At 41.9% G+C, this 57,671-nt stretch carries 54 protein-coding genes and 3 tRNA genes (1 of these 57 running past the window's edge); 26 read left to right on the forward strand and 31 right to left on the reverse strand.

Annotated features, from left to right (window positions below):
• Positions 1-51: 51 nt before the first annotated feature.
• The 3 genes from Q0Z55_RS12410 to cgtA form a co-directional block, all read right to left on the reverse strand.
• Complete coding sequence (locus tag Q0Z55_RS12410; protein ID WP_366806840.1) at positions 52-207, reverse strand: Arm DNA-binding domain-containing protein; 156 nt, start codon at positions 205-207, stop codon at positions 52-54.
• A gap of 189 nt (positions 208-396) precedes the next feature.
• Positions 397-1,530 carry a glutamate 5-kinase gene (gene proB, locus Q0Z55_RS06955; protein WP_297426195.1) on the reverse strand — a complete coding sequence of 378 codons (1,134 nt, stop codon included), beginning with the start codon at positions 1,528-1,530 and terminating at the stop codon, positions 397-399.
• Positions 1,531-1,558: 28 nt separating this feature from the next.
• Positions 1,559-2,779, reverse strand: coding sequence for an Obg family GTPase CgtA (gene cgtA, locus Q0Z55_RS06960; RefSeq protein ID WP_297426197.1), 1,221 nt, complete (start codon positions 2,777-2,779; stop codon positions 1,559-1,561).
• Positions 2,780-3,025: 246 nt separating this feature from the next.
• Here cgtA and Q0Z55_RS06965 point away from each other — a divergent pair, with 246 nt between their 5' ends.
• Complete coding sequence (locus Q0Z55_RS06965; RefSeq protein ID WP_297426200.1) at positions 3,026-4,219, forward strand: MFS transporter; 1,194 nt, start codon at positions 3,026-3,028, stop codon at positions 4,217-4,219.
• A 52-nt stretch (positions 4,220-4,271) separates the two neighbouring features.
• Here the strand turns inward: Q0Z55_RS06965 and Q0Z55_RS06970 are convergent, their stop codons facing one another.
• From Q0Z55_RS06970 to uvrB, 3 genes are all read right to left on the reverse strand, one after another.
• On the reverse strand, positions 4,272-5,729 hold the full coding sequence (locus tag Q0Z55_RS06970) for a glyceraldehyde-3-phosphate dehydrogenase (RefSeq protein ID WP_297426203.1): 1,458 nt from the start codon (positions 5,727-5,729) through the stop codon (positions 4,272-4,274).
• A gap of 251 nt (positions 5,730-5,980) precedes the next feature.
• Entirely contained in the window at positions 5,981-6,925 is a 945-nt protein-coding gene (gene rarD / locus Q0Z55_RS06975; protein WP_297426206.1) for an EamA family transporter RarD, read from the reverse strand.
• 157 nt (positions 6,926-7,082) lie between these two features.
• Complete coding sequence (gene uvrB / locus Q0Z55_RS06980) at positions 7,083-9,104, reverse strand: excinuclease ABC subunit UvrB (protein WP_297426209.1); 2,022 nt, start codon at positions 9,102-9,104, stop codon at positions 7,083-7,085.
• Positions 9,105-9,403: 299 nt separating this feature from the next.
• Between uvrB and Q0Z55_RS06985 the strand changes: the two genes are divergently transcribed.
• Positions 9,404-10,186 carry a hypothetical protein gene (locus Q0Z55_RS06985; RefSeq protein WP_297426212.1) on the forward strand — a complete coding sequence of 261 codons (783 nt, stop codon included), beginning with the start codon at positions 9,404-9,406 and terminating at the stop codon, positions 10,184-10,186.
• A gap of 27 nt (positions 10,187-10,213) precedes the next feature.
• Here Q0Z55_RS06985 and Q0Z55_RS06990 read toward each other — a convergent pair whose 3' ends face one another.
• A complete protein-coding gene (locus Q0Z55_RS06990; RefSeq protein ID WP_297426215.1) occupies positions 10,214-10,423 on the reverse strand; it encodes a hypothetical protein in 210 nt (69 codons plus the stop codon).
• Between the two features lie 168 nt (positions 10,424-10,591).
• On the opposite strand from Q0Z55_RS06990, the gene Q0Z55_RS06995 reads away from it, so the two are divergent.
• Both Q0Z55_RS06995 and Q0Z55_RS07000 read left to right on the forward strand, forming a co-directional pair.
• Positions 10,592-11,818, forward strand: coding sequence for a pyridoxal phosphate-dependent aminotransferase (locus Q0Z55_RS06995; RefSeq protein WP_297426218.1), 1,227 nt, complete (start codon positions 10,592-10,594; stop codon positions 11,816-11,818).
• A 233-nt stretch (positions 11,819-12,051) separates the two neighbouring features.
• Positions 12,052-12,297, forward strand: coding sequence for a hypothetical protein (locus Q0Z55_RS07000; RefSeq protein WP_297426221.1), 246 nt, complete (start codon positions 12,052-12,054; stop codon positions 12,295-12,297).
• Between the two features lie 54 nt (positions 12,298-12,351).
• Here the strand turns inward: Q0Z55_RS07000 and Q0Z55_RS07005 are convergent, their stop codons facing one another.
• Positions 12,352-13,137, reverse strand: coding sequence for an alpha/beta hydrolase (locus tag Q0Z55_RS07005; protein ID WP_297426223.1), 786 nt, complete (start codon positions 13,135-13,137; stop codon positions 12,352-12,354).
• 67 nt (positions 13,138-13,204) lie between these two features.
• A complete protein-coding gene (locus tag Q0Z55_RS07010; RefSeq protein WP_297426226.1) occupies positions 13,205-13,621 on the reverse strand; it encodes a hypothetical protein in 417 nt (138 codons plus the stop codon).
• Between the two features lie 239 nt (positions 13,622-13,860).
• On the opposite strand from Q0Z55_RS07010, the gene Q0Z55_RS07015 reads away from it, so the two are divergent.
• A tRNA-Asn gene (locus Q0Z55_RS07015) sits at positions 13,861-13,936 on the forward strand.
• A 92-nt stretch (positions 13,937-14,028) separates the two neighbouring features.
• Here Q0Z55_RS07015 and Q0Z55_RS07020 read toward each other — a convergent pair.
• From Q0Z55_RS07020 to Q0Z55_RS07075, 12 genes are all read right to left on the reverse strand, one after another.
• Positions 14,029-14,856 carry a DUF4198 domain-containing protein gene (locus Q0Z55_RS07020; protein WP_297426229.1) on the reverse strand — a complete coding sequence of 276 codons (828 nt, stop codon included), beginning with the start codon at positions 14,854-14,856 and terminating at the stop codon, positions 14,029-14,031.
• Between the two features lie 105 nt (positions 14,857-14,961).
• The gene (locus Q0Z55_RS07025) at positions 14,962-15,606 is read right to left on the reverse strand and encodes a tRNA-(ms[2]io[6]A)-hydroxylase (RefSeq protein WP_297426232.1); all 645 of its coding nucleotides are present in this window, start codon (positions 15,604-15,606) and stop codon (positions 14,962-14,964) included.
• A 9-nt stretch (positions 15,607-15,615) separates the two neighbouring features.
• Complete coding sequence (gene pdxJ / locus Q0Z55_RS07030; RefSeq protein ID WP_297426234.1) at positions 15,616-16,341, reverse strand: pyridoxine 5'-phosphate synthase; 726 nt, start codon at positions 16,339-16,341, stop codon at positions 15,616-15,618.
• Between the two features lie 9 nt (positions 16,342-16,350).
• Positions 16,351-17,061: a DNA repair protein RecO C-terminal domain-containing protein gene (locus tag Q0Z55_RS07035; RefSeq protein ID WP_297426237.1), complete on the reverse strand. Its 711-nt coding sequence runs from the start codon at positions 17,059-17,061 to the stop codon at positions 16,351-16,353.
• A 6-nt stretch (positions 17,062-17,067) separates the two neighbouring features.
• A complete protein-coding gene (locus Q0Z55_RS07040; protein WP_297426240.1) occupies positions 17,068-17,259 on the reverse strand; it encodes an NF038104 family lipoprotein in 192 nt (63 codons plus the stop codon).
• Between the two features lie 20 nt (positions 17,260-17,279).
• On the reverse strand, positions 17,280-18,305 hold the full coding sequence (gene era, locus Q0Z55_RS07045) for a GTPase Era (RefSeq protein WP_297426242.1): 1,026 nt from the start codon (positions 18,303-18,305) through the stop codon (positions 17,280-17,282).
• A gap of 6 nt (positions 18,306-18,311) precedes the next feature.
• Positions 18,312-19,004 carry a ribonuclease III gene (gene rnc / locus Q0Z55_RS07050; RefSeq protein ID WP_297426244.1) on the reverse strand — a complete coding sequence of 231 codons (693 nt, stop codon included), beginning with the start codon at positions 19,002-19,004 and terminating at the stop codon, positions 18,312-18,314.
• Positions 18,979-19,350: a DUF4845 domain-containing protein gene (locus tag Q0Z55_RS07055; protein ID WP_297426248.1), complete on the reverse strand. Its 372-nt coding sequence runs from the start codon at positions 19,348-19,350 to the stop codon at positions 18,979-18,981. The genes rnc and Q0Z55_RS07055 overlap by 26 nt, the downstream gene beginning before the upstream one ends.
• A 17-nt stretch (positions 19,351-19,367) precedes the next feature.
• Positions 19,368-20,195 (reverse strand): signal peptidase I, encoded by an 828-nt coding sequence (gene lepB / locus Q0Z55_RS07060; protein WP_297426251.1) that lies wholly within the window; start codon positions 20,193-20,195, stop codon positions 19,368-19,370.
• Between the two features lie 26 nt (positions 20,196-20,221).
• Positions 20,222-22,039: a translation elongation factor 4 gene (gene lepA / locus Q0Z55_RS07065; RefSeq protein WP_297426254.1), complete on the reverse strand. Its 1,818-nt coding sequence runs from the start codon at positions 22,037-22,039 to the stop codon at positions 20,222-20,224.
• A gap of 382 nt (positions 22,040-22,421) precedes the next feature.
• Positions 22,422-22,865 (reverse strand): thioesterase family protein, encoded by a 444-nt coding sequence (locus tag Q0Z55_RS07070; RefSeq protein WP_366806843.1) that lies wholly within the window; start codon positions 22,863-22,865, stop codon positions 22,422-22,424.
• Positions 22,866-22,948: 83 nt separating this feature from the next.
• The gene (locus Q0Z55_RS07075) at positions 22,949-24,334 is read right to left on the reverse strand and encodes a Do family serine endopeptidase (RefSeq protein ID WP_297426259.1); all 1,386 of its coding nucleotides are present in this window, start codon (positions 24,332-24,334) and stop codon (positions 22,949-22,951) included.
• Positions 24,335-24,549: 215 nt separating this feature from the next.
• On the opposite strand from Q0Z55_RS07075, the gene nadB reads away from it, so the two are divergent.
• The gene (gene nadB, locus Q0Z55_RS07080; RefSeq protein WP_297426262.1) at positions 24,550-26,196 is read left to right on the forward strand and encodes an L-aspartate oxidase; all 1,647 of its coding nucleotides are present in this window, start codon (positions 24,550-24,552) and stop codon (positions 26,194-26,196) included.
• A gap of 42 nt (positions 26,197-26,238) precedes the next feature.
• On the opposite strand, the gene Q0Z55_RS07085 is transcribed toward nadB, so the two are convergent.
• The 5 genes from Q0Z55_RS07085 to pabC all read right to left on the reverse strand — a co-directional run bounded on the left by Q0Z55_RS07085 (position 26,239) and on the right by pabC (position 30,664).
• Entirely contained in the window at positions 26,239-27,114 is an 876-nt protein-coding gene (locus Q0Z55_RS07085; protein ID WP_297426265.1) for a histone deacetylase, read from the reverse strand.
• Between the two features lie 11 nt (positions 27,115-27,125).
• Positions 27,126-28,085, reverse strand: coding sequence for a hypothetical protein (locus tag Q0Z55_RS07090; RefSeq protein WP_297426268.1), 960 nt, complete (start codon positions 28,083-28,085; stop codon positions 27,126-27,128).
• A gap of 132 nt (positions 28,086-28,217) precedes the next feature.
• Positions 28,218-28,823: a dTMP kinase gene (gene tmk / locus Q0Z55_RS07095; RefSeq protein ID WP_297426270.1), complete on the reverse strand. Its 606-nt coding sequence runs from the start codon at positions 28,821-28,823 to the stop codon at positions 28,218-28,220.
• Between the two features lie 2 nt (positions 28,824-28,825).
• Positions 28,826-29,860 carry an endolytic transglycosylase MltG gene (gene mltG, locus Q0Z55_RS07100; RefSeq protein ID WP_297426273.1) on the reverse strand — a complete coding sequence of 345 codons (1,035 nt, stop codon included), beginning with the start codon at positions 29,858-29,860 and terminating at the stop codon, positions 28,826-28,828.
• A 3-nt stretch (positions 29,861-29,863) separates the two neighbouring features.
• Entirely contained in the window at positions 29,864-30,664 is an 801-nt protein-coding gene (gene pabC / locus Q0Z55_RS07105; RefSeq protein ID WP_297426276.1) for an aminodeoxychorismate lyase, read from the reverse strand.
• Positions 30,665-30,835: 171 nt separating this feature from the next.
• Between pabC and Q0Z55_RS07110 the strand changes: the two genes are divergently transcribed.
• From Q0Z55_RS07110 to Q0Z55_RS07155, 10 genes are all read left to right on the forward strand, one after another.
• On the forward strand, positions 30,836-31,843 hold the full coding sequence (locus Q0Z55_RS07110; RefSeq protein ID WP_297426279.1) for a sulfate ABC transporter substrate-binding protein: 1,008 nt from the start codon (positions 30,836-30,838) through the stop codon (positions 31,841-31,843).
• 23 nt (positions 31,844-31,866) lie between these two features.
• Positions 31,867-32,478, forward strand: coding sequence for an alpha/beta hydrolase (locus Q0Z55_RS07115; RefSeq protein ID WP_297426283.1), 612 nt, complete (start codon positions 31,867-31,869; stop codon positions 32,476-32,478).
• An 85-nt stretch (positions 32,479-32,563) separates the two neighbouring features.
• Positions 32,564-33,397 carry a sulfate ABC transporter permease subunit CysT gene (cysT, locus tag Q0Z55_RS07120; RefSeq protein ID WP_297426286.1) on the forward strand — a complete coding sequence of 278 codons (834 nt, stop codon included), beginning with the start codon at positions 32,564-32,566 and terminating at the stop codon, positions 33,395-33,397.
• The gene (cysW, locus tag Q0Z55_RS07125; protein ID WP_297426289.1) at positions 33,394-34,278 is read left to right on the forward strand and encodes a sulfate ABC transporter permease subunit CysW; all 885 of its coding nucleotides are present in this window, start codon (positions 33,394-33,396) and stop codon (positions 34,276-34,278) included. Before cysT ends, cysW begins: the two co-directional genes overlap by 4 nt.
• An 11-nt stretch (positions 34,279-34,289) precedes the next feature.
• Positions 34,290-35,342, forward strand: coding sequence for a sulfate/molybdate ABC transporter ATP-binding protein (locus Q0Z55_RS07130; RefSeq protein ID WP_297426292.1), 1,053 nt, complete (start codon positions 34,290-34,292; stop codon positions 35,340-35,342).
• Positions 35,343-35,398: 56 nt separating this feature from the next.
• Positions 35,399-36,322 (forward strand): CysB family HTH-type transcriptional regulator, encoded by a 924-nt coding sequence (locus tag Q0Z55_RS07135; protein ID WP_297426295.1) that lies wholly within the window; start codon positions 35,399-35,401, stop codon positions 36,320-36,322.
• A 206-nt stretch (positions 36,323-36,528) separates the two neighbouring features.
• Entirely contained in the window at positions 36,529-36,888 is a 360-nt protein-coding gene (locus Q0Z55_RS07140; protein ID WP_297426298.1) for a hypothetical protein, read from the forward strand.
• 1 nt (position 36,889) lies between these two features.
• Positions 36,890-38,581 (forward strand): PepSY-associated TM helix domain-containing protein, encoded by a 1,692-nt coding sequence (locus Q0Z55_RS07145; protein ID WP_297426301.1) that lies wholly within the window; start codon positions 36,890-36,892, stop codon positions 38,579-38,581.
• A complete protein-coding gene (locus Q0Z55_RS07150; protein ID WP_297426304.1) occupies positions 38,578-38,919 on the forward strand; it encodes a DUF3325 domain-containing protein in 342 nt (113 codons plus the stop codon). The genes Q0Z55_RS07145 and Q0Z55_RS07150 overlap by 4 nt, the downstream gene beginning before the upstream one ends.
• A 149-nt stretch (positions 38,920-39,068) precedes the next feature.
• The gene (locus Q0Z55_RS07155) at positions 39,069-39,593 is read left to right on the forward strand and encodes a tetratricopeptide repeat protein (protein WP_297426306.1); all 525 of its coding nucleotides are present in this window, start codon (positions 39,069-39,071) and stop codon (positions 39,591-39,593) included.
• A 28-nt stretch (positions 39,594-39,621) separates the two neighbouring features.
• Here the strand turns inward: Q0Z55_RS07155 and Q0Z55_RS07160 are convergent, their stop codons facing one another.
• Entirely contained in the window at positions 39,622-40,650 is a 1,029-nt protein-coding gene (locus Q0Z55_RS07160) for a DUF4917 family protein (protein WP_297426309.1), read from the reverse strand.
• A 223-nt stretch (positions 40,651-40,873) separates the two neighbouring features.
• Here Q0Z55_RS07160 and ahcY point away from each other — a divergent pair, with 223 nt between their 5' ends.
• From ahcY to Q0Z55_RS07185, 5 genes are all read left to right on the forward strand, one after another.
• Positions 40,874-42,256, forward strand: a complete 1,383-nt coding sequence (gene ahcY / locus Q0Z55_RS07165) for an adenosylhomocysteinase (RefSeq protein WP_297426312.1) — start codon at positions 40,874-40,876, stop codon at positions 42,254-42,256.
• Between the two features lie 73 nt (positions 42,257-42,329).
• The gene (gene metF / locus Q0Z55_RS07170) at positions 42,330-43,166 is read left to right on the forward strand and encodes a methylenetetrahydrofolate reductase [NAD(P)H] (protein WP_297426315.1); all 837 of its coding nucleotides are present in this window, start codon (positions 42,330-42,332) and stop codon (positions 43,164-43,166) included.
• A 27-nt stretch (positions 43,167-43,193) separates the two neighbouring features.
• Positions 43,194-43,910 carry a 16S rRNA (uracil(1498)-N(3))-methyltransferase gene (locus tag Q0Z55_RS07175; RefSeq protein ID WP_297426318.1) on the forward strand — a complete coding sequence of 239 codons (717 nt, stop codon included), beginning with the start codon at positions 43,194-43,196 and terminating at the stop codon, positions 43,908-43,910.
• A gap of 567 nt (positions 43,911-44,477) precedes the next feature.
• On the forward strand, positions 44,478-46,757 hold the full coding sequence (locus Q0Z55_RS07180) for an NADP-dependent malic enzyme (protein WP_297426321.1): 2,280 nt from the start codon (positions 44,478-44,480) through the stop codon (positions 46,755-46,757).
• An 83-nt stretch (positions 46,758-46,840) separates the two neighbouring features.
• Complete coding sequence (locus Q0Z55_RS07185; RefSeq protein WP_297426324.1) at positions 46,841-48,073, forward strand: multifunctional CCA addition/repair protein; 1,233 nt, start codon at positions 46,841-46,843, stop codon at positions 48,071-48,073.
• 28 nt (positions 48,074-48,101) lie between these two features.
• On the opposite strand, the gene epmA is transcribed toward Q0Z55_RS07185, so the two are convergent.
• From epmA to Q0Z55_RS07205, 4 genes are all read right to left on the reverse strand, one after another.
• The gene (gene epmA, locus Q0Z55_RS07190; protein ID WP_297426327.1) at positions 48,102-49,076 is read right to left on the reverse strand and encodes an EF-P lysine aminoacylase EpmA; all 975 of its coding nucleotides are present in this window, start codon (positions 49,074-49,076) and stop codon (positions 48,102-48,104) included.
• Positions 49,073-50,140, reverse strand: coding sequence for a 4-phosphoerythronate dehydrogenase (locus Q0Z55_RS07195; protein ID WP_297426330.1), 1,068 nt, complete (start codon positions 50,138-50,140; stop codon positions 49,073-49,075). The genes epmA and Q0Z55_RS07195 overlap by 4 nt, the downstream gene beginning before the upstream one ends.
• A 159-nt stretch (positions 50,141-50,299) precedes the next feature.
• Positions 50,300-50,390: transfer RNA gene (locus tag Q0Z55_RS07200), tRNA-Ser, on the reverse strand.
• An 86-nt stretch (positions 50,391-50,476) separates the two neighbouring features.
• On the reverse strand, positions 50,477-52,498 hold the full coding sequence (locus Q0Z55_RS07205) for an NADPH-dependent 2,4-dienoyl-CoA reductase (protein WP_297426333.1): 2,022 nt from the start codon (positions 52,496-52,498) through the stop codon (positions 50,477-50,479).
• A 250-nt stretch (positions 52,499-52,748) separates the two neighbouring features.
• On the opposite strand from Q0Z55_RS07205, the gene argG reads away from it, so the two are divergent.
• The 5 genes from argG to Q0Z55_RS07230 form a co-directional block, all read left to right on the forward strand.
• On the forward strand, positions 52,749-54,092 hold the full coding sequence (argG, locus tag Q0Z55_RS07210) for an argininosuccinate synthase (protein WP_297426336.1): 1,344 nt from the start codon (positions 52,749-52,751) through the stop codon (positions 54,090-54,092).
• 172 nt (positions 54,093-54,264) lie between these two features.
• A complete protein-coding gene (pyrC, locus tag Q0Z55_RS07215; protein WP_297426338.1) occupies positions 54,265-55,299 on the forward strand; it encodes a dihydroorotase in 1,035 nt (344 codons plus the stop codon).
• Positions 55,284-55,943, forward strand: coding sequence for a ribonuclease T (rnt, locus tag Q0Z55_RS07220; RefSeq protein ID WP_297426341.1), 660 nt, complete (start codon positions 55,284-55,286; stop codon positions 55,941-55,943). The genes pyrC and rnt overlap by 16 nt, the downstream gene beginning before the upstream one ends.
• A 20-nt stretch (positions 55,944-55,963) precedes the next feature.
• Positions 55,964-56,039, forward strand: a tRNA-Glu gene (locus tag Q0Z55_RS07225).
• A 441-nt stretch (positions 56,040-56,480) separates the two neighbouring features.
• Positions 56,481-57,671 carry the start of a TonB-dependent receptor gene (locus Q0Z55_RS07230; protein ID WP_297426344.1) on the forward strand. The gene runs 1,338 nt beyond the window's last position, so only the first 1,191 of its 2,529 coding nucleotides appear in the window; it begins with the start codon at positions 56,481-56,483; its stop codon lies beyond the right edge, outside the window.

Here is a 57,671-nt window from a genome sequence, read left to right on the forward strand (position 1 = left end):
ACTTACCCAAGTTACGCCTTAAATTTGGCTCAATTAGGGGCGCTTTGCATTTCAAATCTTTGTGCAACAAAGCCCTTCAAAAGTGTAAAGCACCTTCCAAGATTTTTTCCCTGTAGGCGATGTAAAAATGTACAACATATCTCCATCGCTAACTTTAAATAGCTTTTCCTTTGGCTTAATAGCATCTATTTGTTGTTTGGTTAGCATTGGCACACCTTTAGCATATATCACGCATAAAAAAAGAGGATAGACCCATTAACCTCTAGTCTAACCTCTTTTCACATGGTGTTTCAATGTTCTTGCAAGTTAGTGATCAACCTGCAAGCCACAACAAAAATTCTTATATTTCAGTACATTTATAACGATTTTGTTATTACTCGTTATTGCATGCTTTTCCTAATAAATCGCCATATGATTGCGATGAATCATCTCTAAAGAGCGTGCTTCCCCTAAGACCTGATGTACCTTATCTGAGGCCAAACCTTTGACAATGTCAGCAGAGCGCGAACTAAAATTAACGCGTCCTACTGCAATACGATGACCTTGTGTATCGACACATTCCACCACATCACCACGTTCAAAGTGCCCTTCTACGGCTTTTACCCCAACGGGCAATAAGCTACGATGATTATCTTTAATGGCTTTAATGGCACCATCATCAATCACCAAACGACCTGCGGTTTGTAGATGTGCCGCCAACCATTGCTGATGTGCAGTGATGCGATCATCATCGGTAATAAATAAGGTACCCAGCATCTCACCTGCCATTAGACGTGACAATACCGCATCACTATCGCCACTGGCAATTAAGGTTGGACAACCCGATTTAGCGGCTAAACGTGCTGCACGAACTTTAGTCAGCATTCCGCCACGGCCAAATTTACCGCCACCGCCTGCCATATCAAATAAACTTTCGTCCATGGCACGTACAGTGCTAAATAATTTGGCATTTGGATTAGAGCGTGGATCAGCGTCAAACATACCTTCTTGATCGGTTAAAATAATCAAAAGATCAGCATGCACTTGACCAGCAACCATCGCAGCAAGTGTGTCATTGTCACCAAAGCGAATTTCGTCGGTGGAAACCGTATCATTTTCATTGATGACAGGAATCACACGCCAATCAATCAGGTGCTGCAAGGCATCACAAGAATTGAGATAACGGCGACGATCGGCTAAATCATCATGGGTCAGCAGCACTTGTGCGCTACGGATTTCATGTTGCTCAAGCACGCTGGACCATGTTTGAATTAGGCCCATTTGGCCAATGGCAGCACAAGCCTGAAGACTAGGTAAATCTGTGGGTCGGCTGTCAAACTTCATGCGCACCATCCCTTCAGCCACAGCACCTGAGGACACTAAAATAATTTCGTGTCCGGCATTATGTAGATCTGCGATTTGTCCCGCCCAATGCGAGATGGCATCTAGATCTAAACCCTGCCCGTTTGCTGTGAGTAAAGATGATCCGATTTTTACAACGATTCGTTTGCAATCCTTGAGCTGACGTTGCCCATCTACCACTTCTATCATCTTGTCCTCAGACTCTTACTTTTACCGATTAACGTACGTAGAATACTTCTACGTCATTGTCTTGGTCATCGCCATCTTCATCATCTTCGTCGTCACCTAAAATACCAGCAAGACGTTGTTGACGACGCATCTCACGATACGCTTCTTTCGCGGCAATGGTTTGCTCACGTGTTTCAGCTTCAAGCTGATCACGGAACGCTTTCATTTGTGCTGCATATTCAGGATCTTCAAGCTCACGCTCACGTTGCTCTTCAATTTGATCCATTAAGTAATACACAACGTCTTTGGTGCCTTCAAAGGTTAAACCAGAAGTTTTAAACACCGGACCTGTCCACTGCATTTCTGCAAGTAGGTGATCACACCACTCATCACGGGTATCGCTTGCTAATTGATCGACTTTGTTGAGTACCAACACAATTGGCAATTGAGATAACGTTGACGAGAAGTTATTCAATTCAGCTAAAATTGCTTTGGCATTATGTGCAGGATCAGAACCATCAATCGGTTGTACATCCACGATATGCAATAAAATACGCGTACGTGCTAAGTGTTTTAAGAAACGAATCCCTAAACCTGCACCTTCAGATGCCCCTTCGATCAGACCTGGAATATCAGCCATTACAAATGAGCGATGACTGTCGGCATCGACCACACCAAGATTGGGTACCATAGTGGTAAATGGATAGTCTGCTACTTTTGGTTTCGCTGCCGATACTGCACGGATAAAGGTTGATTTACCCGCATTTGGCATACCCAACAAACCTACGTCTGCCAATACTTTTAATTCAAGACGAACTTCACGGAATTCGCCTTTAAAACCATGCGTACATTTACGTGGTGAACGGTTGGTTGATGATTTAAAGTGGGTATTCCCTAAACCTCCATCACCGCCTTGTGCCACGATTACGCTTTGACCTGCTTCTACCAAATCGCCAATAATATCGCCAGATTCAATATCGACAATGGTGGTTCCAACCGGAACTTTAAGAACTACAGATTCTCCACCACGGCCAGCACAGTTTGCGCCACGACCATTTTTACCGCGCTCAGCACGGAATCTACGGGTATAACGATAATCTACTAGGGTGCCTGTGTTCTCGTCGGCTTCAATAATGACATTACCGCCACGACCACCATCACCACCATCTGGACCACCAAATGGTACGAACTTTTCACGGCGAAAACTGGCTACGCCATTGCCACCGTCGCCAGCCTCTACGGTAATGACTGCTTCATCAACAAAGCGCATACTGCCAATCCTCTAAAAACTTTAAAACCGCTTATTCTGCCATATTTTTCAAAATTTCTCGACTATATTCATAAGATGCATTGTGATAAGCGCGGTTATTTTTTAAGAATTTTATTTTTGGTGAATCATTTGCGTGGTTTTTGCATGGGTTCTATTCGTTTCAACAATCAATTGATTGGTTTTTGTGATTTGTTGTTGGCAGAATGAGCCTCTATAGTCACTCACAAATCTTGTTTAAGTATTTCCATGCCAAACGTGTCTTCTTCTCCAACTCAAGCGCTGTCATCTCAATTTGTACTCATCATGGCGCTAGCCTGTGGTTTATGTGCAGGCTCAGCCTATTTTAATCAACCACTGATTTATTCTATTGAAAAAAGTCTTGGCATTAGCACCAGTCAAGCAGGCTTTGCGGTGGTGGTGGCACAAATTGGTTATATGCTCGGCTTGATGCTACTCGTACCGTTAGGTGATTTTTTTAATAAACGTAAATTAATCGTCAGCTTAATGGTGTTTGCTGCACTGTCGCAGATTTTATTGTCCATGAGCAGCAGCTTAAGTGGTTTATATTTCTTTACTTTATGTGCCACCTTTGGTGCTATTTCAGCACAAGTATTAATTCCGTTTGCATCGACCATTAGTCCGCCAGCCTCAAGTGCTGCCATAGTCGGTAAACTGATGAGTGGCTTGGTGATGGGGATTATTTTATCGCGTACCTTTGCAGGTTTTGTCTCGACCTATTGGTCATGGCAAGGAGTGTATTTAAGTAGTGGGATTTTAACCTTACTATTTGCCTTACTGATGTGGAAAAAACTTCCCAATACCCAACGTCAAGCCGGTTTAAAGATCAGCACTATTTATCGCTCATTATTTAGTTTAGCTCGACAAAACCCGCACTTGATTCGTCGTGCCTGTGCTGGTGCTTTAGGTTTTGGCGTGTTGTCTATGGTATTTACCTCAATGACTTTTGTCTTAGGCAGCGCACCGTATTATTTTAGCGACTTTGAAATTGGCTTATTTGGCTTACTGGGGGTGATTGGCATTTATTCATCAAGTTGGTCAGGCAAAACCGTTGGACAAGGCAAAGAAAACGTTGTGGCCAAACTATGTATTGGCTTAATGCTGTTTTCATGTGTGCCGCTGTATTTTGCGCAACACAGTTTAATCATCTATGCCATTGGGGTGTTGATGAGCTATTTTGGTTTAACCGCTTTTCATGTGTTAAATCAAAACTTGGTCTATCGTATAGATGGCAAAGCACGTTCACGCATTAATGCAGTCTATATGACGATTTATTTTACTGGTGCTGCCTTAGGTTCATTAGGCGCGGTCTACGCTTGGCAACATTATCAATGGGTGGGCTGTGTGGTTTTGGGTTTAATTTTTTCTTTGGGTATTTTGATGATTGATCGCTTTGATTTTAAACGCATGCAAAAAAATTAACCCACAATATAAAAAAAGCGCCTCAAGAGGCGCTTTTTCTTAGCTTTACAAATTATGCATTTGTTTCAGCAGGAATTTTTGGATAGGTTACGCCACCCATTTGTTCAGCGATACGTAATACTTGGCAGCTATAACCGACTTCGTTATCGTACCAAACATATGCTGTTAAACGGTTACCAGAGGTAATCGTTGCTTGTGCATCAAATACACCTGCAGTGCGTGAACCAATAAAGTCAGACGATACCACTTCAGTTGAATTGGTATAGCCAATTTGACCTTGAAGGCTTGAGCTGATTGAGATTTGGCGAATGTATTCATTCACTTCGTCACGATCAACTTCTTTTTCTAAAGTTAAGTTAAGAATAGCAAGCGATACGTTTGGTGTTGGAACACGTACCGAGTTACCTGTTAACTTACCTTTCAGTGCAGGAAGTGCTTTAGCAACTGCTTTAGCCGCACCTGTTTCAGTAATGACCATGTTTAATGTTGCAGCACGACCACGACGATCCGCTTTATGGTAGTTGTCGATTAAGTTTTGGTCGTTTGTGAACGAGTGAACTGTTTCAACGTGACCATTGATCACTGTGTATTTGTCATCTAACACTTTAAGTGTTGGTGTGATGGCATTGGTTGTGCAGCTTGCAGCAGAGATGATGCTATCTTCATCTAAGATGTCCGCTTGGTTCACACCAAATACCACGTTCTTCATCTCACCTTTACCAGGTGCAGTTAAGATCACGCGCGCTGCGCCTGGGCATTCTAGGTGTTGTGCAAGACCTTCTGCATCACGCCATTTACCTGTGTTATCAATGATTAATGCATCGTTGATACCATAAGCGGTGTAATCTACCTCTGTTGGTTTAGATGCATAGATCACTTTGATGAATTGACCGTTAGCAATAATTGCTTCGTTTTCTTCATCAACAGAAATCGTGCCTGCAAATGGACCATGGATTGAGTCACGGCGTAATAAAGACGCGCGTTTTTCTAAATCGCCATCTGCAGTTTTACGTACCACAATTGCTTTTAAGTTTAAGCCGCGGCCAAGACCTGATTGACCAATGATTAAACGCGCAAGGATACGACCGATACGACCGAAACCGTAAAGTACAACGTCACGACCTTCAACAGATGTTGGACGACCTTCAGCTGCTTTTACTGCGTTAGCAACAAATGCATTTACATCGCCACCTTGTGCTGCAAATTCAACCGCAAGTTTACCTAGATCAACTTCAGCTGTACCAATGTTGTCCACTTGTGCCAATGCTTCTAAGATTGGGAAAGTGTTGACAACAGAAAGCTCAACATCAAGTACACGTGTACGACGGTGTGCTTTTAAAATCTGGATCACAGAACGGTTAACTAAAGAACGACCGAATACTGAAACCACGATATTTTTTTCACGGTATAACTGACCGATTAATGCGATCATTTGTTCCGCAAGTTCTTCACGGTTTTTCCAGCGACCTTGGTGCTCTGCATGTAGGGCGATGATAGTCTCTTTGCTCACAGATACGTCCTCTAATTAATTGTATATCTAGGCATAAATTTCAAAACCTGACAATTGTAATGGAATTCTTAGCAAGTTTGAATCAAAAGCTCGGAAAAGCTGCGCAATTTGATGCGATATTCACTATAAACTTGCAAAATAGTTGTAATTATTTAAATGATTTACCTACAGAAAAATAAAAAACCCTTATTTTTCAGTAAAATTGAAACTCAAGCCAAGTGCTGTTTAATTACCCAAAAGACACACAAGTACTATTTGTGCTGATTTTTTTCAATTTCAAGCGCTAAGGCTTGGCTATTTTTGACTAAAGTACGTTGTTTTTGCTGCTGTTTAATCACGTGCAAGCTGCCTTCAATCACCAACAGCAACACTGCTAACCAAATTGGCACATAGGTTAACCATTCATCATGGGCAATTCGCTCACCCAACATCATTGAGGCAAATGCCAACAGCACCGGCTCTAAATAACTGAGTAAACCAAAGATCACAAAAGGCAAATAACGGCTAGCGAGCATATAACTACCCAAGCCTAAACAGCTTAAAAAGCCAAGTCCAATCACTGCCCAAATTAAATGTGGAAAATGGGCAATAACACTGAGGCTATCGCTGTGCATAAAAGCTAAATAAATGGCAACTGGAATCACCAAAGCCAAATCCCACCAAAAACCGCCTAAATGATCGGTTTTAAAGACACGGCGTAAAAAGAAATACAAAGGATAAGCCACAGCAATATACGCGGTTTCCCATGCCATATAGCCCATACGCCAAATTTCATGTGACACCCCTAACAATGCCAAACCAATGGCGGCAATTTGCCACGTACTAAGTTTTTCTTTGTAAAGCAGGCAACCCACCAAAACCATGACCAACGGCAGTAAAAAATAGCCCAAAGATACTTCTAAACCACGACCATTAATCGGTCCCCATAAAAACAACCATAATTGCGTGGTACATAAAAATGAACTACACAGCAACCATAGCAACATTTTGGGTTGTTTAATGACGCGCTGAAAAATCTCTGCAATACGATTGAGGTCACCCGACCACCACATAAACACAGTTAAAAATGGCAAAGTGGATAACATCCGCCATGCAAAGGTCTGTTCACTATCAAGTGGTTTTAAAAATTCGGTATAAAAATACAACACCCCAAAGGTAAACGATGCCAATACTGACAACATCACGCCCTTATACATCGTTTATGCTCCTTGAAGACGTAGCATTGTAGTATAGATGCTCAACCCCAATTTGGTCTTTATAAAAAAATCGTCATCACGGGTATGATCAATGACTAACACTAAATATGGCATGGCAATAGCAGCATCACTCAAAACCTTGTCGGCATGTATAAGGCTATTGCAACATTTGCGCTTTTAAACGTAAGATTTCATCACGTAGGCGTGCCGCTTGTTCAAATTGCAATTCTTTAGAGGCTTTAAGCATGTCTTTTTCAAGTTTGGCCATATGTTTAGCTAACACTTTTGGATTGGCCAATAAATGTTGCTCGTCGGCATTTAAAGCTTTGGCTTGTGCTGAGATGTGTTCATCGATTTGATCGTCATCTAAGACTTCACCAGTATCAATTTCTTTAATCACCTGACGTTTAGCACTGCGTGGCGTGATGCCATGTAACTCGTTAAACTCGATTTGCTTGCGACGACGACGATCAGTTTCATCAATGGCTTTTTGCATGGAGTCGGTGATGCGGTCGGCGTATAAAATGGCTTTACCTTTTAAGTTACGTGCTGCACGACCAATGGTTTGAATTAAAGAACGCTCAGAACGTAAAAAACCTTCCTTGTCGGCATCTAAAATTGCCACCAAAGACACCTCTGGCATATCCAAACCTTCACGCAATAGGTTAATGCCCACCAAGACATCATAAACACCAGTACGCAGCTCATGAATGATTTTTACTCGCTCCACTGTATCGATGTCTGAATGTAAATAAGCGACTTTAATGCCATATTCTTTTAAATAAGAACTTAAATCCTCAGCCATGCGTTTGGTTAAGGTGGTAACCAACACGCGCTCATCAGAATCTTTACGTAAATTAATTTCAGAGAGCACATCATCCACTTGGGTTAACACCGGACGAATCTCAATTTCAGGGTCAACCAAACCAGTTGGACGCACCACCTGTTCGGCAATTTGCTCGGCTTTTTCCAGTTCATATTTGGCCGGTGTAGCACTAACGTAAATGGTTTGCGGTGCAATACGTTCCCATTCTTCAAATTTCATCGGGCGGTTGTCTAAGGCACTTGGCAAGCGGAAGCCATAATTGACCAAGTTTTCTTTACGCGAGCGGTCACCTTTATACATGGCGCCAATTTGTGACACGGTAACATGCGATTCATCAATAATTAATAAAGCATCTTCAGGCACATAATCAAATAAAGTTGGCGGTGCTTCACCCGATGGACGACCGGATAAATGGCGTGAATAGTTTTCAATGCCATTGGTATAGCCCAACTGTTGCATCATTTCAATGTCATAACGGGTACGTTGTTCAATACGCTGTGCTTCAAGCAGTTTATCATGGGCACGGAAAAATTCTAGTTGCTCTTTGAGCTCAGCTTTAATCGTGCCAATAGCGCGTTCTAAATTGTGTTTTGGCGTCACATAATGGCTTTTTGGATAAATGGTGACGCGCGGGACTTTTTTCACCATTTTACCGGTGAGTGGATCAAACCAACGAATGGAATCAACTTCATCGTCAAACAATTCCACACGAATGGCATATTGATCCGATTCGGCCGGGAAAATATCAATCACTTCACCACGAATACGGTACGTGGCACGTAAAAACTCAAGTTCGTTGCGGGTGTACTGCATTTCCACCAAACGACGAATCAAATCGTCCCGATGTACGCGGTCACCTTGCACAATATGCAGCAACATACTCATATAGGCTTCAGGGTCACCTAAACCATAAATTGCTGATACCGAGGCCACAATAATCGCATCACGGCGTTCTAATAAAGCACGCGTGGCCGATAAACGCATTTGGTCAATATGATCGTTAATGGCAGAGTCTTTTTCAATAAAAGTATCTGACGAAGGCACGTAGGCTTCTGGCTGATAATAGTCATAATAAGAGACAAAGTATTCCACCGCATTGTTGGGGAAAAATGCCTTAAATTCGCCATAAAGCTGCGCCGCTAAAGTTTTGTTATGTGCCATGACAATGGTCGGACGTTGCGTTTGGGCAATCACATTGGCCATGGTATAGGTTTTACCCGAGCCTGTTACCCCAAGCAGCAATTGATCGTGCATGCCTTGTTGCACGCCCTGTACAAGCTTTTCAATCGCCTGTGGTTGATCACCTGCAGGTTGATAATCGGTGACTAATTGAAACGGCTGACGCTCATGCATAACAATCAAAACTTCAACAAGGACAAGTTATGCATTGTACGAGCCTCAAGCCTGTGCACACAATGCCCTGACCAGCTTTGTTTTGCTAAACTTCGTAACTTGACTATGCAGCTATATCAGGCTTATCTGATGATTTTGATACGCAGATCTTTATAAAGCGATCATCTTTAACCCATCAAATTCACCTAGCGCAACGACTGTACCTGATTGCAATTTGCAATAAAAAATAATCATCATCACTTGACCAATAGACTTGGCAACTGCACCATGAGTGTTAATCTAATTCTAAGTACATCACCATGACTTACCAATATCACGATGAAAGTATTGTGAAAACTTTGCCTGAAGATACTGTGTTTGTATTTGGCAGTAACTTAGCCGGCAAACATCACGGCGGTGCTGCAGCCACCGCTTTAGCGCATTTTGGCGCTTTACTGGGTGTAGGGCGTGGCTGGTCGGGGCAAAGTTTTGCCATTCCCACCATGAACGAACATTTACAACAAATGCCCTTGTCACAGATTCAGCATTATGTTGATGATTTTAAGATTTATACCAAGAATCACCCAAAGAATAAATATTTTCTGACCGCCGTAGGTTGTGGAATTGCTGGCTACACGGTTGAAGAAATTGCCCCAATGTTTAAAGGCATTTCACGTAACGTGATTTTCCCTGCATCGTTTCGTCCCTTTGTAGAAAAAGCGTTACCGAAGCTGAGCCAACATTTTTTACAGATCATGTTCCGTGATGAAATTATTTTTTCCGACAATAGCGATGCCTTAATTGACGTCTTGGCATTAAGTGAAAATGAAAAAAGCCTAGCGCGGATTATTTTACACACGCAAATCTATCCAACCGACAGTAATGGCCGTGATCGCGTCTTTGAAATTGCCGATATCTTGCATAATTTGAATGGCAAGGTCTTTGATTTTGACCGTAAAACCGAAGCACCGATGCTATTTGGTGGAGTAATCTTGGCTTTACTTGAATTATACGGCATCAATGAACAAGATTTTGCCGATGTCTGGCATGGCAAACGTGAGATTGCACCGCCCAAAGCGGCACATAAAGCCAAACGCGGATGAAAAAAAGCGCTCTGTTGAGCGCTTTTTTTAACGTTTACCCATGGAACGACGTGTACCACGCGGTGGCATCCAAGTACGATCTGCATACTGTTCAGGTTTTGGGCGCACTTGATTGTGTAGTGCATCCATTTTGGCTTTCTCTTCAGCGGTTTGGGTTGGGAATGGGAGACTTACCAACGGCTTTTTTGCATTCGCTTGTTTGGTCATGACGACAACTCGTATCAAATTGAGCGCCATTTTAAGGTTTTTTTGCCTTTGATGCGAGAACGTTAAACTTTTTCAGAAAAAAAGCTCAATCTATCGAATTAAATTTCATTTTTTTACTTTTTTTGCAGCACATGCCCTGTTTTTGGGCTAAGATAATATGCTTTTTATTTTTTAATCCCTATAAGAAGGAATATTGCCGTGGACGTACGTCTCTCTGATCGTGTAAATAGCATCAAACCGTCCCCTACTCTTGCTGTGACCAACAAGGCCGCAGAACTTAAAGCTGCGGGTAAAAACGTGATTGGTTTAGGTGCAGGCGAACCTGATTTCGACACACCACAACACATCAAAGATGCAGCAATTGCAGCGATTAACAATGGTTTTACAAAGTATACAGCTGTTGACGGTACGCCAGGTCTTAAAAAAGCAATCATTGCTAAATTCAAGCGTGACAACAACTTAGAATATGCAGCAAACCAAATTTTAGTGTCTTGCGGTGGTAAACAATCATTCTTTAACTTAGCACTCGCTTTGTTAAACAAAGGCGATGAAGTCATCATTCCTGCGCCTTACTGGGTGAGCTACCCAGATATGGTGATTATCGCTGAAGGTACACCTGTTATTGTAAAATGTGGCGAAGAGCAACGTTTTAAAATTACTCCTGCACAATTAGAAGCGGCAATTACTGACAAAACACGTTTAGTGGTGTTAAACAGCCCATCTAACCCAACAGGTATGATTTACACCAAAGAAGAATTAGAAGCATTAGCTGACGTTCTTCGTAAATACCCAGAAGTTTATGTCGCTTCTGATGATATGTACGAACCAATCCGTTGGGATGACGAATTCTACAACATCGCAACAGTAGCGCCAGATCTTTACGACCGCGTTATCGTGTTAAATGGTGTGTCTAAAGCCTATGCAATGACTGGCTGGCGTATTGGTTATGCAGCGGGTCCTGCAAAACTGATCGGTGCAATGAAAAAAATCCAATCACAATCAACTTCAAACCCAACTTCAATTTCGCAAGTTGCTGCTGAAGCTGCATTGAATGGTCCTCAAGACGTACTTGAGCCAATGATTGAAGCGTTCAAACGTCGTCATGATTTAGTGGTAAACGGCTTAAACGACATCAATGGTATTTCTTGCTTACCTGCTGATGGTGCATTCTATGCCTACGCAAATATCCGTCCGTTAATTCGTGCTAAAGGTTTAAAATCTTGCACAGAATTCTCTGAGTGGTTATTAGAAGAAACCGGTGTTGCGGTTGTTCCGGGTGATGCATTCGGTTTAGGCGGCTTCATGCGTATTTCTTATGCCACTGCTGACGAAGTATTGGTTGATGCGCTTGCACGTATCAAAAAAGCTGCGGATTCAATTGAAGGTGTAGATGCCGCAATTGCATCGATTGCTGCTGAAAAATAATTTGATTAACTTAATCAAATAAAAAAACCCGCATTTAATGCGGGTTTTTTATGCCTATACACATGTAACACATCGTGGCTTTGTTGAGATTAAATGCTCATTTTTTGAGTTAATTTTTAAGAAACCTGTACTTAACTTTACCAAGCCTACATATCTTGCAACGTATTTTTGCTATTCATGCACATGACATGCGCCTAGAATAGCGCTCATCTTATTGCTGGACTGGCTCAACTATGCGTTATCAAGTGATTGATGTGTATCACAAGCACAACCTGAAGCATTATATTGCCAAATGCCTTCAACCGCACTCACCGCAATTTATTGTGATACAAAGCCCACGTATTTTATGCTTAGATTTAGATATCTTAGATGTCAGTGAAGATCATCAACAAGCATCCTCTGCCATGGGCGAGCACATTGGCTTAAAAGTATTAAGTCATTTTGACAGCTTTGATAAGACCTATATGTCACGCAATTAAGCTTGAACCTTAAACTGATATTATGACTCAACCTCTATGCTGTTATGCTGTAAGTTAAGCCACATGTGCTAAAAAATCTTGGATGATGTTTAACACAAGATCAGGCTGTTCCTTATGTAAGATATGATGCCCACCTTGAACGATATGAACTTGGGCTAAATTAGCCAAATTGGCTTTAAAACGTTCAGGTTGAGCAAGCGAACCATATTCATCCAACTCACCATGCAAAATTAAGCTGGGCGCTTGTACCAAAGCTGCCTGTTGATCGATATGCCAATGCTCGAAGGCTGGGCTGAGCCATGTACTCACCCAAGCGTCTAACACCCATTGGGCTTTTTCAGCATGATATTTAGCCAAACGTGCCAATTGCTGTGGGTCTTGAAAAATATTCGCAGCCGCTTGAATTTCTTGACGAATTTTGTTGTCATTAAATGCTTGTGCAGCTTCTGTGATTAACGCAACACATTGCTGAGGGTAAGCCGCAGCACACGCCACTGCCATCCCGCCGCCTACGCTATGCCCCATCACCACAAAATCAGTGACCTCATAGGCTGCAAGCAAGGCTTTAAAGTCTTCTATTGCCTCACTTACCACAAAATCTGCATCTAGCTGAGCAGGATGTAAACTGGATTTTCCAAAGCCTAAACGATCATACGCAATCACAGTTCTTTGCGTTATGTGTGCTAATTGGCTTGGAAAGTCGCGCCACAACTCAATGCACCCTAAAGAATCATGCAGCAAAATAATCGGGGCTTTGTCACAAGATTTGACCTGCCAAGTTTGGCTAAACAGCTGCCCTAAAGGAGTGGCAATATATTTTTGAGTTGAAGTTATGCTCATGTGGCTCATCTATTGTTGTTATTGCAATCAACATAATCAACTCAGCAGGCTTTGTAAAGTGAATCTCTTAGGCAGCTTGGGGGGTATTTAAACTCTTATATACGCTGTAATATTGCCAAGCTGCGTCGAGCGTTACACAAACAGACTGCTGTTGACTCACCGACCAAGCCCGTGCTTTAGCATGCCCAGTCAATAAGTTACCACTCATGTGATAAAGATATAAATCTACAGATTGCGGCAGATGACGTCTTAACACTGGCTCTGCATCAAACAATTGTGTCGCTGAATGTAAGGTCCATTTATTGCCAAACCACAGTTGCAATAACTCACCTAAACACAATTGAACTGGCTGACATGGCCATATACTTAAACTGGCATCTGCAACCAAAATTGAATATTGACAAGGGTCTTGTAAAATATTGAGATATTGCGCTTGATAAACATCAAGTTGAGAAAAAATTTGAGCAATAGTGAGCGTTTGCATACGCTTGTCTCCGATTTAGCCATTTGAGTGCTGGCAAGTTGGGTTTAAATCCACACTGTTTAGGTAAAACCTAAACGCTTTTGATATTTTTAGCCTAGCAAGCGTATTTAAGTTTGACAAGCCCTTGTTGTAAAAAACTGTGTATGTGCTTAAATATGCAACATTCAAGTTACATTTTTTAATGTTTTTGAATGTATGACTTGACCATTAAAAAAAATTCTCTATAATCGCTTTCAGATTCTCCCATAGCTCAGTCGGTAGAGCGACGGACTGTTAATCCGCAGGTCCCTGGTTCGAGCCCAGGTGGGAGAGCCAAATTTTAAAAAGCCCAAGCATTTAAGACTTGGGCTTTTTTTCATCCTAAAATTAGCAAGTCTTAAAAAAACCTGCCGGAGCAGGTTTAAACTTTATGGCGTTACATTAAACGCAAGGGTGTATTTATAACGTTTAAGCTGATCACCTTGTTGGCTAAACGGTTGCTGATAATCAATGCTGAGTAAATATTGTCCTGCTTGTTCTAATTTAAAATGTAGTTCGCCTTTGGCATTGGATTTTACCTTTTTAACCACCTTGTGCTCACGGCTAAAATCTGTGGTTTGCGCCAAAATATGTGCTTCAACTTCAGCAACACCTTTTTTATGATCTAAGATATTAAATTGTATTGCCTGTGCTGTTTTAATTGCATTAGGATGGGTAACAAATTGTAGATCAAATCCATCATGAATATGATCAATCACATGATTGGACGTTGCACGACGTGACACAAACGTTTCAATGATCTCCAGTGTTTGTAAGGTTTTGACTTGGCTGTTTTTGTTCAAGTGTTGTGCATAAAACAACTTGTCATTGGCTTTTGCAGGGTCAAACTGAGCAGCAATAATTGGCTTCCAAGTCTTACCATCTAACACAAAACGGCTACTTGAAGCTTGTTTTTCACCACGAATGCGATAAGTACCATCTATTTTATTTTCAAGGCTAAAGCTGCTGAGTGTTTGAGTTTGAGCAAATGCCGAATCTTCCACATAGGTTTTTTTACCTTGTGGATTATGGTAATGAAATCTAAAGTTTTTAATGGCCACTTCTGATACAAATGGATTGTCATAAAAGCCTGCAAGTAGCGCAGTATGATTATTAAAAGTTTGATAACTCAGCGGTGCTACAAAAGGATGATGGGCATGAGTAGTGGCACTCAAACCAGTAGCAAGAGTCAACACTGATGCGAATAGAGTTTTCATAAAATAATTAAATCATTGATCTGTATCATGATGCTACGCTACCAAACCACTTTATGCAAATCATTCTTATTTGCAATAAAAATCCCTCACAAGGAGGGATTTCATTTAAGCAGCTTCGCTTGGTACACCACTATGGAAACGGAACAGATCATCTGGGCTTAAAATCAGATTTTTTTCCACTTCACGAATATGATCAATGCGATCTTGAATGGTTTCTTGCGGATTTTTTAACTTATAGGTTTTGGCCACATCAACTGCCAAGGTTAAATAATCTTCATAATGACGCGATTCAGATTTCAGTAAGTAACGATAATAACGTCCTAATTCTTCATCTACGCGCGGTGCAAGTGCATAAAAACGCTCACATGAACGTGCTTCGACAAAGGCACCAATCACTAAAATATCAATTAAAGCTTCAGGTTCATAGGTACGCACTTCTTTACGTAATGCCCCTGCATAGCGTCCTGCACTTAAAGCTTGCCATTCTTGACCACGTTTTTTCATCAGTTCTAAGACTTGCTCATAATGCAGCATTTCTTCACGTACCAACTGGGCTAAACGCACCTGTAGATCTGAGAAAAAGTTATAACGGAACATCAGATTCATGGCAGTACTGGCCGCTTTTTTCTCACAGTTGGCATGATCTTGCATTAAGATATCCAAATGATCGCATGCTTTATCCAACCAAGCTGTTGGCGTTTCACAACCTAAAAAGCCAATGACTGGCTTCATCAGTGCATCGTAATCCATAATAGCCTCTTATCGTGCAGCTTTAATGGCAGCTTTCATTTGCTGTACCGCTTGCGGCAAACCGACAAACACGGCATCTGCGATAATGGAATGACCAATGTTGAGTTCATGGATTTCTGGAATTGCGGCAATTGGCGTCACATTGTCTAAATGTAAACCATGACCTGCATTCACCACTAAGCCTTTAGCAGCTGCATATTGAGCCCCTTGAATAATACGTTCCAGCTCGGCTTGTTGCGCTTCAGAGGTCGTGGCATCGGCATAAGCGCCTGTATGAATTTCAATAGTTTGTGCACCACAGGCTACAGCTGCATCAATTTGTGCAATATCGGCATCAATAAATAACGAGACATCACAGCCTAAAGCCACTAATTCTTGCGTGGCTTTTTTCACCTCTGCAAAATGCCCTACCACATCTAAACCACCTTCTGTGGTGATTTCTTGGCGTTTTTCTGGCACAAAACAGACGTGCTGTGGCAAAATTTCTTTAGCAAAAGCCACCATTTCATCGGTGACAGCAAGCTCAAGGTTCATATGCGTTTTTAACAATGGGCGCATACGACGCACGTCATCGTCTTGAATATGACGACGATCTTCACGCAAATGCAAAGTAATGCCTTCAGCACCTGCTTGTTCACACATCAATGCAGCATTGACTGGATCAGGATACGTCGTACCACGCGCTTGGCGTAAAGTTGCGACATGGTCAATGTTAACACCCAATAATGCAGCCATAATCTGTTCCTATCTATCCTGCGTTTGCGTATTTTGAATCCATAATTGACGACTATTTAACGGTCGGTCGCCAAGTAAGGCACTCAAGATTTGTCGATACAATTTCGACACCAATTGTAACTGCTGTGGATGAAAATCTATACCCTTTTCATAATCACTCAGCGCCAGCAAGTGCTGACCTAAAAAGCTGTTATGTGTAGTGGTGGTTGGCAAAAATCCGTCATTTAACTGAAAAATATAATGTGCAGCCGGATCAAGTGCCTCGCCTTTGGCATCGATGCTAAAATCTATGCCATAACCGAGCTCTTGTAATAACACATGCTCAAATTGGCGTAAAATTTGTTTTAAATAATCAGAAGGATGAGCAATATCGGCTAAATGTTGTAAGGCATTTAAAGTTAAACCGTATTGCACAAAAGTTTGGGGCATGGGTTCTTCAAGCGGACAGAGCCTTAACAAAATTTCATTCAAATAAAAGCCTGCAAAAAAGGCATCACCAAAAAAGAAGATGGGTTGCTGAATAATTTCTAGTTTAGAAAAATTTTTAAGTTCAGATTTACCCGAGGCTTGTAAACCAATAGGTTGATATTGAGGTGGCGGAGTTTGGCGTAATACCCCATCAATTCGACCATATTCTTGGGTAAATAAATGCACAATATGACTGCGCTCACGGTATTTACGGTGATGAATTAAATAACCATGCAGTGCCTGATTGCGCATTAAGCATTAATCTCGTTTATTATTTGAGTGTTGTTGTTCTTCATCCCCGTCGGGAATTACAGCACCCACCACAGCCGCTGTCCCTTTGACAACGCCCTTGGTGGTCTTGTAGGCAACTTTAACAGGAACAGTGACCACTTTATGAATACAGCCTTGAAGTAAACCCACGGCTAACACAATACAGAGTACGCGTAACATCACTGCTCCTGATTGAAAGTTTAGATATCGCTATACCCTAAGCTCTTTAAAGCACGTTCGTCATCTGACCAACCGCCTTTCACTTTGACCCAAAGCGTCAACATAATTTTTTGCTCAAACATTTTTTCCATATCAACACGCGCATCCATACCGATTTTCTTCAGTTTGGCGCCTTTTTCACCAATCACAATGGCTTTTTGGCCTGCGCGATCGACAAAAATGGTCGCATCAATATAAGTACATGGTGCTTTCATACGACCGGTTTTTTCATTTAAAGTCGCTTCTTCGGTTTTAAATGATTCAATTTGTACGGTTAAATCGTATGGCAGTTCTTCACCTAACTGACGCATGATCTTTTCACGAATAATTTCAGAGGCTAAGAAACGCTCTGAACGATCGGTCAATTGATCTAATGAATACAATGGTGGTTGGAACGGCAAGTATTTGGCAATGGTGTCACGTAAGTGATCTAAATTGGCACCACGTAATGCAGAAACCGGTACGATTTCAGCAAAATTCATCAGCTTTGTACGTTCTTGAATCAAAGGTAATGCATGGTTTTTATTTTCTAGCGTATCAATTTTATTGATGACTAAAATCACCGGCATATCAGCATGTTTGAGCTTTTCTAAAACGAGGTCGTCGTTTTGTGTCCACTTATCAGCATCTAATACAAACAAGACTAAATTAACATCACGTAATGCTGAATGCGCTGCGCGGTTCATCATTTTATTGATGGCACGCACTTCTTTTTTGTGCATACCTGGGGTGTCGACAAACACCGCTTGTGATTTTTCGCGCGAATCAATACCAACAATTTTGTGACGTGTGGTCTGTGGCTTACGTGAAGTAATCGAGAGCTTTTGACCCAAAATATGGTTCATTAAGGTTGATTTACCCACGTTTGGACGACCCACAATCGCCACAAAGCCACTGCGGTAGTCAGAAGGAATCGTTGTACCTTGCTCGCTAAAGAATTGACTGATTAAGTCATTGCTGTCTTGCGACTCGTGATCAGCATCAATGTGATCGGAAGAATGTGTCATGGCAGATTACTGCTCCAATAATTTCAAAATATCCGCCGCTACTGCTTGCTCAGCAAAACGACGACTTGCACCTTCACCCACCATCGCGTTTAAGCCCTGCACCTGACATTGCACTTTAAAATGCTGATTCGGTGCATCGCCTTGAATATCAATCACGTCGTAAATTGGGAGAGGCTTTTTACGCGCTTGTAGATACTCTTGTAAGCGTGATTTTGGGTCTTTGAGTTGATCGTTTGGTTCGAGATCATTTAAATAAGGCGCATACCATTTTAGCACAATTGAGCGCAGTTGATTGAGATCATTACAATCAATATAAATGGCACCAATAATCGCCTCTACAGTATCGGCTAAAATTGACTCGCGATGATGACCGCCTGATTTCAACTCACCAGTACTTAAAATTAAGCTTTGGCTGAGCTTTAAATCATTGGCAATTTTACCTAATGCTTCTTGGCGTACCAAAGTCGCCCGCATACGGGTTAAACGTCCTTCATTTTCATTTGGATAAGTATCATACAAATAATTGGCAATAATCATGCCCAACAATGCATCGCCTAAAAACTCTAGACGCTCATAGTTGTATTTATGGCTCACCGATCGGTGTGTCAGGGCCAATTGCAATAATTCTGGCTGTTGAAACTGATAACCGATACGACTTGCTAGGCGCATATCATTAATTTTTGATTGAGTTTTTATCAAAACTTTTCTCGAACTTTAACACTAAATCAATATTGAGTAAGAAAGGCTTTCTTACTTCATAGTCAGTTTGGACACGTAGACCATCGGCATTACTTACACGAAGTAAATCATCGATTTTAACGTCACGAACATTATTCATGTCTAAACGTTGTGCCAATTGGCTTTTAAATTGCGCAGGACTAGAATTGGCTTGTGAACTCAGTATCAGTTCTTCAATTTGTTTATTGACTACATGGTTGTCCCAATACGGACTCCAAACAGCCACAAGCACCTTGACCATGAAAGCCGCAGCAATAATGATCAATAAAATTCCAATATAAGACGTACCTTGTTGTGTGCGACGCATAGTTTTATCCTAAAGTATTAATCAATACTCCCGTTACGGCTAAATGACGGCAGTTTGAAGCCTGGTTCTTTGTGCATCCAAATAAAAAACGCACGACCAGTTAAGTTTTCTTGTGGTACAAAGCCCCAAAAACGACTGTCAGCACTTTGATCACGATTGTCCCCCATCGCGAAGTAATGACCTTCAGGAACTTTGACTTCCCAATACAAGCCTTGCATTGACGCGTATTGACCATGATTAATATGGTTTAAAAATGGTGCTTGACGCGCAACATTAACCCCTTCAAGTTCACGCATAGTAAAGGTATGCGTACCTAAAGTTTCTTTATAATAAAGTGCATTTGGTGTGTCTTGAATATCTTTAACACGACTAAATTCAAGCGGTACTTTTTTAACCTGTTCACCATTAATGCTCAGTTGTCCACGATCATAGACAATATGATCGCCAGGTAGACCAATAATACGTTTAATATAACTGATGGTCGGCTGTGGTGGATAGCGAAATACTGCCACATCACCACGTTCAGGCTCACCTACATCAATAATTTTAGTATTGATAATGGGTAAACGCACGCCATATTCAAATTTATTCACCAAAATAAAATCACCAGTTTCTAAGGTCGGTACCATAGAATCTGACGGGATATTAAACGGTTCGTACAAAAAAGAGCGCAATACCAGTACCACAGCAAGTACTGGCCAAAAGTCATATGCCCAAGTAATGATAAAATTTTCATTGCCTCGACCTTTTCGCTCGCGCTGTTTAAAGACAAACTTATCGAGCAACCACAGCACAATAAACAGTAATGTGACTGGAACGAGGATTAAATTAAAATCAAAATCCATGAGCAATATGACTCCCTTATGTGCGCTTAGCGTTCTACTTTGAGTACAGCAAGGAACGCTTCTTGTGGGATTTCTACACTGCCCACTTGCTTCATACGTTTCTTACCTTCTTTTTGTTTTGAAAGAAGTTTCTTCTTACGTGACACGTCGCCGCCATAACATTTGGCTAAAACGTTTTTACGCATGGCTTTTACCGTAGAACGGGCAATAATTTGTGCACCAATGGCCGCTTGAATGGCCACATCAAACATTTGACGTGGAATCAAATCTTTCATTTTTTCTACCAGTGCAATACCACGATGACGCGCATCTTGACGATGACAAATCATGGCTAATGCATCGACTTTATCGCCATTAATTAATACATCCACTTTGACCAGTGAAGATGATTCAAAACGGATAAAGTTATAATCAAGTGAAGCAAAACCGCGCGAACATGACTTCAATTTATCAAAGAAGTCCATGACCACTTCTGCCATTGGAATTTCAAAGGTAATCGCCACTTGGTTACTCACAAACTTCATGTCTTTTTGCACACCACGGCGCTCAACACATAACGTCATCACGTTACCTAAGTATTCTTGTGGCACTAAAATATTACATTCAGCAATCGGTTCACGTAGATCTTCAACCGTTGAACCATCTGGCATTTTTGAAGGACTGTCGATGTAAATGGTGTCGCCATTTTTCATCACAGCTTCATAAATCACCGTTGGTGCAGATGAAATCAGATCTAAATCGTACTCACGCTCTAAACGCTCTTGTACGATTTCCATGTGCAGCATGCCTAAGAAGCCACAACGGAAACCAAAACCTAAGGCATCTGAACTTTCAGGTTCAAAGAATAATGCTGAGTCATTAATTTGTAATTTTTGTAGCGCTTCACGGAACGGTTCAAAATCACTGGCATCAATTGGGAATAAACCCGCATACACCTGTGGTTTTACCTTTTTAAAGCCCGGTAAAGTTTCAACATCAGGAGTATTGGCTAAAGTAATGGTATCACCTACTGGTGCACCAAAAATGTCTTTAATCCCGGCAATCACAAAGCCAACTTCACCCGCTTCTAAGATATCGGTTTCAGTGTGTTTTGGATTAAAAATACCTACCGAGGTAATCATGTGCGTTTGACCCGTTGATTTCATCAACATCTTGTCGCCTTTACGCACACGACCTTGTTTAATACGTACTAAAGATACAACGCCCAAGTAGTTATCAAACCATGAGTCAATAATCAAGGCTTGTAATGGTGCTTCACGATCACCTGTTGGCGCAGGAATGGTATCTACCAAGGTTTCAAGCACACCTTCAATCCCTAAACCTGTTTTTGCAGAACAGGTCGGCGCATGCGTTGCTTCTACACCAATAATGTCTTCAATTTCTTGCATGACACGTTCAGGTTCAGCCTGTGGCAAATCGATTTTATTTAAAACCGGTAGCACTTCTAAACCTTGCTCAATCGCGGTGTAACAGTTGGCTACAGATTGTGCTTCAACGCCTTGTGCCGCATCAACCACCAACAATGCACCTTCACATGCTGCCAATGAACGTGACACTTCATAAGAAAAGTCAACGTGTCCTGGGGTATCAATAAAGTTGAGCTGATACTCTTCACCATTGGGATGGGTGTAATACAAGGTGACAGATGCCGCTTTAATGGTAATACCACGTTCACGCTCTAGCTCCATGGAGTCTAAAACTTGCGCTTGCATTTCGCGATCTTGCAAACCACCACAGGTTTGAATAAAACGGTCAGCGAGGGTTGACTTACCATGATCGATATGCGCGATGATGGAGAAGTTACGTATGTTTTTGATATTTACAGACTTTTTAGCAACTGCCATAAACTACTCTAAAAATGTGTACACAATCAGATCACAAGACTACATCAGCAATCGTAAGGTGCAAAAAGGATATTCCGAAGATGCTGCACAGTATAAGCAGGCGTGCGTTAAAAATACATAGAACTCAACAAATATCATTCGAAATTATTTTAAAAAATTGAGGCTCAAGTGGATATCGATACAATGAATTTATGCAACAAGACGCATTTAAAAAAGATAGGAAAATAAGACAGCGCTTATTTTTAAGCCTATGCCAAACGAGAAGAGGGATGCTTGGCATAGGCTTATGGATATTATAGATGATTAGTTTTGCTAACAGCTATATTTAATTTGGCTAAATGGGCATCAATGTAACGCGAGTGCATGTTTTTTAAGCACAATTTTAAATCAAGCTAAAATCATAAGGATTTTTGTCTGCATCCAGTGGCTGATAGGCCTGTAAAAATGTAGGTGACATACGCTTGGGACGCCCTGTCGCAATCTCAATACATGCCCACTTGGTGGTGCCTGTAAAGAGTAAGCTATGATCATGCAAACGATAGAAAGCGTATTGGCGAATGGAGTATAAGCTATTTAGATCGCTTAACCATGTTCTTAAAATAATTTTATCGTCTAAAAACGCAGCTTTACGATATTGTACCTGATGCTCAACCGCCACCATGGCATGTTTTAAAGCATGATATTGTTCTAAGCCTAAACCAATGGCTTCAATATGTGCGGTGGTCACCTCTTGCATCCATTGCATATACACCACGTTATTGACATGCCCTAAACCATCAATATGTTCAGGTTGCACTTGAATGGTTAAATCAAAAATATCACTCATGCTGCTTAGCTCATCCTTGTTTTGAGCAGTGTAACGTTTTTTATGAAAAAAGCCATGTAAAAACATGGCTTTATTTGCATGATTTAAGAGATGCGCATGCCCACAATTAAGGGCTGACCTTGCCGCATTAGTGATACACGTACCACCTGACCCTTTTGTAATTGCGCTACCGTGTCAATAAAGTCTTGGCTATGGTCAATTGGTTGATTATCCAATGCAGTAATCACATCACCCACTTGAATTTTGGCACTCGCTGCAATCCCGCCACGACTTAAATCTTGAACCAATACCCCACCGGTCACATTATTACGGCGCAGTTCATCTTGACTTAAATTACGAATCGCTATCCCTAAAACAGGGCCTTTGGTGACTTTTTGAGTCTGAAGGTTTTTCTTGATTGGGGTACTGTCTGGCGCAACAGCAAGGGTGGCTGAGATATTTTGCAATTTGTCATTACGCAAGACTTGTAATTCAATCACTTGATTGGGTGCAGTACGATGTAAAAAATTCAGCAACTGTGAAGTTTCACTAATCGCTGTGCCATTCATTTGTAAAATCACATCGCCAGTTTTTAATCCCGCACGGGCAGCAGGTGAATTGGCCGCCACTTGGGTAATCAGTGCCCCTTCAGGCTTAGATAGTTTGTAGGCTTCTGCCAAAGTGCGGTCAATATCTTGCAATTGCACGCCTAAGTAAGAGCGAATTACACGCCCATGTTGTTTGAGTTGATCTGCAACATCCATAGCCACATCAATGGGGATAGAAAAAGATAAACCCATATAGCCACCTGTACCACTAAAGATACGCGAGTTGACCCCCACCACTTCACCTTTTTGGTTAAACAAAGGCCCACCTGAGTTGCCCGGATTAAGTGCCACGTCGGTTTGAATAAATGGTACTGCGGTTTCACCCATCACGTTACGCATTTTAGCACTGACAATTCCAGCCGATGCTGAATAATCAAAACCAAACGGAGAACCAATGGCAAGGACTGGCTCACCGACTCTCAGCTGTGCTACGTTGCCCATACTCAGTTGCGGATAACTGCTGCCACTGACTTTAAGTAAAGCCACATCGGTACGTTCATCACTGCCCACCACAGTGGCATCAATTTCACGACGATCATTTAAACGAATGGTGACTTTTGAAGCATCAGCAATCACATGATGATTGGTTAACAAATATCCGTTTTTATCAATAAAAAATGCGGTGCCATAACTGTTTTTTTCTTGCGGTAAAGCCGGTTCTGGCACAACAATATTAGGACCAAAAAAACGTCGCAGTAATTCTGGCACTTGTTGTTGCAACAACTCTTGCTCAGTCATTTTTTTCGTGACACTCACCGTCACCACCGCAGGGCTCACATTGGCGACTAAATTAGAAAAATCTACGGTCGCTGCCTGTGTCGTCATGGCAGCAATGCTTACAACAACACCCGAAAAACTTTGTTTAAACATACGCTTATTCATAGCAAAATCGCAAAATTTATGATCAAGATGAGGGGGAATTAGAGTTTTAACATAAAGCAAAGATCAATTGAGTAACAATATGTTGAAGACAGATTGCATGCTTTTTTAACTGCTCAATCTCAAAAAAAATTCATTTTGTCAGTTTGATCGGATTTTTAGGCTTGCCTTTTGTACAAAAAAGCGCTGTTATTGTCGGACTTTTTTTAAATTAGCGGATGGACATGTCTAATTTACATACAACCCATCATTTTGACGTGATTATTGTGGGCAGTGGCGGTGCTGGCTTAAGTTTAGCGTTATCTTTACCTACCACCATGAAGATTGCTGTATTAGCCAAATCTGATTTAACCGATGCCAGTACTTTTTATGCCCAAGGTGGTGTAGCAGCGGTGCTTGATCAAACTGATTCGATTGAACAGCATATTTCAGACACCATGATTGCCGGTTCGCATTTATGTGAACAAGATGCGGTAAAACAAACTGTAGAGGGCGGTAAACCATCCGTGGATTTCTTGCTCAATCAAGGCGTGCAATTTACCCTTGATGAGCAACAGCAATTGCATTTGACCCGTGAAGGGGGGCATTCACAGCGCCGTATTATTCATGCAGCCGATGCCACAGGTCGCGCTATTTCTACCACGTTGGTTGAACGTGCCCGTGCACAGCCGAATCTACAGATCTTTGAAAATTACATTGCCATTGATCTTATTACCACGCAAAAATTGGGGCAAAGCGGCGACAACCGTGCAGTAGGTTTATATGCATTAGATGATAATAGCCAAAAAGTTCATACCTTCTTGGCTCCTTTTACCGCGTTGGCCTGCGGTGGTGCGATGAAAGCTTACCTGTATACTTCCAATCCTGATATCGCCACAGGTGATGGTATTGCAATGGCCTATCGTGCTGGTTGCCGTGTTGCCAATATGGAATTTAACCAGTTTCATCCGACCTGTTTATACCATCCACAAGCACGTTCGTTTTTAATTACCGAAGCCATGCGTGGTGAAGGTGCTTACTTACGTTTACCCGATGGTGAACGTTTCATGCTACGTTTTGATGAACGCGCAGAACTTGCACCGCGTGATGTAGTCGCACGTACCATTGACCATGAAATTAAGCGTTTAGGGATTCGTCATGTCTGGTTAGACATTACCCATAAACCGGCTGAATTTATCATGGAGCATTTCCCAACGCTGTATGCACGTTTAATGGAACTGGGCATTGATATCACCAAAGAGATGATTCCAGTGGTGCCGGCTGCACATTATACCTGTGGCGGTGTGGTGGTCGATGAACATAGCCAAACCGATATTGCCGGTTTATATGCAATTGGCGAAACCTCATACACCGGTTTACACGGTGCTAATCGTATGGCAAGTAACTCATTACTTGAATGTTTTGTGTATGGTATGGCGGCTGCTAAAGACATTGAAAGTAAATCAACTCAAGCGCAAGACTTACCAACTGTGCCTGCGTGGGATGATTCTCAGGTGATTGACCCTGATGAAGATGTAGTGATTTTACAAAACTGGGATGAACTGCGGCAGACCATGTGGAATTACGTGGGGATTGTACGCTCGACCAAACGCTTGCAACGCGCTTTGCATCGTATTGAAATGCTCAAAAAAGAAATTGCCGAGTATTATCAAGATTATCAAGTCAGTAAAAACTTAATTGAACTGCGTAATTTAGTCTTGGTGTCCGAGATGATTGTACGCTGCGCTTTAAGTCGTAAAGAGTCACGCGGCTTACATTATACCCTTGACTATCCACAGTTAAGTACCGAACTGCGTAAAACTGTGCTCAATCCACCAGACTTTAGCGTAGAGCAACCTTTGGTCAATGTAGCACTGTGTGCCTAAACGATGTTTAAAAAAAACGGATGCTTAAAAGCATCCGTTTTTTTATTCGTCAGGATAATAAACCGCCTGAGCAATTTCAAAGGTACGGACATGCAAGGGCACCAATTTAGACAATTTTTGATAACCACCTGCCAACACAAATGACAATGGAATTTGACTTTGCTTGGCTAAACGAAAGACCAATTCTTCACGTTTTTCAATTAAATCGGTGCTAAACCATGCCGAGCCATGTGGATCATCTTGATGACAGTCCATACCGGCTTGATAGATAATTAAATCCGCGCCCCACGCTTGAGCGGCAGCAAAACCTTCATGAATGGCATGCTGATATTCACTAAAATTGCCTTGGGTTTGGTGAATATGGCGTGTTTCAGCACGTTCATAACAGCCACAGCCAAAGGCTTGTCCATAAATACTAAAATTGTATAAATTAGGCAGCTTCAGTACAAACTCGGCTGTCCCATTGCCGCCATGCTGATCGCAATCTAAGATAAAAATACGTTTATCTGGATATTGCTGGGCCACTAAAGCCAAGCCATTAAAACTACAATAAGCACAACCAAAATCAGGACTGGCATGATGAAAGCCTTGCGCAATATTGGCCGATAAACCATGCTCAAAGGCCAACTCAGCAGCTTTAATTTGCCCCGCATTCACACAAAGTACTGCATCGCGTAGCTGCTCATTCCATGGCTTAAAGCTTTGAATGGTGGCAAGCTTACGCGGCTCTCCAGTTAAAAAGGCATTGACGTAATTTTCATCGTGCAACTGTTTGAGCACTTCAATATCTAATGCCTCAGGCTCATAAAAACGTACATAGTCGTATTCATTTAAAGCTTGTGCCACCAATGCCAACTTTTCCATACTGTTGGTTGGGGTGTGAGCGAAATATTGCGGTGAATAACAAACATGAAGCACGATTTTCTTCCCTATTGCGCTTTGGCAACCTGCAAAATTTGTGACAGTTGCGTGGTTTCTGGGCTATATAAACCATTTTGTACTTGTTGTTCAAAATGGCTGCTAAAAGCACGACGACGGTTGGCTGAAGAAATCGCAAGCGTGGTTAAACGTAAGAAGTAAAAACCCGGGATTTCATGCACATCTGCAACAAAACCAGCATAACCCTTGTTTAGACGTTTAGTACTTAACTGCTCAGGGTCATATTGCACTGAAAATAAAGAGCCTTCTGGTAAACGAACCCCGTTCATGATCACTGGCTGCAAACTAATACATGAATGGTTGTCGCCCATGTTGAGCTTTTCCATCAACACAGGTTGATAGTGATCGTCTACAAAAATATTGATTTCGCCACGGCGTAACACTTGGTCGTGAGCAATTTTTAAGAAAAACTTCTCAGCCATGGGACAAGAGCCCACTTTGGGTTTATCTATCAACGTATTGAGTTGGATATAACCAGTGTGTGCCGCAGTTTTCGGTAAGATAATATCTTCAATAAAATGGGCAATGACTTTACTTTCTTCAAATTCGAGCAAATCACTGATGTTACGTAAACCTTGTTGCCATTCAACCTGCGTGCTGAGGGCTTTGGCATAATCATTGTCATGCTCGGCAATATAGGCCAATACCTCAGGATTTTGATCTAAGTTGCGCCATGTCTCTAAGCTCAAACCATGCGCATTGGCTTGTGCCATGACGGACTTAAGGGCTTTGCTGTCTACATCTTGGAAAAGGCGTAAATCTTTGTATTCGTCCGCATGACGTTCAACATTGACAAATTCTGCAATCACACGGGTGGCTTGGGTATAACCACAACCACGGCGTTCAGTTTGATGGTTGTAATGTTCATTTAACATTTCTACCAGTGTTTCTGATAATGAGTAGCCTTGCTCACGATAGCGTTGTACTAACTCATGATCTACATTTGACATGCGTATCCCCAATTTTTACGACTGACAATCTTTGTTGATGATTGTTTTTCACCCTGCTCCAACAGATGCTGTTTGAGCAAGGCGCTCACCTTAACATAATGTAACTTTTGACTAAATCACATATTCTGCCAATTATTTAACCAAAATATGCTGTATGGCGGCTGCAAAGACCTGCTCTGCTGTTTGCGTTGCATCAAGGCGTTTAATGCGTTGTGGGTATTGCTGATGCAACTGTGCATAACCTGTGCGAACTTTTTCAAAAAATGCTGCTTTTTCTTGTTCAAAGCGATCCAGTTCACCGCGCGCACGGGCACGGGTCATACCCAATTCAATCGGTGCGTCTAACCAAAAGGTTAAATCAGGCATCTGCGATACAAATTGGGTATTTAATAAGGCCAATTTTTCTGCACTCAAACCGCGTCCAGCACATTGATAGGCAAAGCTGGCATCGGTAAAACGATCACACAAGACTGTTTTACCTGCCTCAAGTGCCGGTACAATCACATGGGCTAAATGTTGCGCGCGTGCGGCATAAATCAGCAATAGTTCGGTGTCATGGCTCATGCTTTCGCTATGATCAGTCGCCAGCAATAAACCACGAATTTGCTCTGCCATGGGTGTGCCACCCGGTTCACGAGTCAATACAACATCGTGACCTTGGGCCTGTAAGGTCTCAAAAATACGACGAATGAGTGTGGTTTTCCCGACACCTTCTGTGCCTTCAAAACTAATAAACATGATTATTCCTTATTGGCACGTAACACTTTTAAATATTCTTGCACAGCACGATTGTGCTCGGCCAAAGTGGCACTAAAAGTATGTCCGCCTTTGCCCGTGGCAACAAAATACAAAGCATCTGAATTATCAGGATGCATCGTAGCCTCAATGGCTTTTTGACTTGGCAAAGCAATCGGCGTTGGCGGCAAACCATGCATGGTATAGGTGTTATATGGCGTTGGGGTACGTAAATCTTGACGGGTGATATTACCGTTATATTGCTCCCCCATGCCGTAAATCACGGTTGGGTCGGTTTGTAGGCGCATGCCTATTTTTAAACGACGCGCAAACACCCCTGAGACTTGCTCTAGCTCACTATCTACATTGGTTTCTTTTTCAATGATTGAGGCCATAATCAAGGCTTCATAAGGGGTTTTATAAGGCAGATCTGTTGCACGATTTTGCCAAGCGTCATCTAAAGCTTTCATTTGACGTTGATATAAATCCAGCAAAATATTCTTATCACTTTCGCCTTTGGCAAAAAAGTAGGTGTCGGGTGCAAATAAGCCTTCTGGATGGCTATAAGGAATATTTAAGGCTTTAAGCAATTGGTCATACGGTAAATGTGAAACCTCTTGCTTGACCAACTCATCTTTTTTTAAGCGCTCAATCAATTGTTTAAAGGTGGTGCCTTCAATCACTAAAATACGGTTCATTTGCGCATTTTTAGCATCCGCCAACATGCTCAGCACCTTCGCTACACTCATTTGCTCAGTCACTTCATAGACACCGGCTTTTAAGCTCTCGCCAATCACAAACTTTTGATACAGTTTAAGCACGATTGGAAAGCTAATTTTATCTTCTTTGGCAAGTCGATCAATCAGCCCTGAATAGGTGTCACCTTGGTTAATGGCAAGCATTTGTTTATTGCCTTCAATGGGATAGGCTTTAAATAAACTTGCCCATAACACTGTGGCAATGAGCACGCCTAAACCTAAGAGCATAAGCAAAATCGCTTTGAGCCAATGTGAAGATTTCTTTTTTGCTGTTGACGGCATAATTTAAGTCATTTGATGGAGTTGAAGTTGTGAAAACAGTGCCTCACATGCTGCGATATCTAACGCTTGCGCAGCAAATTGATCGACCATTTTCATGGCGCTTAAAGCATTACAGAAAAATAAGCTGTGTAACTGAGCCAATTCATCTACATGCACAGCACGCTGTTGACAGGCAATGCCCTGTTGTTGCATACGCGTGAGAATTTCAGCACGCATAATACCATGCACGCCATTATAGCCAAGTTCAGGAGTGACCCAAGTGTCTTTGAGTTTTAAAAAGCAGTTACTGCTGATACCTTCAACAATATAGCCGTTACTGTCCAAGACCAAGGCTTCTGCTAAACCACGCGCATCAGCTTCAGCTTTAAGCATGACTTGTTCGAGGCGATTTAAAGTTTTAATGCCCAGCAAAGCCGGCATAGTGTGCCCTAAGCGCAACTCAAGCACATCACTTTGAATCACCTGTGGGCTAAACGGGGTTAATGCATGTGGATAGAAAAACAGCCACACATCTGCCTCTTGCGAGGGCAAACTATAACCACGCGGCCCCACGCCACGGCTAATCACAATTTTTAATGTGCCTGTGGCTTTTGGCAAATGCGCCAAGGTCATGGGAATGGCAACCAAATCAGCCTGTAGTTTTAATGCTTGGCAGGCCTGTTCTAAACGCGCAATATGCCGCGCTTGCATTTCAATCTGACCTTCTAAAATACGTGCTGTGGTAAAACAACCATCACCATAATGAAAAGCACGATCGTTGAGTTCAATCCCACTCACTGCTTTGGCATTTTTAAAACATTGCATGTTGAAGCTCCTTCTTCTTTATTGAGAATCATAAACGGCTGTAGCAGTATCCTGATTGGATTCTATTTCTTTTTTAGTGATATAAAATTCATTTTTTATTATTTTTTACGCAAAAAAACTCAAGCTATGCTGCTTTCACTTTGACAACATCTACTTTCATTGGGGAAGACCATGCGCTTAGCAACCTTAAAACTTGGACTTATTGCCGCGCTTGTTTCAATGACAAGCTTAACTTCAGCCAAAGACTTCCTCAATGTGTCTTATGATCCAACGCGTGAGTTGTATGAAGATGTTAATCAGCAGTTTGGCAAATTTTGGCAACAACGTACTGGTCAAAAAATTAACTTTAAACAATCACATGGAGGCTCAGGTAAACAAGCGCGTTCGGTGATTGATGGTTTATCGGCTGATGTGGTGACGCTGGCTTTGGCGGCTGATATTGATGTCTTGGCCAGCAAAGCAAAGTTATTGCCTCAAGATTGGCAAAAAAAATTACCTCATAATGCCAGTCCTTATACCTCCACCATTGTGTTTTTGGTCCGTAAAGGCAATCCTAAAAAAATTCAAGATTGGGGCGATTTGGTGCAACCAGGTGTGGGCATTATTACTCCTAATCCAAAAACTTCAGGCGGCGCACGTTGGAACTATTTAGCAGCGTGGGCATGGGCTAAGCATCAAGCCGGTGGCAATGATCAAACTGCACAAGAATTTGTGCGTCAAATTTATAAAAATACCAAAGTGCTCGATTCAGGGGCACGCGGTGCAACCACCACCTTTGCAGAGCGCGGTATCGGCGATGTGTTGTTGGCTTGGGAAAACGAAGCTTATTTAGCTTTACGTGAACAGCCGGGTAAATTTGAGCTGATTACTCCAAGCTTATCTATTTTGGCAGAACCACCTGTGGCGATTGTGGAAAAAAATGTGCAAAAACATGGCACACAACATTTAGCCCAAGGTTATTTAAACTTCTTATATTCACCTTATGGTCAGTATTTAGCAGCCAAGCATTTTTACCGTCCGCGTGATACAGCAACTTTGCAGAAAAATAAACATATCTTTAAACCCTTAAAGCTTGTGACCATTGATCAAGAGTTTGGCGGCTGGGACAAAGTGCAACAAACGCATTTTGAAAACGGCGGCATTTTTGATCAAATTGTAAAAGCCAACAGTGCCAAATAAAGTGTAAATGTGGGTATATGTGCATGTCTAAAATACATACTGTAATCGTGCCGGGTGTGGCTGGCAGTGAAGCTGAGCATTGGCAAAGTTGGTTACAACAGCAATTAACGCTATGCTCACGTGTGCAACAACGCGATTGGCATCATCCTGTATTACAAGATTGGGGAGCTGCATTGCTGAGCAATTTATCTTCTATTACCGCTCCCATCCAAATTGTGGCACATAGCTTTGGCTGCTTAACCACGATGGCTGCTTTAGAGGCATACCCACAGCTACGCGCAAAGATTGAGCAGGTGATTTTAGTGGCACCTGCCAATCCGGCACGCTTTGGTGACAACGGTTTTGCAGCTGATGGTCAACACAACTACGCTGAATTTTTTTATGACTTAACCCCACATGTTGCCACCACTATGTTGATCAGTGAAAATGATCCGTGGTTGGCATTTGACGATGCGCAAGCTCTGGCTGCCGCTTGGCAAGTGAAGGCTATCAATTTAGGTCGGGTGGGACATGTGAATGTTGCGTCTGGTTTTGGACCATTTCCGCAAATTTTTGATTATCTCATCTCAGAAAACACGATGTCACATATCAGCATTACTGATGATGACAAGCATTTTTTTAAATTTGCAATTTGAGCATGGCTCTCTATGCTTAACGGGTTTTTTGTTTTTATTTTGCGTTGATTGGTTTAGGTCAACATTCTCTCTTTGAGGAGTCATCATGTCGCAGCGATCCCGAGTGCTGCCAGGATTTGGTCTTTCTCTAGGCTTTACCCTAGCGTATTTATCCCTAATCGTTTTAATTCCTTTGTCTGCGGTATTTATTAAATCGCTCGGCATTGGGTGGGACGGTTTTATTGAAATTATTAGTTCCGAGCGAATTTTAAAGTCACTGCAACTGAGTTTTACCACCGCACTATTGGCCGCTTTTATTAATGTGGTGTTTGGTTTATTACTGGCGTGGTGTTTGGTGCGTTACCGTTTTCCGGGCAAACGTATTGTTGATGCGTTAGTGGATTTACCCTTTGCCCTGCCTACAGCCGTGGCAGGTATTGCCTTAACGTCTTTATATGCACCCACCGGTTGGATTGGTCAATATTTAGAACCAATGGGCATTCAAGTGGCCTATACCCCAATTGGGATTACCTTAGCCTTAATCTTTATTGGTATTCCATTTGTGGTACGTACCGTACAACCGGTACTTGCCGATTTAGAAGCTGAATTTGAAGAAGCGGCAGCGGCTTTAGGTGCAACCCGTTTTCAAACCATTACCAAAGTCATTTTACCGATTTTATTTCCGGCATTACTCACCGGTTTTGCACTGGCCTTTGCCCGTGGTGTCGGTGAATATGGTTCGGTGATCTTTATTGCCGGTAACCAACCATTTGAAACCGAAATTGCACCGTTAATGATTATTTCGCGTTTAGAAGAATATGACTATGCCGGTGCAACCACCATTGCTGTGGTGATGTTGGTGATCTCTTTTGCGATTTTATTCTTGATTAATCTCGTGCAAGCGTGGGCAAGCCGTCGTACTGGGAGAACTGCACGATGAATATCAATGCCAATGCCTTAGCAGACAAATTGCAATCGCGTGATGCGACACGTGAACCGGTATGGGTACGCTATACCTTAATTACGATTGCCTTAATTTTCTTTTTAAGCTGTTTATTGTTGCCTTTAATTTTGGTGTTTGTTGAAGCCTTTAAACAAGGTCTAGGTGTGTATAGCCAAGCTTTGGTGCATCCAGATACTTTATCAGCAGTTAAACTGACTTTGCTCACGGCTGCCATTGCCGTACCGCTGAACGTGGTATTTGGTGTCGCGGCTGCTTGGTCTGTGGCAAAATTTAACTTCCGTGGTAAATCCATCCTCACCACCATTATTGACATGCCGTTTTCGGTTTCACCGGTAATTGCAGGTTTAATGTTGGTGTTGATGTTTGGTACCCAAGGTTGGTTTGGCGGCTGGCTGATGGACAACGACATTAAAATTTTATATGCCGTGCCTGCCATTGTTCTAGCCACTATTTTTATTACTGTGCCTTTTGTGGCACGTGAATTGATACCATTAATGGAAGCACAAGGCACCGAGGAAGAAGAAGCGGCGATTGTACTGGGCGCTTCTGGTTGGCAAACCTTTTGGAAAGTCACTTTACCCAATATTAAATGGGGTTTGATCTACGGCGTGATTTTATGTAATGCACGTGCCATGGGTGAATTTGGTGCAGTATCGGTGGTGTCGGGGCATATCCGCGGCGAAACCAATACCTTGCCTTTACATGTAGAAATCCTCTACAACGAATATACCTTTAGTGCCGCATTTGCCGTATCTTCACTGTTGGCTTTATTGGCAATTTTGACCTTAATCTTAAAGAGTTGGGTCGAAATTCGCCAAGAAAAACAAAGCCAAAACAATGACGCTTCAGCTTCTTAAGGAATGACCTCATGAGTATTCAAGTTAAAAATATTGAAAAACACTTTGGTGCATTCCATGCACTCAACAACATCTCTTTAGATTTTCCAGACGGTCAATTGGTGGCGCTGCTTGGTCCATCAGGCTGTGGTAAAACCACCTTACTGCGTATTATTGCAGGGCTTGAATCAGCAGACTCAGGTCAGGTAATTTTAGAAGGCGAAGATGCGACAAATGTGCATGTGCGTGAACGTGAAGTGGGCTTTGTGTTTCAGCACTATGCATTGTTCCGTCATATGACTGTATTTGACAACATTGCTTTTGGTTTACGTGTTCGTCCGCGTGCCACGCGTCCATCAGAAGCTGAGATTAAAAAACGTGTCACGCGTTTACTTGATTTGGTGCAATTGGGTTTCTTGGCCGATCGTTATCCTGCGCAGTTATCAGGCGGTCAGCGTCAACGTATTGCCCTTGCTCGTGCTTTAGCGGTTGAACCACGCGTTTTATTACTGGATGAACCGTTTGGTGCCTTAGATGCCAAAGTGCGTAAAGAGTTACGTCGTTGGTTACGTACCTTACATGATGAATTACACATCACGTCAATTTTTGTGACCCATGACCAAGAAGAAGCCTTGGAAGTGGCCGATCAAATTATTGTGATGAATAAGGGTAATGTTGAGCAAATTGGTTCACCACGTGAAGTCTATGAACAACCTGCAACGCCATTTGTATTTGACTTTTTAGGTCAAGCCAATCGTTTTGAAGGCATTAACCAAGCGGGCAAGATTCAATTTGGTGCCGACCAGATTCAACTTAACAGCGCTAAAAATGGCCCACAAGGCAACGTGATTGCCTTTGCCCGTCCCGATGAACTGAAAATTCACGCGCAACCGCAAGACAATGCTATGCAAGCCACGTTTATTCGTGAATTGTGGATTGCCGGTAAAGTGGTGGCAGAACTTGAAGGACGTGATGGAAATCTGATTGAGATTTCTTTAACACCGGATGAAGCAAGATTGCATCAATTCCGTCCAAATCAAACTGTATGGCTGACGGCATCGGCCTTACATTTATTTGCACATTAAGCAACATAAAAAAGATGGGGCGGCATTCGCCCCATGCATCGAAGGGTAAACAACATATGAATTTCCAGCAACTGCGGATTATTCGCGAAACCGTCAGACAAAACTTTAATCTGACTGAAGCTTCGGCTGCGTTGTATACCTCGCAATCAGGCGTAAGTAAGCATATTAAAGATTTAGAAGATGAGCTTGGCGTACAACTTTTTATTCGTAAAGGCAAACGCTTATTGGGTTTAACAGAGCCCGGTCAGGCCTTGCTTGGAATTGTAGAACGCATGTTGGTCGATGCAGACAATATCAAACGCTTAGCCGATGATTTTAATAAAGTCGACGAAGGCACCTTAACGATTGCCACCACACATACCCAAGCGCGTTATGTGTTACCCCCAATCGTCAATCAATTTAAAAAAGCATTTCCCAAAGTGCATTTAATCTTGCAACAAGCCAGTCCCGTAGAAGTGGCTGAAATGCTGTTACAAGGTGAAGCCGATATTGGCATTGCCACAGAATCACTCACTGCCGAAGAAAATTTAGCCAGTGTGCCGTTTTATAATTGGCAACACAGTATCATCACGCCACAAAATCATCCTTTGACTCAAAAAAGCCCAATTGGCATTGAGGATTTAGCGCAATATCCAATTATCACCTATCATGGTGGTTTTACTGGACGCTCTAAAATTGATAAAGCCTTTGAAGAGTCTGGCTTAGATTTTAATATTGTGATGTCAGCGCTCGATGCCGACGTGATTAAAACCTATGTTGAACTGGGTATGGGCATTGGGATTGTCAATGATGTGGCCTATGACCCAGAGCGTGACTACCGTTTAAAACAAATTGCCACCAATATTTTTGGAGTCAACACCACATGGCTTGCGGTGCGTAAAGGTCATTTGTTACGTGGTTACGGTTATGCGTTTATTTCGCTGTGCTCACCGGATGCCGACACGCGAGCCTTAAAACGCGTGGCTTATCCTGAAGACTAAATCATCATGAGCAGCTTAGGCTGCTCTTTTTTATGCTTTCCTGCTTGATGCTTTGGCAAAAATGTATTTTTCTTTCTTTAACATTAAATCTATTCAAGTTTAATCTGTATGAATTTTTTAGCTTTTATTGGCTAAAACGTATTTTAAATATAAATAATAATTGTTATCATTTCTAAAATTTTAATCACAGTCAGATGATCAATACAATGAACAATCCGGCCCCCATGGATTCTCTTGACCCAATCGGTCATCCACATGTCCTTGCAAAAAAGAAAGTTAAAGCCAAACCACAGACACCGCTTGCCTATCGCTTGATGATTTTATACCGCTTTGTGTTAGCCCTTGTGGGTGGTTATGTGTTGTCGGCTTTAAGTGCTATTGCCATTGCCGAAGTTTTTATTCAACAACGTGCTAGCGCTGCCATGAGTGCCACTTTAATTGCGTTTTGCGTGTATTGCGGTGCTTTTATTTGGGTATTTATGGTGCAAAAAACTTTAAAAGCAAGCTTAGGCATTATGGTGCCAGGTCTGGTGCTGTGGCTCTTGATTAAATGGTTAGGAAACTAAAATGCGTGTAGATGGAAAAGCAGAAGGCCCACGTCAGTCCATGTCTTGGTTGCATACATGGGCCAGCCTGATTTTAGGTTGGCTGCTGTATGCAATTTTTGTTACCGGTACATTAAGTTTTTTTCAAAATGAAATTACCGTTTGGATGAAGCCCGAACTGCATCATTCAGTGCCAAGTCAATCGCAAATTCAACAAAGCCAAGTGGCACTGAATTATTTACAACAACATCATCCTGATGCAGGCAGTTGGTCTATTCAATTGCCTACTTCACGACAAAATACCACGGTTGTGAATATACGTGGTGCCAATGAAGACCCACGTGCACGGCGTGGGGGTACGCGTGTGATTTTAGACAGTGCCACAGGTGAAGTGTTAGAAGCACGCGAAACCCGTGGTGGTGGATTTTTGTATCGTTTCCATTTTGAACTGTACGGTTTAGACCGTATTTGGGCACGTTGGATTGTCGGAATTGCCACCTTATTGATGTTTGTAGCGATCATTAGCGGCATTATCACGCATAAAAAAATCTTTAAAGATTTCTTCACCTTCCGTCCGGGTAAAGGACAGCGCTCATGGTTAGATGCACATAATGCCACTGCGGTTTTTGCCTTGCCCTTTCATTTAATGATTACCTTTAGTGGTTTATTGCTCTTGCTGTTTACCTTAATGCCATGGGGCATTGAGCGGGTGTATGAAAACCGTGGCGCATTTTTACAAGAACAACGTCAAGCTTTGGTAGAAACTCCCCAGCAAGAACGCAGTCAACGCCCAGCAGCTCCAGCTGAATCAGAGCGTGATCCGCAGCGTGGTCGTGGCGAACGCGGTCAAAAACAAGTACAAGCTGCACCACTGGCTGATTTAGCACCAATTATTGCAGATGCACACAAGCAGTGGCCAAATAATCCAATTGGAACCATTAGCATTGTTGCACCCAACACCACCAAAGCTGAAATTGAATTACGTGCCTTACATGGCGAAAGCGTGGCACATCGCAATATTTATCAAAGCTTAAGCTATAACGGTGTCACTGGCGTTGAAAAACCTGATGATGGCTCAAGCTTAAATAATCCAAGTGTTCCTGCGGCGATTTATAACGTCACTACTACTTTACATGAGGCACGCGGTGTCGATTTACCACTACGTTGGTTATTGTTCTTGTCGGGTATTTTAGGCACATTAATGGTGGCTACAGGCTTGTTGTTATGGTGTGTCAAACGTGCGCCACAGCAAGAAAAACAAGGCTACAAATCTTTGGGTTATCGCACGGTGGAAGTGCTAAACATTACCGCAATTATTGGTTTACCGATTGCCTGTGCAGTGTATTTTTATGCCAATCGTTTGATTGATGCCAACTTAGAAAAACGCAGTGCTTTAGAAATTCGTTGCTTCTTTATTGCATGGGGTTTGGTGTTTATTTATGCCCTCATACGTAAACATCGCCAAGCATGGCTAGACATGTTAGCCCTTGCTACACTGCTATTTGCTGCCTTACCAATCTTCAATTTTATGACCGGTGGCACGCCGCTTTGGAGCAGCATTTCCAATGGTGTTTGGGTCATTGCCTCATTTGATTTGGCCATGTGGGTACTCGCACTATTGTTTGCCTTTAGCTTTATCAAAGTGAAAAATCATCAAGCTTTAAGTTCAAAAAAACCTAAAGCAGGCAAAGCTGCACAGGAGCATGATGAATGAGTTGGTTTATCTTAGTATGGGCGCTGTGTAACTTAGGCTTTATTGCCTTGGCATGTTCAATGTCAAAGCATCAAAAACAAATCTTTAAACGTGAGTTAGATGCACAAAAAACCCGCCTTGCTAGTGTAATAGGTTGGATATTGTTAACGCTCGGTTTAATCAGTTGTTTAATTTATCAAGATAGCGTCAGCAATATGATCAGCTATTGGCTTGGGGTACTGAGTTTTTCAGCACTGGCAGTCGGTTTAAGCTTAAGTTATTTTGAAAACCACATTAAAATATTGGCTTTGGCTTCAGTTGTTTTCACTGTCATCAGCTTTGCTTTGATTGTGATATAAGAAGCCCATGAAAAAAAGCTCGCCTTTAGCGGGCTTTTTTTTGTGCTTTGCTCAGGCTTTTACTCAAACTTGGTAAAAATTTAGCATACAGCAATTGCTTTTTTTATAAAGCAGCTTAGGCTTATTAAGTATTTACTTGAGATCTTGTTATGACCACTCCTATTTCTGTGCCTAAAGCGCTGCTGAATCGTGCCACTGCGGGTAATCTAGACGCCCAATTTGATTTAGCTCAATTGTATATGAGCAGCGAACACGATGAAGATATCGAACGTGCTGAAGAATGGGCACTTAAAGCTGCATCTTTAGGTCATGTGGAATCGATGTATTGGTTAGGTGAAGGTTATACCGTATATGCCAAAGAATTATTAGAAGATGACCCTGAAGAAGCGAAAACCTATTTTGAGCATGCCCACAATTGGCTTAAACAAGCGGTTGCACAAAAGCACCCTGCTGCCACTTTAGAATTGGCAGGTTTTTACCGTCGTGGTGATGTAGTAGAAAAAGACGTGTTAAAGTCTGTTGAATTGGTTGAACAAGCGGCCAATTTAGGTGAATTACAAGCCATGCGTGATTTAGCCTTTATTTATGCCAATGCTTTAGGTATAGATGCTGATGAAGAAAAAGCGGAATTTTGGACACAAAAAGCCGATGCTCTAGAAGCCAAAGATGCATAACATTAAAGCCCTCAGTTGAGGGCTTTATTTATGGATTATTCCAACAGCCTGAGCTTTGACTGTCAAAAAACTCTATTTCAATTTCTTTAGAATATTTTTTAATAAGCAAATAAATTCTGTGACATTCATTTTGATCTTTAGAGTAAGTTGAAATAGCAACCTTACCCCCGATTTCTTGTTTAAAAATTTGCTCAATCAAATGTGTCTCCTGTTCACCTAAACCCCATCCATAAATAACTAAATTTTCATTTTTAGTTATTAAATTCGGTAAAACTTCATAAAATATTGTACTCAAATATGGACTACTTTTTATTGACTCTAATTTTTTAGTCCCTATGCCCTCAGCTACAAATAATGGTATTTTTTCTTCGCTCCACTGCGATGTAATAACCTTTAATAAATTGTTATATTCATCCCTTTGTATTTTATTTTCCACATTTTTAGCATCCCTAAAGATAGATAAATTACCATGTTGGTAAAATGTGAGAGTGATTTCTCTTTGATTTCTCCCGTAAGGTTGTCTAAACTTTTCCCAATCATAGTCAAATCGACCATTGGTAATGAAACAATCTTTAAATACATGTCCATCAGTAACATTTTCATTTCCATACATACGAATCCAATAAAGAATCAAATCATAATTTAGAGAAACGACTGTAGAGAATTGCTTTGTAAATTGATACAGATTGGGTAATTGATCAATGATATGCGCATGTTCACAATGAACCTCCTTGACTACTTGGATAAGTGCATTTTTAATATTTTCATATGCTGAATCGACTTTTAAATCACAAATACCTAAATGCTTATTTACTAATTTTGCATGCCAAACTAGTCGTAAAATTAATTCAAAATCAGATGTAGAAAATTCAATAAAAAGTTTAGCTATATCATCATTAAAAAGTTTCAAGTTTTCAGCTTCTTCTTTTAAAGAGTTAAAATGAAATTTTTCATATAAAGCAATACTAGCCCCATTGCCTATGATCAAGTTCGCATTTAAATAATCGTCTTTAATATCTTTCCAATCATGTATTGGATATTGAAATTCTTTTGTCACAGTCAATCCAAAATTTTCTTCTTAGACAGATATTAAACAATTTCGGATTGGAACAAAACGCAAATCCAAGTACAATACTGCCCTAGTCGAGGGATGCTGCGACTGATCTTACAGGCACCAAATGTAAGATTTGCCAGGCTCGACGATCGGTTACTCTGCTCAGAGCAACCAACAACGGCATCCGCGAACTGAATGATCAATTATTAATTTTAAGGAGATCGTGATGAACGCGGTTAATGCTTCATTTACAGATTACAAAGTTGCCGACATCTCTCTTGCTGACTACGGTCGTAAAGAAATCAAACTTGCAGAAGCTGAAATGCCAGCGCTTATGGGTTTACGTAAGCGTTATGCTGCGGCTAAGCCACTTGCAGGTGCTAAAATCTTGGGTTGTATCCACATGACAATCCAAACTGCGGTTTTAATTGAAACTTTAGTTGAATTAGGTGCAGAAGTTCGTTGGACATCTTGTAACATCTTCTCAACTCAAGATCACGCTGCTGCTGCAATCGCTGCTGCGGGTATTCCTGTTTTTGCTTGGAAAGGCGAAACTGAAGAAGAATACATGTGGTGCTTAGAACAACAAATCAATATCAATGGCACACCTTGGGATGCCAACATGATTTTGGATGACGGTGGTGATTTAACACTCCTTGTTCATGAAAAATATCCAGAAGTGATTGCAAAAATCCACGGCGTAACAGAAGAAACCACGACAGGTGTTCAACGTCTGTACGAAATGCTTCGTGATGGCACGTTAAAAGTTCCTGCAATCAACGTCAACGATTCTGTTACTAAATCTAAAAACGACAACAAATACGGTTGCCGTCACTCACTTAACGATGCCATCAAACGTGGTACAGATATGTTGTTGTCTGGCCGTCGTGCGCTTGTGATTGGTTACGGTGACGTTGGTAAAGGTTCAGCACAATCACTTCGTCAAGAAGGTATGATTGTACGTGTAACAGAAGTTGATCCAATCTGTGCAATGCAAGCATGTATGGATGGTTATGAAGTTGTATCTCCATACAAAAATGGTGTGCAAACAGGTAAAAAAGAAGACGTTAATCTTGATCTTCTTCAAAATACTGACCTCATCGTTACAACAACAGGTAACTACCACGTATGTGACGCTGCGATGCTTGATTCATTAAAAGCAGGTGCTGTGGTGTGTAACATCGGTCACTTTGACACTGAAATTGACACCAACTACTTACGTGGTTACAAGTGGGTTGAAGTGAAACCTCAAGTTCACCAAGTGTATCGTTCAGAAAACGAAAATGATTATTTAATCCTTTTATCTGAAGGTCGTTTGGTGAATCTTGGTAATGCAACAGGTCACCCATCACGTATTATGGATGGTTCTTTTGCAAACCAAGTATTGGGTCAAATGCACTTGTTTGCTGAGAAATTTGCTGATCTTCCTGAAGAAGAAAAAGCTGCTAAAATCCGTGTAGAACTGATTCCTAAGAAATTAGACGAAGAAGTGGCTGCGGCAATGGTTGCAGGTTTTGGTGGCGTGTTAACTCAATTAACACAACAACAAGCAGACTATTTAGGTGTTGCTGTTGAAGGTCCATTTAAATCTGATGCTTATAAATACTAAGCACTGATAAAAGCAGGCCTCGTGCCTGCTTTTCTTTGTGGTTTATTCGTTTATAAGTAAAAAGGATTTAAGCATGTCAAAACAGATTCCTATTTCTTTTGAGTTTTTCCCCACCAAGACTGATGCTGGTGCAGAAAAACTTAAAACCGTACATCAAGAATTACAACTGCTCAATCCAGAGTTTTTCTCTGTGACTTATGGTGCAGGCGGTTCTACCCGTGAACGTACACTTTCAACTTTAGCTGATTTTAATGGCAAAGGCACACCTGTTGCCCCTCATCTGTCTTGTATTGGTGATAGCAAAGCACGTATTGCGGAACTGCTTGATTTATACCAATCACAAGGCATCAACCGTATTGTGGCATTGCGTGGTGATTTACCTTCAGGTCAAGTTGGCTTAGGTGAACTGCCTTATGCAACTGATCTTGTGCGTTTTATTCGTGAGCATTCAGGCGATCATTTCCATATTGAAGTGGCAGCTTATCCTGAAATGCACCCACAAGCAGACAGCTTTGATTTAGACATCCAGCGTTTTTGTGACAAAGCCAATGCCGGTGCCAATGCAGCCCTGACTCAATTCTTCTTTAATCCAGATGCGTATTTCTATTTTGTTGATCGTATTCAAAAAGAAGGTGTCAATATTCCTGTAGCGCCGGGCATTATGCCGATTACCAATGCCAACAACTTGATCCGCTTTGCCGATGGTACAGGCGCTGAAGTGCCACGTTGGATTCGTAAGCAATTGGCAACCTATGGTGATGACACGGCTTCAATTAAAGCCTTTGGTCATGAAGTGGTGGTTAAACTGTGTGAACGCTTAATTGCAGGCGGTGCGCCAAGTTTGCATTTTTACACCATGAACACCACTGATCCAACGCGTCAATTGGTTCAAGATTTAGGTTTGGCTTAATTTTATTGTTTTTAAAGTGAGTATTTTATGCCACGTTTTTATATGGAAGCGACGTTAACGGTTGACACGTCTGCCGATTTAACCGAAACCGTGTTTCATCATTGGTGTAAAGTACTCCGCGCCCAAGTCGGTGAAACCGCCACCTTGTTTAATGGTCAAGGTGGTGAGTATCAAGTAGAACTCATTGAAGTGGCTAAAAAAACGGCGCGTGTTCACGTCATCAGTTTTAACCCTGATAATCGCACACCTGCTTTTCATGCTTTGCTCGGTCAAGTGATGAGTAAAGGCGATCGTATGGATTATGCCATTCAAAAAGCAGTGGAATTGGGAGTTGCTCAAATTCAATTGCTGACTTCTGAACGTTGTGAAATGCGTTTGAAGTATGACCGTGATCAAAAAAAATTGGATCATTGGCAAGGCGTCGCCGTTGCAGCCTGTGAGCAATGTGGTTTAAATATCGTGCCACAAATTTTAGCACCTTTGCCACTTGAACAATGGTTAGCAAGCGAATTGCCTGCGACTAAATTGGTGCTTGCACCCAATAAAGATGCAGCCAATGTGCTAACGCAAGCCACCCCTGATTTGGCGTTATTGATTGGGCCTGAAGGTGGTTTAAGCGAAGCTGAAATTTCTACCGCGAATACCCAAGGCTTTATCAATTGGTGTATTGGACGTCGTGTTTTACGTACAGAAACTGCACCTGTTGTGGCTTTGTCTATTCTGAATTATCACTTTGCTGATTAAACAAACCCAAATGCAAAAGCAGCCGCAAAGCTGCTTTTTTTATGTTCAAACCCTAGGCTTTAGATTTCACATACTGTGATGTAGAGTCTGTTGCTTAAGACTTATTTTGACTTAAGAATGACCCATATTCATCCTATACTGTGCCATATTTATTTGGTGCAAGGTTTAATACACTATACTCAGCAGGTATGCTTTTATTCTTATGATGTATCGCGTTCTGTCACGACAAACATGGCATTTATTTTTTAAAGCCTAAAAATGATAATCCCTACAAAGACTTTAGTCTAAAAATGCTATTTGCAGCTTATGGCATTGTTTATACTGCAAACAATTTTGCACTGTTCTTTCAAGCTAATCCAAAAAAATATTTATAAAAATAATAACTTAGATTTATACAACCCATTTTATATAATTTAACTCTTAATTGATCTTCTCAAGCTCTAAGTTTGACTATAAAAGCAGCATTCTTGGCTATTAGAAGCCTATGAGTAATGTTATATTCGATCAAATTTGGTCAAACACCACCAGCCTGTCTGGTCGGCAACTTTAAGGTAAAACGAGATTCAAATGGACGATCAATCATTAAAACAGCAAGCTTTGTACTATCATGAATTCCCAACCCCGGGGAAAATCAGCGTTACTCCAAGTAAACAACTGATCAACCAACACGACTTGGCTTTGGCTTATTCACCAGGTGTTGCTGCGCCATGTTTAGAGATTGAACGTGATCCATCAAAGGCTGCATTGTACACCGCACGCGGTAACTTGGTTGCGGTCATCACCAACGGTACTGCGGTACTGGGTTTAGGTAATATTGGTCCATTGGCCTCTAAACCTGTGATGGAAGGTAAAGGCGTTTTATTTAAAAAGTTTGCCGGTGTTGACGTTTTTGATATCGAAATTGCTGAAAATGATCCAGACAAAATCGTAGAGATTGTGGCAGCACTGGAGCCAACCTTTGGTGGTATTAACTTAGAAGATATTAAAGCGCCAGAGTGCTTCTACATCGAGCAAAAATTGCGCGAGCGCATGAACATTCCAGTGTTCCATGATGACCAACATGGTACATCTATTATTGTCGGTTCAGCATTACTCAATGCCCTACAACTGAACGGCAAAAAGATTGATGAGATCAAAATCGTTGCCTCAGGTGCTGGTGCGGCTGCATTGTCTTGCCTTGACTTACTGTGTGCTTTAGGTGCGAAGAAAGAAAATATCACTGTGGCTGACTCACGCGGTTTGCTTACCACACAGCGTACTGGTTTAGATGAATCGAAAAAACGCTATGTACAAGATATTCAAGGCACACAACTTGCTGATGTAATGGCAGGTGCAGACATGTTCTTAGGTTTATCTGCCGCAGGCATTTTAAGCCAAGACATGGTTAAGCAAATGGCCAAAGACCCTATTATCTTTGCCCTTGCCAATCCAGATCCTGAAATTTTGCCAGAACACGCCCACGCTGCCCGTGATGACGTGATTATGGCCACAGGTCGTTCGGATTATCCAAACCAAGTGAACAATGCATTGTGCTTCCCGTATATTTTCCGCGGTGCTTTAGATGTGGGTGCAACCACCATCAATGAAGACATGAAAATTGCCTGTGTCCATGCCATTGCGCGTATGGCACACATTGAAGCCGATGCAGCCTCTTATGGTGAAAAATCGGCATCTTTTGGTCGTGAATACTTAATTCCTCGTCCACTTGATCAACGCTTGATTTTAGAAATTGCACCTGCTGTGGCAAAAGCGGCGATGGATTCAGGTGTAGCAACGCGTCCAATCCAAGACTTTGCGGTGTATCGTCAGCGTTTATCTGAGTTTGTCTATAACTCAGCGTTTATGATGAAGCCAATTTTTGCCCAAGCCAAAACTGATCCAAAACGTATCGCTTATGCTGAAGGTGAAGATTTACGTGTATTACGTGCCGTGCAAATTGCCGTAGACGAAGACTTAGCCAAACCAATTTTGGTGGGTCGTACTGCGGTGATTGAAGCCAACATTAAAAAGTTAGGCTTACGTTTAGAAAATGGCGTGAACGTGACCATCGTGGATCAAGAAAACAATCCAGACTGCCAAAAATTTGCTGATGATTACTACAGCATCATGCAACGTAAAGGCGTAACCCCTGAATACGCACAGCGTGAAACACGTCGTCGTTCAACTTTAATTGCATCCATGTTGGTACGTCATGGTTTAGCAGATGGTATGCTCTGTGGTACTTATTCAAGCTATGACATTCATTTAGACTTTGTGAAAAATACCATTGGTCTAAAAGAAGGTCATAATACCTTCTTTACCTTAAATGCCTTGATGCTTGAAGATCGCAACTTGTTTATTGCCGATACCTACATTAACCGTAACCCAACAGCGGAACAGTTGGCTGAAATGACCATTTTAGCGGCTGAAGAAGTGCGTCGTTTTGGTGTTACTCCACGTGTGGCATTGGTCTCTCATTCAAGTTTTGGTTCAGATCAACATGACCCAAGCGCGCAAAAAATGCGTAAAGTGTTTGATATTTTGACTGAAATTGCACCTGAACTTGAAGTGGAAGGTGAAATGCATGCCGATGCAGCGTTGGACGAAAATATCCGTCAGTTTGCTTTCCCTAACTCACGTTTTAAAGGTTCAGCAAACTTACTGATTATGCCAAATCTTGATGCTGCCAATATCTCGTTTAACTTACTCAAAGCGACATCGGGTAATAACGTGACCATTGGTCCTATTTTGTTAGGTGCAGCAAAACCTGTACATATTTTAACGCCAACAGCGACTACACGTCGTGTGGTGAATATGACAGCGTTAACTGTGGCTGAAATTCAGCAAGCAGAGCAAGACGCGCTATAAGACAAATGCCTGAAAAGGCAGCTTCTTGACTTGAGAAAACCTCTATTCTGTTGCATGATTGCCTCAAGAATAGAGGTTTTTTCATGCAAGTTTATTTAGTAGGCGGTGCAGTACGAGATCATTTGCTCGGTCATCCCTATCACGAAAAAGATTATGTGGTTGTTGGTGCGACACCACAACAAATGCTTGCCGACGGCTTTGAGCCGGTGGGCAAAGATTTTCCTGTTTTTTTACATCCTAAAACAAAAGAAGAATATGCCCTTGCCCGTACCGAACGTAAGGCAGGCGTAGGCTATCATGGCTTTGAATTCTATACCGACCCCAACGTCAGTTTAGAAGAAGATCTGATTCGCCGTGATTTAACCATCAATGCCATGGCCATGGATCAAGACGGTCAGGTGTATGATCCGTACCATGGGCAACTTGATCTCAAGCTTAGGCTATTAAGACATGTGTCCGATGCGTTTGTCGAAGATCCGCTACGCGTATTACGTATTGCACGGTTTGCCGCACGTTATCATCATTTAGGTTTTAAGGTTGCTCCTGAAACCTTACAGTTGATGCAACGCTTAGCAGAATCAGGCGAGCTGCAAGCATTGACTGCTGAACGGGTGTGGAAAGAAACTTCACGTGCGCTCATGGAAGTCAATGCTGAGGTGTATTTTGAAGTGCTGCGTAGTTGTGGCGCACTTCAAGTCTTGTTCCCTGAAATTGATGCGTTGTTTGGTATTCCTCAACGTCCTGAATATCATCCAGAAATTGATTGTGGCATTCATACCTTAATGTCGTTGCAACAAGCCTGTCAGGCCAATTATTCACTCGATGTGCGGTTTGCCGTATTGGTGCATGATTTAGGTAAAGCCCTTACCCCACCAGCTGAACTACCACGGCACATTATGCATGAAGAGCGTGGTATAGAACCGGTGACCCAAGTGTGTGAGCGCTTAAAAGTCCCAACCAACACCAAGCAGTTGGCTTTAGCGGTGTGTAAAGAGCATTTAAAATGCCACCAAGCATTTAACTTAAAGCCCGGCACTTTATGGCGCTTATTGCAGCGCTTAGATGTGCTACGTCGTCCTGAACGAGTCGAAGCCTTTGTGCAAGCCTGTGAATGTGATGCGCGTGGTCGTTTAGGCTTAGAAAATCGAGCTTATCCTCAGGCGCAATACTTATTGGATGCCATGCAAGTGGTACGCAGTATTAAAGCGCAAGATTTACCCCGTGATATTCAAGGCCCTGATATTGGCGAAATGCTGATTGAACGTCGTATTTTGGCGCTAGCTGAATTAAAAGCTGCGCAACCCATACAAGAATAAAAAAAAGCACCCAAGGGTGCTTTTTTATTTAAGCGCGATCGGCTGGAAAACTAATTACATCACTTAAACCCATTTTTTCTGTTGCAATCATCAGTAAACGATCTAAGCCTAAAGCAATACCTGAGCATTCAGGCATATTGGGCAATGCAGCCAATAAATATTCATCTATTGGCATGACGCTTAAGCCAAGTTTGGCACGTTCTTGATTGTCGGCTTCAAAACGACTGCGTAGCACTGTGGCATCCATTAATTCATCATATGCATTGGCTAACTCTAAACCATTTATATATAACTCAAAACGTGCAGCAACCACTTCACCATCTTCGTCTGTACGGGTTTTAGCAAGCGATGCCAATTCAGGCGGGAAATCGGTTAAAAATACCGGCGTATCAAAACCTAAGCTTGGCTCAACCATGTGTGAAAACAATAAGTCAATATACCCTAAACGATCATCGCCTAAATCTAAGTTTAAGCCCACACGGCGTGCAGCATCTTGCAACTCTTTGGTGCTGGCTTGTAAAGGATTAAGATCCAAACGATCCATAAAAGCATGTTTATAACTTAAGATTGTGGGACGTACTTCAGCAAAACGCTGCTGTAACACCACATTGAGTAAATCGGTCACTTCAAACATCAAGTCTTTTAAACTAAAACCGGGACGATACCACTCAAGCATAGTAAATTCGCTGTTGTGTTTACGTCCATGTTCATCATCACGAAAAACTTTACAGATTTGATAAATTGGCCCACTGCCACTGGCCAATAAACGCTTCATGGCAAATTCAGGTGAAGTATGCAAATAATGTGTCGCAGATTTACCCAGCATATGGCGTGTGGCTTGCACGGATGCTAAATAAACATCCGTCACCCCTGCTTGCGATAAAATCGGTGTTTCTACTTCAAGCACTTCGCGCTTAGCAAAAAAATCACGAATTTGTGCATACATGTTGGCACGGGCACGTAAGGCACTTAAGTCACAGGTTGGTTGATAATTAAGGCTCATGCGATTGGTCCTGCATGGGCTGCCCATTCACGGCGCAGCGGATAAGTTTTTCTTAAAAAATCAAAAGCGGCTTGTTCAACTTTGCCATCCTTTACACAAGCGCGTAAATTGGCATCGTCACGGGCAATGTCATAAATTTGGCTTAAATGCGCCGCCAAAGCCGCTTTTAAGTCTTGACCTTGAAAATAGGTGTCACATACAGGCAATTGGCTTTCAAAACGTTTTGTGGCATCAAAACCAAATTGTGCACAAAAGGCGTCATAGATCATTTGTGTACCGCGCGCTTTGCCTTCTAAGCTATAACCTGCAATATGCGGAGTCACAAGGGTGATTAAATCTAAGACTTCGGCTGTAATTTCAGGTTCATGTTCAAATACATCTAGTACGACTTTACGCCCTGTTTTTTGAATATCTGCAATTAAATCAGCTTCTGCCACCACAGAACCACGCGCCGAGTTAATTAAAATTGTTTGCGGTGACATTTTTGCCAAAGCAGCAGCATGAATTAAATGATAAGTCGGATGCGGGCCTGTTTTGGTTAAAGGCACATGAATAGAAATCGCCTGTGAGGAAGTCAACAAGGTGTCAAAATCAACTTGTTCAACGCTGTTTAAGGTCACAAATGGGTCATAGCCGATGACGTGCCAACCTAACAGTTGCGCCATTTTCACCAAGCGCGAACCCACATTACCCAACCCAATTACCCCTAAGGTAAAGCGATCGTCAGCATGTAACAGTTCAGGTTGCACATGTAATAAAGCAGTAATCACATATTCTGCTACAGCTTGTGCGTTACAGCCTGCCGCATTGGACCACGCAATCTGTTGTTGTTGTAAATCTTGCAGATCTAAATGATCGGTACCAATGGTGGCACTGCCCACAAATTTCACACTGCTGTCTGCTAACAGCGCTGCATTGACTTGCGTAACCGAGCGCACCAAAAGTGCATCGGCATCAGACAAATCATGCGCAGTTAAAGTACGTCCTGCTTTATGGTGAATCTCGCCAAATTCAGCAAAGAAATAATCGGTAAAGGCCAAATTCTCATCGGCAATCATTTTCATAAGGCAATCCACTGCATGTATTGCCGCTTATGATACTTGCTCAACAATCAGCTGACCAATAAATCTTTGCCCAGCAGTAACGTCGTTTAAACCGCACTACAATGACCATATTAAAGACATAAAAAAACCCCTGATTTAACATCAGGGGTTTTTTGAATTTGGCGGAAGCGGTGAGATTCGAACTCACGGAGGGGTATAAGCCCTCGTCGGTTTTCAAGACCGGTGCATTAAACCGCTCTGCCACGCTTCCATGGGGTGTATATTACGGCCAAGCTTTGATGCATGCAAGCAAAAAATACAATAAATTGAATTAAATGCACAAGTTTTCATTAAATATTAAAGCTTCGCTGCTAATTCTGCGCCATCACGAATGGCACGCTTGGCATCAAGTTCAGCGGCAAGTTTGGCTCCACCAATTAAGTGATAATGGGTTTTGCCTTTTAAAGGCTGTTGCGGCATTAAATAGCTCACAGATTCTTGCCCTGCACACACCACCACATGATCAACACGTAACAATTGTGCTTGCCCTGCAAGCTCAATCCATAAACCTTCTTCGGTGACCGCTTGATATTGCGCGCCAGCCAACATACGCACGCCGTGTTTTTTTAATTCTGCGCGATGTACCCAACCCGTGGTTTTACCCAAACCAGCCCCTACAGGGGTATTTTTGCGCTGTAACAAGTAAATCTCACGCTGAGGCTTAGGTGTTTTGGCAATAACTAAACCACCTGCGGTTTGATAATGGCTTGTCGGGTCCACACCCCATTGTTTTTTCCACTCTGCAACCGATTGATGCGCTGATTTTAATAAAAACTCTGCCAGATCAAAACCAATGCCTCCTGCCCCAATCACAGCCACGCGCTGACCAACATGAGCCCCCTTTAATACCTCGCTATAGGATAAAACTTTGGGTGAGTCTGCACCTTGTAGTTTTAAACTGCGGGGTACGACTCCTGTGGCAATAATTACTTCATCAAATTGAGCTTGTTCTAAGTATTCATGGGTGACTTGCGTATTAAGCTTAAGTTCTACATCATATTTTTTCAGTTGTACCTCAAAATAGCGCAGCGTTTCATAAAACTCTTCTTTACCGGGAATGACTTTGGCCAAATTAAATTGCCCACCAATCTGGTTTTGAGCTTCAAACAGTGTGACCCGATGCCCACGACGTGCTGCCACCGTAGCAGCTGACAAACCTGCCACACCTGCGCCCACCACGGCAATGTTCTTGATTTTTTTAGTGGGTAAATAGCGCAGTTCGGTTTCATAACAGGCTTGCGGATTGACCAAACACGTGGCACGTTGATTTTTAAAGGTATGATCAAGGCAAGCTTGGTTACACGCAATACAGGTATTAATTTCATTAATACGCCCGCTTTGGGCTTTATTGACCCATTCAGGGTCGGCTAGAAAAGGACGTGCCATTTGAATTAAATCGGCTTGCCCTTGATCTAAAATACTTGCGGCAGTTTCAGGCATATTAATCCGATTAGATGCCATAACCGCAATGCTTACATGTTGTTTTACTTCGGCAGTGTAATCGACAAAAGCGGCACGTGGCACAGAGCTGACAATGGTTGGAATACGCGCTTCATGCCAACCAATCCCTGTATTTAAAATATGAATACCGGCTTTTTCTAAGGCTTGGGCAATTAAAATCACCTCATCCATACAATTGCCACCTTCAACCAAATCCAGCAATGACAAGCGAAAACACAGAATAAATTGATCGCCCACACGCTCACGAATGGCTTGAACAATCTCAACCGCCAAACGCATACGATTGGTTAAGCTGCCACCCCAACGGTCTTTACGCCGATTCACATGCCGGCTTAAAAATTGGTTAATCAAATAGCCTTCTGAACCCATAATTTCCACCCCATCATAGCCGGCTTGTTGAGCCAATTCGGCAGTGCGGGCATAGTCATTAATGGTGTCTAAAATATTTTGGTGGCTCATCTCACGCGGTTTAAACGGTGAAATGGGCGATTTAATCCGACTGGCCGATACCACAAAAGGCTGATAACCATAACGTCCGGCGTGCAGAATCTGTAATAGAATTTTCCCGCCATGTTGATGTACAGCACGGGTGACCAAACGGTGGGCAATCACATCAGCGCGATAATTTAATGTTCCCCCCATGGGCAACAACCAACCTTGCCGATTGGGCGAAATTCCACCAGTAATCATTAAGCCCACACCACCTTTGGCGCGTTCGGCAAAATAAGCGGCTAATTTAGGGTAGTTATAAAAACGGTCTTCTAAACCGGTGTGCATAGAACCCATCACCACACGATTTTTTAAACTGGTAAAACCCAAATCTAATGGACGAAACAAAGATGAATTGACCAGCGACATAGGCGCTCCTTGAGTCATTTGGTTATTGTTATGGCTTGAGTGTACCCTGAAATCTGCTGTGCTTGCCCAGCAATAGCGAAAGATTCAAAACTCACAGCAGTTTAGATTTATTTTGCAAATGGACTTGGTAATTTTAATCGATTGTGTTTTTTAAGCCAAACAAGCACGTTTTATAATGATACAATGCTGAGTTTAGATTTTCTCCTTGGCTGCCATCATGGTTGCCTATTTTATATAGTTAGGACGAGCAATGACTGATAATGCAACGATCTTGCAGAATGTACCAGTAGGCAAAAAAGTAGGTATCGCTTTCTCTGGTGGTCTAGATACTTCAGCTGCACTATTGTGGATGAAACAAAAAGGCGCTGAACCTTATGCGTATACCGCAAACTTAGGTCAGCCAGACGAAGATGATTACGATGCGATTCCAAAGAAAGCTGAGGCCTACGGCGCAGTTAAAGCTCGCTTAGTGGACTGCCGTTTACAGCTTGCATTAGAAGGTATTGCAGCGATTCAATGTGGCGCTTTCCACATCTCAACCGGTGGTATGCCGTATTTTAACACCACACCACTGGGTCGTGCGGTAACAGGTACCATGCTTGTGACTGCCATGAAAGAAGATGACGTCAACATTTGGGGTGACGGCTCGACTTATAAAGGCAACGACATTGAACGTTTCTACCGTTATGGTTTGTTGACCAACCCTGCGCTTAAAATTTATAAGCCTTGGTTAGACCAAACCTTTATTGATGAATTAGGTGGCCGTGCAGAAATGTCACAGTTCCTCATCGACAACGGTTTTGACTACAAAATGTCAAAAGAAAAAGCCTATTCAACAGATTCAAACATGTTAGGTGCAACGCACGAAGCCAAAGATTTAGAATATCTTGATGCTGGCATCAAAATTGTTGAGCCAATCATGGGCGTTGCATTCTGGAAAGATGACGTAGACGTTAAAGCTGAAGAAGTGTCTATTACGTTTGAAGAAGGCTTCCCTGTTGCGATTAACGGTCGTCGTATCGAAGATCCAGTTGAATTTATCTTAGAAGCAAACCGTATCGGTGGCCGCCACGGTCTAGGTATGTCGGATCAAATTGAAAACCGTATCATCGAAGCGAAATCGCGTGGTATTTATGAAGCACCGGGTATGGCATTGCTTCACATTGCCTACGAGCGTCTTGTCACGGGTATTCATAACGAAGATACCATTGAGCAATACCGCATCAACGGTTTACGTTTAGGTCGCCTACTTTACCAAGGTCGTTGGTTCGACTCTCAAGCATTAATGCTACGTGAAACGGCTCAGCGTTGGGTTGCTAAAGCGGTTACAGGTACTGTAACGCTTGAGCTTCGTCGTGGTAATGACTACACGATTATGAACACTGAATCTGAAAACCTAACCTATGAAGCTGAACGCTTAACCATGGAAAAAGGTGATTCAATGTTCTCTCCAATGGATCGTATTGGTCAATTAACCATGCGTAACTTGGATATTACTGATACACGTCAAAAATTGGGCATTTATACTAACTCAGGTTTATTGGCTGTAGGTACAGGTTCTGCTGTGCCACAATTAAAAGACAAAAATAAATAATTTTTGTTGTGAAAAAAAACCGCTCAGCTGAGCGGTTTTTTTATGCTTAAAAACACAGCAACTACCGCCATATTGCGGCATTATTGGCTAAAAATCGGCTTTTGTTGCGCTTAAAGATTATCATTTGTGCATTTATAGATTATCATCGGACTTATTTTTTTGAAGTACAGCTGTGAATACGATTACTCTTCTTCAGCCAGATGATTGGCACGCTCACCTTCGCGACGGTTTATCTCTACAACGCACTGTGCCAGATTTAGCACGCCAGTTCTCACGTGCGATTTGTATGCCAAACCTTGTGCCACCGGTTAAGACTGTAGAAGAAGCGATCAGCTATCGCGAACGCATTATGGCACATGTACCAGAGGGTCTAAACTTTGACCCACGTATGGTGCTGTACTTCACCAACAATACTTCACCTGATGAAGTGAAAAAAATTAAAGACTCAGCGCATGTCAATGCCATTAAGCTTTATCCTGCTGGTGCCACCACCAATTCAGACAGTGGCGTAAGTGACATTGAAAAAGTTTACCATGTCATTGAAAAAATGGAAGAATATCAAGTTCCATTGTTATTACATGGTGAAGTCACGCATAACCATGTGGATATTTTTGACCGTGAAAAACGTTTCTTAGATGAAGTATTAGCACCGCTTTTACAAAAATTCCCAAAATTAAAATTAGTGCTTGAGCATATCACTACAGCAGAAGCCGCTGAATTTGTGTTAGCGCAAGGCGAGCATGTAGCCGCCACCATTACCCCACAGCATTTATTATTTAACCGCAATGATATGTTGGTGGGTGGTATTAAACCGCATTTTTATTGCTTACCTATTTTAAAACGTCAAACCCATCAAGCCAAATTGCTTGAAGTGGCCACCTCTGGCAATCCTCAATTTTTCTTAGGTACAGACAGTGCACCGCACTCGAAAAATGCCAAAGAAAATGCCTGTGGTTGTGCGGGTTGCTATAGCGCACCAACTGCAATTGAGTTGTATGCTCAAGCCTTTGACCAAGTGGGTAAAATTGAGCGTTTAGAAGGCTTTGCAAGCCATTTTGGTGCTGACTTCTACGGTTTACCACGTAATACTACAACGATTACTTTGGTCAAAGAAGAACAGACCATTCCTGAGAGTTTTGACTATTTGGATGGCGAAAAAATTATCCCACTTTATGCGGGTAAAACCATCCAGTGGAGAAAATTGTGACACAAGAAACAGGACCTATGATTGGTCAGCGTTTCCGTGGTTTTTTACCTGTTGTTGTTGATGTCGAAACAGCAGGTTTTAACGCGCAAACCGATGCTTTACTTGAAATTGCGGCCATTCCAATTGTGTATGACGACAATGGCAAATTTGTACCAGGTCAACCTTATCATGCCCATATTAATCCTTTTGAAGGAGCGAATTTAGATCGCCGCTCATTAGATTTTATTGGGGTTGATCCATTTAATCCCATGCGTATGGCCATGGCTGAAGATGAAAAAACGGCATTAAAACGTATTTTCAAATCAGTCAATGAAGTACGTCGTCAACAAGGCTGTACTCATGCAGTGTTGGTGGGTCACAATGCCCATTTTGACTTAGGTTTTTTACAAGCTGCGATTGCACGTACAGGCAGTAAAAACCAAAACCCATTTCATAGTTTTTCCGTATTTGATACGGTCACCTTAAGTGCGGTGATGTTTGGTCAAACCGTACTTGCTAAGTCATGTATTCAAGCGGGTATTGAGTTTGATGGCAAAGAAGCCCATTCTGCGTTATATGACACGCAAAAGACCGCTGAACTGTTTTGTTATATTTTGAACAAACTCGCACCACATTTACTTGACACTTTGGTGGCGGATCAATAAGATACCGCCATCTTCTAAACGTCCCTATCGTCTAGAGGCCTAGGACATCGCCCTTTCACGGCGGTAACCGGGGTTCGAATCCCCGTAGGGACGCCATCTATTTCTTGCTTTATTCCTCTTGGCCTTAATAAGGCACTGAGTCATATTTTCTATCTCAATTGACTTTTATTATACTTTTCATACAAAAAATTTTAATGTTTATAGCTTTGGCTTGATGTTCAGTCACCATATCACTCACTCATTAAGTTTAAGCATGTTTACTGCCTCTATATTTTTACTTTGGTGTTTTTAGCCAAAAGCTAAATATATTTCTCTCCCCTCCTTCAAAGCCTGTTGTACTTTTATCATCTAAAGCGAAATAACCACGCTTGAATTGTTCATAGCACATTATTGTGCTTTTTTATGTCTTGTGTTTCACAAAGATAAAATATTGCCCATCATGAGGTAGAAAAGATCACAATCTTAAGTAAGATTGTTGCAATTGAGTTAAATTTTAATGATAATTACTCTCGTTTTCATTTGTATATCTATTTCGCTATGCGCTTTTCGCTTTCTACTTTAACGACCGCAATACTTACCATTTTAACGACCTCTGCTTATGCCAATGATTCAAATGAACAACAAGAAAAAAATGTGGCTTTACTGCCGATTATTGTAAAAGCACAAGAAAGCCAACCCTTAGGCAAAACAATTTATACAAAACAAGACTTAGAGCGCATTCCAAATGGTTCTAAAAATATAACCAATTTCTTAAAAATTAATCCAAATGTTCAATTTAGTCATGATCATCTAGCTGCAAGCGCCCAAGCCGATTTAAAACCTGCTGAAATTTCGATTCACGGGGCACAATCATTTCAAAATAAATTTGTCGTTAATGGTGTGAGCAATAGCAACCTACTAGACCCTATGGGTTCAGGTACAGCAATTTACGGTGGCATTGCTGCCGGTTCACAAGGTGTGGCAATCAATACCGATTTACTGTGTAATCTTGAAGTTTTAGACAGCAATGTCAGCGCAAAACATGGTGGATTTACCGGCGGTGTCATTCAAGCTGAAACCTGTGCACCAAATACAGAAATTGGTAAAATTCACGGCAGCATCAGCTATGACTATACTGAAAGTGATTGGAACCGTTATCACTTAACTACTGATGCAGATCAAGGTTTATTTGCAGGCGAATCGACCCAATCCAACCAAAAAGAATACGTTCGACAAGGTGTAAGTACTAATCTTTACGGCAAACTTTCAGAAGTCTATGCTTTTGATGCCTATGTATCACAACGTCGCTCTGAAGTGCCTGTTGCCAGTGGACTTCCTTCTCCGACCGAAATTGAACAAAAAAAATTCAATACCAATATTGGTGCAACGCTGTATATCGACCCTAACGCACAAACCAAAATGAAGCTTGGTGTCACATTAGGCGATTTAGAAGACAATAGTTATGTTGATAAACGACGACATTCTCAAAGCACGACTCAAAATGAATCAGCATTAATGTTTGCTGAAATTGACCAGCAATATGGTTGGGGTGAATTAAAACAAAAATTAAACTATCAACAAATTGATAACGATCGTACATCTTCCTCGGATCGGGGGGTAAACTGGATCTATGCCCCAGGCAGTAAAGACTGGAGCAATACAGAACAAGCTTGGGAAGGTGCAACTTCAGCAGATATTGCTTTAAAACAACACAGCATCAACTATGAATTAGACACAATATTAAATAGC

The organism is uncultured Acinetobacter sp., assembly GCF_947626835.1.
GTDB lineage: Bacteria > Pseudomonadota > Gammaproteobacteria > Pseudomonadales > Moraxellaceae > Acinetobacter.

Coding starts and splice junctions, on each gene's coding strand:
- Q0Z55_RS12410 (WP_366806840.1), bottom strand. CDS start 207: ATGCTAACCAAACAACAAATAGATGCTATTAAGCCAAAGGAAAAGCTA.
- proB (WP_297426195.1), bottom strand. CDS start 1,530: ATGATAGAAGTGGTAGATGGGCAACGTCAGCTCAAGGATTGCAAACGA.
- cgtA (WP_297426197.1), bottom strand. CDS start 2,779: ATGCGCTTTGTTGATGAAGCAGTCATTACCGTAGAGGCTGGCGACGGT.
- Q0Z55_RS06965 (WP_297426200.1), top strand. CDS start 3,026: ATGCCAAACGTGTCTTCTTCTCCAACTCAAGCGCTGTCATCTCAATTT.
- rarD (WP_297426206.1), bottom strand. CDS start 6,925: ATGTATAAGGGCGTGATGTTGTCAGTATTGGCATCGTTTACCTTTGGG.
- uvrB (WP_297426209.1), bottom strand. CDS start 9,104: ATGCATGAGCGTCAGCCGTTTCAATTAGTCACCGATTATCAACCTGCA.
- Q0Z55_RS06985 (WP_297426212.1), top strand. CDS start 9,404: ATGACTTACCAATATCACGATGAAAGTATTGTGAAAACTTTGCCTGAA.
- Q0Z55_RS06990 (WP_297426215.1), bottom strand. CDS start 10,423: ATGGCGCTCAATTTGATACGAGTTGTCGTCATGACCAAACAAGCGAAT.
- Q0Z55_RS07000 (WP_297426221.1), top strand. CDS start 12,052: ATGCGTTATCAAGTGATTGATGTGTATCACAAGCACAACCTGAAGCAT.
- Q0Z55_RS07005 (WP_297426223.1), bottom strand. CDS start 13,137: ATGAGCATAACTTCAACTCAAAAATATATTGCCACTCCTTTAGGGCAG.
- Q0Z55_RS07010 (WP_297426226.1), bottom strand. CDS start 13,621: ATGCAAACGCTCACTATTGCTCAAATTTTTTCTCAACTTGATGTTTAT.
- Q0Z55_RS07020 (WP_297426229.1), bottom strand. CDS start 14,856: ATGAAAACTCTATTCGCATCAGTGTTGACTCTTGCTACTGGTTTGAGT.
- Q0Z55_RS07025 (WP_297426232.1), bottom strand. CDS start 15,606: ATGGATTACGATGCACTGATGAAGCCAGTCATTGGCTTTTTAGGTTGT.
- pdxJ (WP_297426234.1), bottom strand. CDS start 16,341: ATGGCTGCATTATTGGGTGTTAACATTGACCATGTCGCAACTTTACGC.
- Q0Z55_RS07035 (WP_297426237.1), bottom strand. CDS start 17,061: ATGCGCAATCAGGCACTGCATGGTTATTTAATTCATCACCGTAAATAC.
- Q0Z55_RS07040 (WP_297426240.1), bottom strand. CDS start 17,259: ATGTTACGCGTACTCTGTATTGTGTTAGCCGTGGGTTTACTTCAAGGC.
- era (WP_297426242.1), bottom strand. CDS start 18,305: ATGACACATTCTTCCGATCACATTGATGCTGATCACGAGTCGCAAGAC.
- Q0Z55_RS07055 (WP_297426248.1), bottom strand. CDS start 19,350: ATGCGTCGCACACAACAAGGTACGTCTTATATTGGAATTTTATTGATC.
- lepB (WP_297426251.1), bottom strand. CDS start 20,195: ATGGATTTTGATTTTAATTTAATCCTCGTTCCAGTCACATTACTGTTT.
- lepA (WP_297426254.1), bottom strand. CDS start 22,039: ATGGCAGTTGCTAAAAAGTCTGTAAATATCAAAAACATACGTAACTTC.
- Q0Z55_RS07070 (WP_366806843.1), bottom strand. CDS start 22,865: ATGAGTGATATTTTTGATTTAACCATTCAAGTGCAACCTGAACATATT.
- Q0Z55_RS07075 (WP_297426259.1), bottom strand. CDS start 24,334: ATGAATAAGCGTATGTTTAAACAAAGTTTTTCGGGTGTTGTTGTAAGC.
- nadB (WP_297426262.1), top strand. CDS start 24,550: ATGGACATGTCTAATTTACATACAACCCATCATTTTGACGTGATTATT.
- Q0Z55_RS07090 (WP_297426268.1), bottom strand. CDS start 28,085: ATGTCAAATGTAGATCATGAGTTAGTACAACGCTATCGTGAGCAAGGC.
- tmk (WP_297426270.1), bottom strand. CDS start 28,823: ATGTTTATTAGTTTTGAAGGCACAGAAGGTGTCGGGAAAACCACACTC.
- mltG (WP_297426273.1), bottom strand. CDS start 29,860: ATGCCGTCAACAGCAAAAAAGAAATCTTCACATTGGCTCAAAGCGATT.
- pabC (WP_297426276.1), bottom strand. CDS start 30,664: ATGCAATGTTTTAAAAATGCCAAAGCAGTGAGTGGGATTGAACTCAAC.
- Q0Z55_RS07110 (WP_297426279.1), top strand. CDS start 30,836: ATGCGCTTAGCAACCTTAAAACTTGGACTTATTGCCGCGCTTGTTTCA.
- Q0Z55_RS07115 (WP_297426283.1), top strand. CDS start 31,867: ATGTCTAAAATACATACTGTAATCGTGCCGGGTGTGGCTGGCAGTGAA.
- cysT (WP_297426286.1), top strand. CDS start 32,564: ATGTCGCAGCGATCCCGAGTGCTGCCAGGATTTGGTCTTTCTCTAGGC.
- cysW (WP_297426289.1), top strand. CDS start 33,394: ATGAATATCAATGCCAATGCCTTAGCAGACAAATTGCAATCGCGTGAT.
- Q0Z55_RS07130 (WP_297426292.1), top strand. CDS start 34,290: ATGAGTATTCAAGTTAAAAATATTGAAAAACACTTTGGTGCATTCCAT.
- Q0Z55_RS07135 (WP_297426295.1), top strand. CDS start 35,399: ATGAATTTCCAGCAACTGCGGATTATTCGCGAAACCGTCAGACAAAAC.
- Q0Z55_RS07140 (WP_297426298.1), top strand. CDS start 36,529: ATGAACAATCCGGCCCCCATGGATTCTCTTGACCCAATCGGTCATCCA.
- Q0Z55_RS07145 (WP_297426301.1), top strand. CDS start 36,890: ATGCGTGTAGATGGAAAAGCAGAAGGCCCACGTCAGTCCATGTCTTGG.
- Q0Z55_RS07150 (WP_297426304.1), top strand. CDS start 38,578: ATGAGTTGGTTTATCTTAGTATGGGCGCTGTGTAACTTAGGCTTTATT.
- Q0Z55_RS07155 (WP_297426306.1), top strand. CDS start 39,069: ATGACCACTCCTATTTCTGTGCCTAAAGCGCTGCTGAATCGTGCCACT.
- ahcY (WP_297426312.1), top strand. CDS start 40,874: ATGAACGCGGTTAATGCTTCATTTACAGATTACAAAGTTGCCGACATC.
- metF (WP_297426315.1), top strand. CDS start 42,330: ATGTCAAAACAGATTCCTATTTCTTTTGAGTTTTTCCCCACCAAGACT.
- Q0Z55_RS07175 (WP_297426318.1), top strand. CDS start 43,194: ATGCCACGTTTTTATATGGAAGCGACGTTAACGGTTGACACGTCTGCC.
- Q0Z55_RS07180 (WP_297426321.1), top strand. CDS start 44,478: ATGGACGATCAATCATTAAAACAGCAAGCTTTGTACTATCATGAATTC.
- Q0Z55_RS07185 (WP_297426324.1), top strand. CDS start 46,841: ATGCAAGTTTATTTAGTAGGCGGTGCAGTACGAGATCATTTGCTCGGT.
- epmA (WP_297426327.1), bottom strand. CDS start 49,076: ATGAGCCTTAATTATCAACCAACCTGTGACTTAAGTGCCTTACGTGCC.
- Q0Z55_RS07195 (WP_297426330.1), bottom strand. CDS start 50,140: ATGAAAATGATTGCCGATGAGAATTTGGCCTTTACCGATTATTTCTTT.
- Q0Z55_RS07205 (WP_297426333.1), bottom strand. CDS start 52,498: ATGTCGCTGGTCAATTCATCTTTGTTTCGTCCATTAGATTTGGGTTTT.
- argG (WP_297426336.1), top strand. CDS start 52,749: ATGACTGATAATGCAACGATCTTGCAGAATGTACCAGTAGGCAAAAAA.